We start from the raw sequence: 55,541 nt of genomic DNA, 5'->3' as shown, positions 1-55,541 counted from the left end.
CCGTAAGCATTCAGGCTGTGCGAGAAGTAGCCCGACGCACCGTTCACGTTGACATACTGCGCGTCGAAACTGGTGCCACCCTCGGCCAGGGCCTTGGTGAGCACGAGCCTGACTTCGGTGAGCAGACGGCGGGCGACGCGCGGGCCGAGTGAGGCGGTCGGCTGCGTGTAGTGCAGTTTCGACGCCCACAGCGCCTCGTCGGCATAGATGTTGCCGATGCCGCTGACCAGGGTCTGGTCGAGCAGGGCGCGTTTGATGCCCGTGTTCTTTCGCGCAAGGGCTGCGAAGAAGGCGGTCTCGTCGAAGAACGGGTCGAGGGGGTCGCGGGCGATGTGGGCGACCTGGCTCGGAATGAGCGCAGCCCGACCGCCGTCGAGAACGGCCGCATCTGCGCACGTACCCGCGCCCGACCCCGCGAAGCCGGCACCCGCGCCCGCGCCCGCACCCGCGAAGCCGGCCGGATGTCCGTCGGCTGTCGGCACGAGTTCGTCGACGGCCATCGAGCCGAAGATGCGCTGGTCGACGAAGTTCACCCAGAGCTCGCCGAGGGACGGATGCTCGATGCTCACCCGGATGCGGAGCAGACCGTCTTCCACCACCCCGGGCGCCCGCAGCAGAACCTGACCGCTCATTCCGAGATGGGTGACCAGCGCACGGCCGGAAGAGAGCGGGAACCACAGGAACTTTCCGCGGCGCACGGCGGCGAGCATCCGGTGCCCGGTGAGGAGGTCGGCGAACGGCCCGGCCAAGGGGCTGTGACGTTTGAGGGAACGGACGTCGAAGATCTCGACGCCGGTGATGAGCGAACCGGTGACGGCAGGCTCGAGACCGGCGCGAACGACCTCGACCTCGGGGAGTTCGGGCACTAGGGCAAACTGGTCGCGAGCAGCACGTGGGCTCGACGTGCAGCGAGCGACTCTGCCTGCTTCTTGCTCGACCCTTCACCGCTGGCCGTGACCAGCGCGCCCACGGTGACCGTCGCGCAGAAGATCTTGCGGTGGTCGGGGCCGCTCTCGGTCACGACATAGAGGGGCGCCTCGGCGCCGAGGGTGGCGGCGAGCTCCTGCAGGCCCGTCTTCGGGTCCATCGACTCACCGAAGGTGTCGGGGTTCAGAATGAGGGGCTCGACCAGCCGCAGCACCAGCTGGGTGGCGGTGTCACCGCCGAGCCCGAGGTACGTGGCACCGATGAGCGCTTCGACGGTGTCGGCGAGGATCGAGGACTTCGACCGGCCACCGGTGAGGTCTTCACCACGACCGAGCAGAACGTACGCACCCAGGCCGATCGTCTTTCCGATGCCCGCGAGTGCGACAGTGCTGACGAGGCTCGCGCGCCGTTTGGCGAGTTCACCCTCGCCCAGTTCGGGGTACCGGGTGTAGAGCATCACGGTGACGGCCTGTCCGAGGATGGAGTCGCCGAGAAACTCGAGACGCTCGTTCGTCGGCACGCCGCCGTGTTCGTACGACCACGACCGGTGGGTGAGCGCGAGGTTCAGCAGAGCATCCGGGATCTCGACCCCCAGGGTCGACAAAAGGTGCGCCCGGTCGGGATCAGCAGCCGCTGTGCTCACTGCATCACTCCGATCGAGCGCACCATTCGAACGACCCGTCGCATCGCCCGCAGGGCGTGCGATTGGCTATACGTCGGCGACCTTGCGGCCCTTGTACTCGAGGAACAGCGCCGTGCCGGCGGAGTCTTCGACAACCTTCGCGCGGTGCGGGAGGCTGTAGGTGGTCTTGCCGTTCTCGACGGTCTTCACGAGGGTCGGCGCGGTGGCCTTCCACTGTGCGCGGCGCATGCGGGTGGAAGCCCGCGACATCTTTCGCTTCGGTACAGCCATGAGCTAACTCTTTTCTCTCTCGGTGGGGCTCGCAGACGGAGTCGCACCGTCGGTTGCCGTGTCTGTGGAAGCCTCTTCGGTCAGCAGCTGGCTGAGTGCGGACCAGCGGGAGTCGATCTCCTCCTGCGGTGCACGCTCGGGCAGATCTTCCAGCCGCTCTCCCGTCACCGGGTCGAGTCCTGGGCAATCTGGCCGACAAACCGGCTGAAACGGGAGTGCGAGAACAACCGCATCCCTGATCAACGGTTCGAGGTCGACGTGGTCACCCTGAACCTGATAATCAAAAGCTTCGTCAAGAGAATACGCGAAAAGCTCCGCAAACTCGACTCGAACCGGCAATTCGATGTCTTTGAGGCATCTGCCGCACACTCCGGATGCTTCGGTGTCGACCCGTACGGTGGCCAGGATGCCGTCGTGCAGGCTCTCGAGGCGTGCATCCACCTCGAGCGTCGCGCCGGCCTGAACCGCAACGAGGCCTTCACCCATCTTCTCCGGTACAACGATGTCGAGCTCGCGTTCGCGCAGTTCGCCGGGCTGGTGCATCAGGTCCCAGACGTTGACCGTGAACGGGGTTTTGTTGAATTTGCTCACCGGGCGAGTTTACCCGGTCGGATCGAATGCTCGGCGGGCGTCGGTTCGGTGGGGGGCGGTTCGACGGCGGCGCGGGCAGGTTGGAGTGCTGCACCACTCACGTGAAGAACAGGCGGTCGTTGGCAAGTACTGAAGACGCAAGGAGAATCGCACCGGCCGATCCCAAGGACGACGATGTCCTATCGACGGCGTCGTGACCCACCTCGGTTGCCGACGAGGCCATCCGCAGAACTGCGAGCGTGGTCGATGCGGCGTAACGCGAACCGAGAGCCTCACCCGGTCGCTGATCGAAGTTCCACCCTGTCGCGAGAACCAGACGATCGACCACCGGGAGCGCCTCGATCTCGGTGGTGAGCAACCCCGAGGCCGTGAGAATGAGGAGATACCTGGCGACTCCACGACCGTACTCGTCCCGCTCGAATGGGAGGGCGGCCGCAAGGTGCTGCCAGAGCGCGAGAGGATCGGCGACCCCTTTGCGGCCCCTCTTCCGAAGCTCGAGCCGGCGCCCCGCTACCCGAACCAGTCCGAGTTGGACTGCGACGTCAAGCAGCCCGTTCAACACGTAGTCGTGCGCGTCGGGTACGTAGCGGGGGACCCATCGAGCATTCGGATCGATGATCTGTGAGAGGAGCTGATTGCTCGCTTGGGTCAGGCGGCCCCGTGCGGTCACCTCGATAGAGCCTCTGCCCGCCTCGTCGAGAATCGAACGGAGGGGCTGAAGGTACCCTGCGACCTCCTTCTCGAATACATCCCACGGCTCAACATGAGAAAGATTCTATAATGCCAACTCGGGTCGAGCTCGGAGAGTCAGGCGGGCGCCGGGTTGGCGGCGCGGATCGCCTCGGCCTCGGCTCGGAGGAACTCGGCAACGGTGCGCACGGCGAGTCGCTCGGCACGGTCGGGGCGCATGAGTGCGTAGATGTGGCGCTCGGCGCGCATGCCCGACAGGGGTTTCAGCACGATGCGCTGCGAGGCGGTGCTCGAGTCGAGGTAGGCGCCCCCGGCGGTGTACCGGGGCAGGATGGCGATGCCGAGACCGGCGGCCACGAGCGACTCGGTGACCCGGGTGTCGGCGAAGCGCTGCACGATGTCGACCGGGGCACCGGCCGCCGCAGAGATGTCGTAGAGGGTGCGTTCGAACGGGTACCCCCAGGGCACCCCGATCCACTGCTCGCCGATCAGGTCGGCGGGGCTCACGCTGGCCTGGGCGGCGAGCGGATGCCCGGGCGCGAGCGCCACGTCGAGAGGCTCGGTGATCAGATGGATGACCGAGAGCCCGCGGCCGTGCCAGAGCGAGGGCGGACGGGTCGGCGCGTGCGCAAGCACGATGTCGAAGTCGTTCGCCAGATCGGGAAAACCCTCGGAGACCGGATCGCGGTCGCTGGCGTGCAGGGTCAGGCCGCTCTGCCGGGCGAGCCGGTGCAGCACTCCCGGCAGGAGCATCTGCCCACCGGTCGGGAAGGTCGCGAGCGACACCTCTCCGGTGGGATCGTGCCGGAACTCGTCCCACAGCGCGTCAGCCCGCTCGAGGGCGATGGCTACATCGGTGGCGCTTCGGGCGAGGGCTCGGCCTGCGTCGGTGAGCACGATGCCGCGACCGGCCTTCTCGGTGAGGGGAAGGCCGGCCTCGCGCTCGAGGACACGGAGCTGCTGGGAGACCGCAGACGGAGTGCGGTGCGTCGCCCGGGCGACCTCGGTGATGCTGCCGCGCTCGGCGAGTTCACGGAGGAGTTCGAGCCGTCTGACGTCCATGTAGCCACGCTACCGGGTCGGCCGGCGACCGAGTGGCCGCGCTTCTGCACACGCCTCCGCTATACCAGCACCGAGATCGACGCGAAAGCCTCGTCATAGATCGCGAGCGCCCGCGCCACCTCGTCGTCGGTCACCACGCAGGGCGGCACGACGTGCAGGCGATTGTCGGCGAAGATCGGCAGCAGCCCCAGCGCGAGCAACCTCGCCTTGAGCGCGCCGATGGTGGCCTGTGGCAGCGGCTCGCGCGTGACAGGGTCGGCGACGAGGTCGAGGGCCCAGAAGACGCCCAATCCGCGGACCTCGCCAATGACCTCGTGCTTCTCGGCGAGCGCCCGGAGGCCCGGGCCGAGCACATCACGCCCGATTCGCGCAGCGTTCTCGATGATCCCCTCGTCGGCCATCGCGTCGATCGCCCCGACGATGGAGGCCATGGCGAGCGGATGCCCGGAGTAGGTCAGCCCACCCGGAAAGACGGTCTCGTCGAACGCCTCGGCGATGTACGGCGGAATGATGACGCCGCCAACCGGGACATACCCCGAGTTGACGCCTTTGGCGAAGGTGACGAGGTCGGGTACGACCGTCTCGCCCTCGATCGCGCCGAGCGCCTGGAACGCGAACCAGCCGCCCGCTCTCCCGAACCCGCACATGACCTCGTCGAAGATCAGCATGATGCCGTACCTGTCGCAGAGCGCGCGCACTCCGGCGAGGTAGCCGGGCGGGGGAACGAGGATGCCCGCCGTTCCCGGCACCGTTTCGAGCACGATTGCGGCGATTCCCGAGGCGCCTTCGCTCACGATCACCCGTTCCAGGTGGTGCAGCGCCCGCGACGACTCCTCCTCGGGAGACGACGACCAGAATTCGGAGCGGTATTCGAAGGGCCCGAAGAAGTGCGCGTGCCCGCGGGCGTACTCGTTGGGCATCCGTCGCCAGTCGCCGGTCGCCACGACCGCGGCGCCGGTGTTGCCGTGGTACGAACGGTAGGTCGAGAGGATCTTGTCGCGCCCGGTGTAGAGACGGGCCATACGGAACGCGTTCTCATTGGCATCCGCACCACCGTTGGTGAAGAAGACCTTGCTGAAGCCGTGGCCGGCACGTTCCAGGATGCGCTGGGCCGCTCTGCCCCGCGCCAGGTTGGCGGCGGCGGGTGCAACGGTGGTGAGCACCTCGGTCTGCGCGCGGATCGCCGCGGTGACCGCCGGATGCTGGTGGCCGATGTTCACGTTGATGAGCTGGCTCGAGAAGTCGAGGTACTCGTTGCCGTCGAAGTCCCAGACGGTGCTGCCGAGCCCGCCAGCGATGACCATCGGCTTCAGGGCGCCCTGCGCCGACCAGGAGTGGAAGACGTGGGCGCGGTCGAGTTCGTAGGCCAGCCGGCCGTCTTCGGGGTTGAGGTTCATGGGTGGTGCCTTCTTCGTCGTCTGTGCCTGGTGTGGAGCCGGGCATCCTGAAACCGCCAGGATGCCCGGCCAACGGTGGTTCCTGCTTATTTTCCGCCCTCGGTGAGGGTGACGTCGATGGGCTTGTACGAGGTGCCGGTGACGTCGACGCCTTCGCCCTTCAGCGCGTCGAGCGCCTTCTGCACATACGTGTTGGTGTACGCGTCGGAGTCGGGCTCCTTCGTGATGACCGTCGTGCCCTCGAGGTTCTTCGCGGTCATCGCGACACTGACGGTCTGCTTCCACGACGAGTCGTCGATGACACCGATACCGTCTGCAGAAGGCCAGATGAGCTTGTTGATCTCGTTGGTCTGCCAGAGCTGGTGGCTCGCGCCGAGCTGCGAACCCTTGGCGACCACGATGTCTGCGGCCTTCTGGGGGTTGTCGCGGGCGTAGATCCAGCCCTTCAGGGCGGCCGTGAGGAACTTCACGGTCTGGTCCTGGTATGCCTGGTCGCTGTTGAGCTTCTCGGTGTTGGCCCAGATCGCGTCCTGGAGCATGGCGGTGCCCTCGGTGTTCCAGTCGATGACGTTGAGGTCGCCCGGCTGGTAGAGCTTGCCGGTTGCCGGGTTCATCGTCTCGAGAATCTGGGCGTACTCGTTGTAGGTCTCGGCCTGGGCTGCGTCGATGGATCCGTCGAGCAGGCCCGACTCGTCGAAGGCCTGCTGAACGAGCTTGACGTCGTTTGCGGGGTCGAGACCGGCCTTGGTGATACCGGCGAACATCTCGAACTCGTTGCCGTAGCCCCAGTTGCCGACCGTCTTGCCCTTGAGGTCTGCTGCGGTCGTGATGTTCTTGTCGGCCATCGAGACCTGCAGCGTGCCCGACTTCTGCAGGATCTGGGCGACATCGGTGATACCGGCGCCCTGTTCGCGGGAGGCGAGGGCCTTCGGGACCCAGGCGACCGCATAGTCCACCGCGCCGTCGGCGAGCTGGGTCTGCGGCACGATGTCGGTTCCGCCTTCGATGATGGTCACGTCGAGACCTTCATCCTTGAAGTACCCCTGGTCGAGGGCTGCGTAATAGCCAGCGAACTGCGCCTGGGTGAACCACTGCAGCTGCAGCTTGACCGGCGTGAGAGCCGAGCCGTCGCTGGATGTCGCGGTGGTGTCGGAGCCGGATGAACTCGAACATCCGGTCAGAACGAGGGCTGCCGACGCGGCGATGGCCGCCACGCCGAGGGTGATGCGTCTGCTGTGCTTCATCAGTTCTCCGTTGGTTTGTCAATGAGGACGGTGGTGCGGTGAAGGTGTGGTGCGGCGATGCGGTGGTGCTGTGACACGGGTGGTGCGGGTGGAACGTCTTCAGGCCCGTCGGCGGCTCGCGAGCCGTTCGAGCAGGAGGGTGACCGCGTAGAACACGAGACCCAGGATGATCGCGCCGAACACGTAGGACCAGGCGCGCGGGTAGGCGCTGTTCGCCGCGGCGGAGGTGATACGGGAACCCAGCCCGTTCTGCAGCCCGCCGAAGTACTCGGCGACGATTGCCGAGATGACGCCGAGCGGGGCCGCGATGCGAAGGCCCGTGAAGATGAAAGGCACGGCGCCCGGTAGCGTGACGGTTCGGGTCAGCTGCCAGTTCGACGCGGCGTAGGCCCTCATCAGATCGCGGTGCACCGGTCGCACCTGGCGGAGGCCGCGCAGGGTGTTGATGAAGACCGGCGCGAAGACCACGATCAGCACGACGATGCGGCGGGGCGTGTCGGAGGTCGACCCGAACATGGTGTTCAGGATGGGCGCCAGCGCGACGATGGGCACGACGGCGACAGCCGCCACGATCGGCACGATCATCCGGTCGAGAATACTGACGCGGGAAGCCAGGAGGGCCAGCACGACGGCGATCAGGCCGCCCAGCACGAGCCCGATCAGGGCGTTCAGCCCGGTCGCCAGCAGTGACGACCAGAGCAGCGGGAGCACGATGAAGATCTGGCCCACGATGTCGGAGGGGCTCGGCAGCAGGTAGGGCTTGATGTCGAAGGCCACGACGGCGAGCTGCCAGAGCAGCAGGAAGGCCACGCCGAGCAGCACGGGTGGCAGCACAGAGCGTGCGACCGAGCGACGCCGGTCGGCGGCAGCAGCCCGGCCACCCGTCGCCTCTGCCTCTGCGGGGAGGGAGAACAGCGCGGGTGCGGTCGGGTCGATGGCGACGGTTCCGAGCAGGCCCGACTCCGGATGCTCGGCAGCGGCCTCGACAGACTTCACGGTCCTTTGTTCGTCGCTCATCGCAGGTCTGCCCCCCGCGGTGTCACGGGGGCACCGTGCAGCGCCTCGCGCACTGCCGTGACGCCCGCGAAGAAGGCGCCGTCTTCGCGGAGCGAGTCACTTCGTTCGGTACCGGGACCCAGATCGACGTCGACGATGTCGACGATGCGACCCGGCCGGGGCGACATCACCACGACGCGATCGGAGAGGAAGACGGCCTCAGGGATGGAGTGGGTCACGAAGACGACCGCCGCACCGGTCTCGGAGCAGATGCGCACGAGCTCCTGCTGCATGCGTTCGCGGGTCATCTCGTCGAGGGCGCCGAAGGGTTCGTCCATCAGCAGGAGTTTCGGTCGCTCGGCGAGGGAGCGGGCGATGGCGACGCGCTGCTGCATGCCACCCGACAGCTGATCGGGGAACCGGGAGCGGAAGTCGGTGAGGCCGACGAGCTCGATCAGCTCTTCGGCCCGCGCGGCGCGCTCCGTCTTGCCGACCCCGTGCAGTTCGAGCGGGAGCTCGATGTTCGCCTGCACCGAGCGCCACGGCAGGAGACCCGCGCTCTGGAAGGCGATGCCGTACTCCTGGTCGAGCCGGGCCTGCCGGGCGGTCTTGCCGAACACGAGGATCTCGCCGCTTGTCGCGGAGTCGAGGTCGGCGATCAGCCGCAGCAGCGTGCTCTTGCCGCAGCCCGACGGACCGATCAGGGAGACGAACTCCCCCGGCGCGACGGTCAGGTCGATGTTCGTGAGCGCCTGAACCTCGGCGCCCTTCGCAACAGTGAAGATCTTGCCGGCCGAGCGCACCGAGATGGCGGCGAGCGGCACGCCCGGGGCAGAGCTTTCGGTGGTGGGCAGTGCGGTGTCGGTCACGAGGCCGCCTCCTGTCGGTTGAAGCGTTTGAGGGTCAGGCCGATCAGTGCCACGATTCCTGCTGAGACGAGGCCCAGAACGACGGCCCCGGCGATGGGCGCGTAGGCCTTGGCCGGGTCGGAGGTTCCGGACTGGGCGAACTCGATGATCATGCGACCGATACCGCCCTTGTACCCCGTCGAGACCTCGGCGACGACGGTGCCCACGATGGCACTCGCGGCCCCGAGCCGGAGGGCGGGAAGAAGGAAGGGAACGCTCGCCGGAAGGCGCAGCTTCACCAGCGTGCGGAACCAGCCGGCGTTGTACGTGCGCATCAACTCGACATGGATGGTGTCGGGCGACTGGAGCCCTCGTAGGGCACCGACGGCGACGGGGAAGAAGGCGAGGTAGGAGGCGATGACGGCCACAGACATCCATCGGTCCCAGGAGAAGGTGCCGATCTGGATCTTGCCGCCCCAGGCCACGATAACCGGAGCGAGAGCGATGAGTGGCACCGTCTGGCTCAGGATCAGCCAGGGCAGCACCGCCCGCTCGGCGACGTGGAGCCTCTGCATGAGCAGGGCGATGAGAAAACCGACCACCGACCCGATGGCCCAGCCGACAGCGGCGACGCCCAGGCTGTTGAGGGCGGCACCGATGACGGCGATCCACACCGGCGGTGAGCCGGCGGAGGTGTTGACGGGCTCGACGGCGCGGGTCAGCATGTCGACGAGGTGCGGCATCGAACGGTCATCCGTCTTCGGCAGGATGCTCGTTCCGAAGAACTCGACCCCGGCCACCGGACCGATGGCCTTGTAGCCCTCCCACAACAGCGCGAGCACGATGACGCCCAGCAGCCCCCAGAGCACCGCACTTCCCCGGCGACGGCCCGCGCCCGTCTCCGCGCTCCCTGTGCGACGGCCCCCTCTCGCCTCTGTGATCGTCATGCCGTGGCCGTGATGTGCTCTCGCATCGCGGGGATGACGGTCTCGCCATAGACCCTCAGGGTCTCCTCTTTGTTGTCGTGTTGCAGGTAGCCGGCGAACTGGTCGACGCCGAGCTCCTTGAGGGCCTTCAGCTTGTCGATGTGCTGGTCGGCCGTGCCGAGCAGGCAGAACCGGTCGACGATCTCGTCGGGCACGAAGTTGGCGTGCTCGTTGCCGGCGAGGCCGTGCTGGTTGTAGTCGTAGCCCTGGCGCGCCTCGATGTAGTCGGTCAGCGCCTTCGGCACGTTCGAGTCGGTGCCGTACTTCGAGACGATGTCGGCGACGTGGTTGCCCACCATTCCGCCGAACCAGCGGCACTGGTCGCGCATGTGCTCCCAGTCGTCGCCGATGTACATCGGGGCGGCCACGCAGAACTTGATGCTCATCGGGTCGCGCCCGACCTTCTCGGCGGCCGCCCGCACGGTCTTGATCATCCATTCGGCGATGTCGACGTCGGCGAGCTGCAGGATGAAGCCGTCACCGACCTCGCCCGTCAGCTTGAGCGCGAGCGGGCCGTAGGCCGCGACCCAGACCTCGAGCTCGGAGCCGCGGCTCCACGGGAACTGCACGGTCGCACCGTTGTACTCGACCGACCTGCTGTTGGCGAGCTCCCGGATGACGTGGATCGACTCACGCAGGGTCTTCAGCGTCGTGGGCGCACCGTTCGTGGTGCGCACCGCCGAGTCGCCCCGGCCGATGCCGCAGATGGTGCGGTTGCCGTACATCTCGTTGAGGGTGGCGAAGATGGAGGCCGTCACCGTCCAGTCGCGGGTCGCCGGGTTGGTGACCATGGGGCCGACCTTGATGCGGTGCGTCTCGTTGAGGATCTGGCTGTAGATGACGTAGGGCTCCTGCCAGAGCAGGTGGGAATCGAACGTCCACGCGTAGTCGAAGCCGTGCTGCTCGGCCAGCTTCGCGAGCGCGAGGGTGCGGGATGCCGGCGGGTGGGTCTGGAGTACTGCTCCGAATTCCATCTGGTGCTTTCTGTTCGTAGAAGTCTGGTCGAGTTTCATGCGCGGTGCCGGGCGGGTACCGGCACGGCCTGATCGCTCAGATCAGGTACTGGCTCAGGCCACGCTTGAAGTACCTGCCGTCGCCCTTCGTGCCGAGGTAGGCATTGTCGTCGACGATGACCTTGCCTCGGGAGATGACGGTGTCGACGTGGCCGTCGATCTCGAAGCCCTCCCAGGCGGAGTAGTCCATGTTCATGTGGTGGCTGCGGCCCTCACCGGCACCGATCGAGGTGTGCCCGTTCGGGTCGTAGATCACGACGTCTCCGTCGGCACCCGGCTGGATGACGCCCTTCTTGCCGTACATGCCGAACATGCGGGCGGGGGTGGTGGAGGTGAGCTCGACCCAGCGCGGCAGGCTGATCTCGCCCATCACGACGCCCTGGTAGATGAGGTCCATGCGGTGCTCGACCGAACCGATGCCGTTGGGGATCTTCGAGAAGTCGCCGAGCCCCATGTCTTTCTGGCCCTTCATACAGAACGGGCAGTGGTCGGTCGAGATGACCTGCAGGTCGTTCGTGCGGAGGCCCTGCCACATGTGGTGCTGGTGACCCTCGGCGCGAGCCCGCAGCGGCGTCGAACACACCCACTTCGCACCCTCGAACTCGCCCCACTGCTCGCTGGACGCCCCGAGCTGCTCTTCGAGCGAGAGGTAGAGGTACTGCGGGCAGGTCTCGGCGAACACGTTCTGCCCACGGTCGCGCGCGACGGCGATCTGCTCGACCGCCTGCTTGGCGCTGACGTGCACGATGTAGAGCGGCGCGCCCGTGAGGTTCGCGAGCATGATGGCCCGGTGGGTCGCCTCCTCTTCGGCCTGCCACGGGCGCGTGGTGCCGTGGAAGTACGGGGACGTGTCGCCGCGGGCGATCGACTGTTGCACGAGGAGGTCGATGACGCTGCCGTTCTCCGCGTGCATCATCATCAGCGCACCGTTGTCGCTGGCCCGCTGCATCGCCTTGACGATCTGGCCGTCGTCGGAGAGGAACACACCCTTGTAGGCCATGAACAGCTTGAACGAACTGACGCCCTCGGTGAGCAGTTCGTCCATCGCGGTGAGCGACGAGTCCTGCACATCGGAGAGGATCTGGTGGAAGCCGTAGTCGATCGCGCAGTTGCCCGCGGCCTTCTGGTGCCAGGCCTGGTACTGGTCGAGGATGTTCTCACCCGCGTACTGCACGACGAAGTCGACGATCGAGGTGGTTCCGCCCCAGGCCGCCGCCCGCGTGCCGGTTTCGAAGGTGTCGCTGGCGAACGTGCCGCCGAACGGCATCTCCATGTGGGTGTGCGCGTCGATGCCGCCGGGGATGACGTACTTGCCCCGGGCATCGATCACCCGGTCGACGTTCGCCGCCACGTCGAACCCCAGCAGAGCCGAGCCCGGTGCCAGAACGGCGGCGATGGTCTCGCCGTCGATCAGCACGTCGGCCGAAGCGACACCGGTCGCGTTCACGACCGTACCGTTCGTGATCAGAGTCTTCATCGCGTCACGGCTTCGGAATCGAGGTGTACGACTCCGGGCGGCGGTCGCGGTAGAACTGCCAGTCGTCGCGCATCTGCTGAACCAGGTCGAGTTCGAGGTCACGGATCATGATCTCTTCGTCGGTACCGGAGCCGCGCTCGCCCACGAAGTTGCCGCGCGGGTCGATGACCTGGCTGGTGCCGTAGAAGTCGACGGCGAGCTCGCCGTACTCGTTGTCTTCGCGGCCGACCCGGTTGGGCTGCAGCACGAAGTAGCCGTTGGCGACGGCCGCGCAGGGGCCTTCGACCTCCCACAGCCGGTTCGAGAGGCCCGGCTTGGTGGCATTCGGGTTGAAGACCATGTGCGCACCGTTCAGGCCGAGCTCCCGCCAGCCCTCCGGGAAGTGCCGGTCGTAGCAGATGTAGAGCCCGATCTTGCCGACCGAGGTGTCGAAGACGGGGTAGCCCATGTTGCCGGGACGGAAGTAGAACTTCTCCCAGAAGCGGTCGAGGTGCGGGATGTGGTGCTTGCGGTATTTGCCGAGGATGGTGCCGTCGGCCTCGACGATGACGGCCGTGTTGTAGTAGACGCCCGTGATGTCTTCTTCGTAGATCGGCAGGATCATGACGAGGTTCAGCTCTTTGGCGAGCGCCGCGAAGCGCTGCACGATGGGACCGTCGGCCGGCTCGGCGTAGCGGTAGTACTTCTTGTCTTCGGTGATGCCGAAGTACGGGCCGTAGAACAGCTCCTGGAAGCAGATGACCTGGGCGCCGTCGGCGGCGGCGTCACGCGCGAACTGCTCGTGCTTGGCGATCATGGACTCTTTGTCGCCCGTCCAGGTGGTCTGCGTGATCGCTGCGCGTACAACCGTCATTGTGCGTGTTCCTCTCGAAGCCGGTTTTGTTATTATTCGTTGTGAACATTTCTCTCGTGTTTCAGACTGTGACGCAGGCGTAAAAATAAGTCAAGAGGTGTGGATGATCGAGCTGATCGTCGGGGCTGTGGAGAAGAAGACCCCCGAGGCCATCGCCGCCGCCGTGTCGCGGCTGATCCGTTCCGGCGGCATCGCCTCGGGCGACCGGCTGCCCACCGTTCGCGAGCTCGCGGGCGCGCTCGGGGTCAGTCCGGCCACCGTTTCGAACGCCTGGCAGGCACTTGCCGGGGTCGGCCTGATCACCTCACGCGGGCGGGCGGGGAGTTTCGTGCTGCACGCCAGCACCACCTGGATGCCGACGCACTTCGCCGAACTGGCCGGCTCCCACGTCGAAGCCCGGCTCGACCTCTCGAGCGGAACCCCCGATCCGAACCTCCTTCCGTCGCTCGAGGCCGCCCTGGCCCGCGTGCCGGCCCGCGCCGATACCTCGAGCTACCTCAACCAGCGCGTGCTCCCCGAACTCGAACGGCACCTGCGGGCAGCCTGGCCCTATTCCCCCGAGAGCATCACGATCCTCGACGGCGCCCTCGACGCGGTGTCGCGATCGCTCGAGATGGTCGTGCGCTACGGCGACCGGGTCATCGTCGAAGACCCGGGTTTCCCGCCCTTCTTCGACCTCATCGAACAGCTCGGTGCCGAACGGGTTCCGGTCGCGATGGACATGCAGGGCATGCGACCGGACGCCCTGGCCATCGCCCTCGGCACGAACCCGGCCGCGATCGTCCTGCAGAACCGCGCGCACAATCCCACCGGTGCGTCGATGACCAGGGAACGGGCGGAGCAGCTGGTGCGCGTGCTCAAAGCCCATTCGCACGTGACCGACCCCGTGATCATCGAAGACGACCACTCGGGCGAGATCAGTTCGATGCCCGCCATCAGCCTGGGGTCGTGGCTTCCGCACCGGGTGCTGCACATCCGCAGTTATGCCAAGTCGCACGGGCCGGATCTTCGCATCGGTGCCCTCGGCGGACCGGCGGCGCTGCTCAATCCCATCGTCGCCAGACGGATGCTGGGGCCAGGGTGGACCTCGCGGATGCTGCAGGTCATTCTCTACGAACTTCTCACGGCGCCGTCGTCGGTGGCCGAGGTCGCGCTGGCGCGTGACACCTATGCGGCGCGGCAACGAGCGCTGCAGGCCGCTCTTGCGCGGCGAGGGCTGGCCATCGAGGCGTCCGACGGCATCAATGCCTGGCTCCCGGTGCACGACGAGCGGAGCGCGATGGTGGCACTGGCGGCGAGCGGCATCCGGGTGGCGGCCGGCACGTCGTTCCAGGCGTCGCTGGGTCCGGGCGGGGCGGAGCCGGGTGCCGGGGCGAGCGGAGCGGCAGGGGCGGCACCGGCATCGCGGCAGTTCGTGCGCGTGACCGCGGGCCTCGTGGAGTCCGACGCCGAGGAGGTGGCGGGGCTGCTCGCGGCCGCGGCGCTCGGGGAGAGCGCTGCCTAGACTGGCGGCATGCGCTTTGGAATCGTTCTTCTCCCGCAGGATCGCTGGGCCGTGGCCCGTGACAAATGGAGGGCGGCCGAGCAGTTGGGCTTCGATCACGCGTGGACGTACGACCACCTCTCCTGGCGCTCGCTCGCCGACGAACCGTGGGGTGCCACGGTGCCGACGCTCACGGCGGCGGCGGCCGTCACCTCGGGCATCCGGCTCGGTACCTTCGTTTCGTCGCCGAACTTTCGGCATCCCGTGCCATTCGCCAAGGAGATCGCGACCCTCGACGACGTCTCCGAGGGGCGCTTCCTGCTCGGTATCGGTTCGGGCGGCACCGGGTTCGACGCGTTCGTACTCGGGCAACAGCAGCTCAGCGCCAGGCAGCGCCACGAGCGGTTCACCGAATTCGTCGAAGCGCTCGACACGTTGCTGCGGTTCGAAGAGTCTCCGGATGCCCCGGCGGAGGTGCGGGCATCCGGAATCAGCTTAGACGGCCAGTGGTACACGGCCCGGGATGCCCGAATGGTCGGTCGCCCGGCCCAGACGCCGCGCGTTCCGTTCGTGGTCGCGGCCAACGGACCGAAGGGTCTCGCACTGGTGAGCCGGTTCGGCCAGGGCTGGGTGACGACGGGAGCCGATGGTGCCGTCGGTGAGGACTGGTGGAACGCGGTCGAAGCGCTCGTGCGAAGGCTCGACGACGTGGCATCGGGCGAGGGACGGGATCCGCTCACGATCGATCGGTACCTGTCCCTCGACAGCGGTGGGGCGGTGTCGCTTGCGAGCGTCGGGGCGTTCGAGGCGATGGTGGAGCGGGCGGCGGCGCTCGGATTCACCGACGTGATCACGCACTGGCCGCGGGCGGAGGGCGTGTACGCGGCGAGCGAGGCGGTGCTCGAGCAGGTGGCGGCGCGACTGTCGGGCTGGCGCTGAGGGCGGCGCGCATCCTGAGCGCGGGGCCGGTGGCGCTCAGCACGGAGCGCGGGCTGGCGCTGAGCGCGGCGCGGAGGGTGCCGTACGGGTGGGAGGATTGAGCGTGAAGATTACGGTGTTGGCTGGTGGCGTCGGCGGGGCGAAGTTTCTGCGCGGGCTCCGCCAGCATCTGCGGCAGGCCCTGCCCGATGGGGCCGGCGGCACGACCGCCGAGGTCACCGTGGTCGTGAACACGGGCGACGACCTCTGGCTGACCGGGCTGCGGGTGTGCCCCGATCTCGACTCGATCATGTACACCCTGGGTGGCGGGAACGACGAGGTGCGCGGCTGGGGGCGGCTCGGCGAGTCCGAACGGGTCAGCGCAGAACTGACCGCCTACGGGGTCGGCTGGCCGTGGTTCACGCTCGGCGATCTCGACCTCGGCACGCACATCACCCGGTCGCATCTGTTGCGCGAGGGGCGGACGCTCAGCGAGGCGACGGCCGAGGTCACGGCGCGCTGGAACCTCGGAGTCACGCTCGTGCCGATGAGCGATCAACCCGTGGAGACCCATGTGGTCGTGGCTGACGCGTCGAGCGACACCGGCACCCGCACCATGCATTTCGAAGAGTGGTGGGTTCGCTACCGAGCCTCGCTTCCCGCGCTGCGATTCGAGCAGCACGGCCTCGAGTCCGCGGTCGCTGCGCCGGGTGTCGTCGACGCCATCCTCGGCGCGGATGTGGTGCTGGTCGCGCCGTCGAACCCCGTCGTGTCGATCGGGACGATTCTGCCGGTGCCGGGCATCCGCACCGCCCTGCAGCAGACGGGGGCGCCGGTGGTGGGGGTCTCACCCATCATTTCCGGGTCGCCGGTGCGCGGCATGGCGAAGGCGTGCCTCGACGCGATCGGGGTCGAGGTGGCGGCCGATGCGGTGGCGCACCTCTACGGTTCACGCGAAGTGTCGGGCAGCGCCGGCCGCGGCATCCTCGACGCGTGGCTCGTCGATCAGAGCGATGAAGCCCTGGTCGCCGGGATCGAGGCCGCCGGTATCCGCGTGAGCGTCGTGCCGCTGTGGATGACCACCGTCGACACCTCTGCCGCCCTCGCCGCCGCCGCGCTCGACGCCGCCGGGACGCTCACGCGCTGACAAGCGCCGGCAGCACCAGGCGTCTCAGTACCTCGACGGGCCGTTCGAGGTGGCCGAAGTGGCCCACACCCTCCACGGTGCCGCCCTCGAAATCCGGGACCAGCGACGCGAGCTGTGCCTGATCACCGGGGGCGACGAAGACGTCAGCGTCACCCTGCACCGATCGAACGGGGCACCGGATGCCCGCCCACCGCGTCAGCTCGTACGCGCCGGCCCGGCGGGAGGCGATCGCGAACGACTGCGGCCGCGCCTCCTGCGCGAGCGCGAGGTAGACACTGCGATCGATGCGCGCCGGCTCCGCGAACAGCGGACTCATCGTGAGCCGAAAGAACCGGGAGGCACCGATTCCCCCGACCAACGCCGTACCGGCCCGGCCCATCCGCGCGAGCGTTCGCATGGCGACGAGCATGCCCGAATACGCCGGCAGCGCACCGAAGCGACGAAGCGGATGCCGGGCCGTCTCCGCCACACCGAAGGTCGTCGGTGAAACCAGCAGAACCCTCTGCGTGGCCGCGGGCTCGGCGACGGCCAGTTCGAGGGCGACGAACCCTCCGAGGGAGTGGCCGATGAGCATCCAGCGGTCGTAGCCGAGTGCGCGTACAACGCTGGCGACCGCAGCGGCGATCGACTCGATGGAGCGGTCGGCCGGCGCCGCGGGCAGAGAGGATTCGCCCCAGCCCGGTAGGTCGGGGATGACCAGGTCTGGCAGGTCGACGCCCTCGGCGAAAGCGGTCAGGAGGAGCGGAGTGAACGTGCTCCACGACCCGGCCGCGCCGTGCAGCATCACGACGGCCACCGCATCCCGCCGCACCCGGTGCCGACTGTGCCGCACGGTGACCGCCCCGATCGGCGTCGGCACGACCGAGGTGTGCAGCCCGAGGGCCCACGCGTCGGTGACGATGCCGAAGTGGCCGTAGTCGGCCACCGAGCCGGGATGCGTGTCGCGTCGGTGGGGTACGGGGCTGTGGCGGGTCACCGGCGGTATTCGCGGCCGAGCGCCGATTCGACGGGGGCTCGGCGATAGTGACGATTCATCGGTTATGGTGGAGTGTGAATGAAGCGAAGCTCGTCTACCAGAGCGCACTAAACGGCCAGCGGGCAGAACTCGAGCTGGTCGACCCCGCGGCTCTCTCCTACAGACTCGTCGTCGACGGAATCTCGCAGTCGCAGGTGTGCCTGACCGATCCCCTGGCCATCGAATTCGACTATGCGCGCTACATCGCCCGCGTGCTCGACGAGCTGCCGCCCGGCCCCGACTCGGCCTTCGTCGTCGCCCACCTGGGTGGCGGCGCCCTGACGCTCGCCCGGTACGTCGCCGCGACCCGGTCGTCCGCCGTGCAATACGTGGTCGAGAGCGAAGCCGAACGCACCACTGACCTGCTCGGCATCCTGCCACTGCCACCCGGGAGCGATGTGCGCTTTCTCTTCGACGATGCGCGGGCGGTGATCGACGGCTGTCCGGCAGGTTCACTGAACGGCGCGAGTGCATCCGAGCGCCCGGGCCCACCCCCGTGGAGCGGAGCCCAGGCGACGATCGTCGACCTCTGGGCAGGATCCACCATTGCGCGGCGGGTTGCGAGCCTGCAGTTCTATTCCGGCGTCAGCAGGCTGATGGCACCCGCCGGGGTGTTCGTCGCCAACCTCATCGACGGCCCCGGCTTCGCCTGGTCACGCCGTCAGGCGGCAACGATTGCGACGCTCTTTGCGCATGTGGCCATCGTGATGGATGGGAGGATGCTCGCTGACCCCCTCATCGGCAACGTGCTGGTCTTCGGGGCCGACGTGCCACTCGACATGCTCAGCGAACCGGGCTGGCCTGCCGGCGACCGAAATCCGCCCGCCGTGCTGTCGGGCGAACGCGCGACCCGGTGGATCGGCGACGCATCCCCGGTCGACGACACGGAGGCGACCGACTCCCCACCGCCCCGAGCCGACTACTTCGCGAGGTTCTCGAAGGGGCCGGGGGGTCTCGTCGGTACCCTCGGCGACGCGGTGCGTCGCCAGCATTAGATCGTGCCCATGGATCTCCTCCTTCTGACCGTGCCCGGCGCCGGTGCGCCAGACAGCTTAACGAGGTTATCTCATGTCAGGCGGTCTCGCCCGCACCACGACCGGAGTCGAGGGTTCTCCGCGTGTGGGGGCCGAACGTTGCCGAGGTGGCCTCGAGATCGGTGGGGGTGTCGACGTCGTGCCGGATGGAGGATTCCAGCGGGATGGGGAGGGCGATCATCCCGCTCGCCGCGTGAGCCGCTGCGGAACCGGGGCCGAACCGGGGAGTGAGCGCGAACCCCGGCTGGACCGTGACGGTGGTGGTTCCGGTTGCGTCGGCGTCAGCGATGAAGGCCGTGGGGTGGCCCATGGCGAGGCGGAGTGCGTCATCGACGTCGACCGTGGTGAGCGACGGGAGGTCGGCGGTGATCGCGGCAATCGCGGCCGCCGGCCTGCGCGTGCGGGCGAGTGCGACGCCCCGCAGGATCGCTGTGTTCAGCCCGTCGCCGGGGTCGGGCACCGTCGTCACCGGCAATGTGTCGGTTCCCAGCCGGGCAAGTGCGGCGGCGGATTCGGGGTCGCCCGTCACCACGAGAACCTCCACGACCCCGGCCGCGGCCGTGATGGCCGTGATCGTGTCGAGCGCGAACGCCAGGGCGAGCCGGCGGCGGAACTCCACACTCGCCGGCAGGTCGGCCAGTCGCGTCTTCGAGAGGTCGGTGCCCTTGACGGGCACCACGACGACCCAGCCGACCGCCCTCACGGCATCGCGGCCAGGCCCGCGAGGTACCCGGCCTCGAAACCCTCCGCGTAGCCCTCCGCGTGCCCCTCGGCGTGTGCCTCGTCGGAACCCAGCCGGAACATGTCGGTCGGGCCCGTGCGGGTCAGGGCGCGGGCAGGCGTCTCGAGAGTCTCGACGACCAGGTGCGACAGCCCGCGAAGGAGTGCCACGGGCATCCCGCTCGCCTTGCCCTTCACCAGGTCGGCGGCCGAGGCGATCTCGTCGGCCACGGCCATCTGGGTGACCTCGAGCGTCTGCCCGAAGGTGTCGACTCCGCCGCGGAGGTCATCGACGACGCGCACGCCCGCCGACCCGATTGCCTGGTCGGTCTGACCCTCCCGCCAGGCTCGACCGAGAGTGTCGGAGATCAGGATGCCCACCCGCACACCGAGCCGTTCGCGCAGGTGTGCGGCGAGCTGCCGGGCCGAAGCATCGGGGTCGACAGGCAGCAGCAGAACGGTGCCGACGGGGGTGTTGCTCGCATCCACCCCGGCGGCGGCCTGCACGATACCCAGGCGGTTCTCGACGATGCGCGTCACACCGCCGGGATGGGCGCGAGTCGCCACCACGCGCACGGTCTCGTCGGTGATGGCGGCCTCCCGATCATCCGCTCGCACGGTACGGCCTTCGGCCTTCGAGACGATCTTGCTGGTCACGACCAGGATGTCGCCGTCTCGCACCTGCAGACCCTGTTCGGCGAGCGCGGCGGCGATCAGCTCGTCGAGCCGGTCGCCGGCCACGACCTCGCGCATGCCGCCGAGGGCATAGGCGTGGAGTTCGGTCACGTCAGCGCTTGAGCTTCGGCAGAACGTCGCGCCCGAAGACCTCGATCCACTCGGCCTGGTTGCGGCCGACGTTGTGCAGGTAGATGCGGTCGAAGCCGAGATCGACGAAACGCTGGATGTACTCGCGGTGCACATCGGGGTCGCTGTCGATGATCATGCGGCCCTCGAAGTCTTCGGGGCGCACGAGCTTGGCCATCTGCTCGAACTCGAAGGGCGAGCGGATGTCAGCCTTCGGGAACTTCATTCCGCCGTTCGGCCACTCGACCATGGCGTTGGTCAATGCTTCTTCATGGGTTGGCGCCCACGACATGTGCAACTGCAGCACCTTCGGCATGTCATCGGGGTTCTTGCCGACCTCTCGGGCGCCCTCGTCGAACTTCTTGAAGAGCCCGTCGATCTTCTCGAGCGGGGCACCCACGGTGATGAGCCCGTCGGTGAATTTGCCCGCACGCTTGGCGGTCACCGGGCCGGCCGTCGCGACGAGGATCTCGGGCGGCACCTCGGGCATGGTCCACAGGCGGGTCGATTCGAGTTTGTAGAACTCGCCGCGGTGCTTGACGTCTTTGCCGGCGAGGGAGGCGGTGAAGAGCTTGTTGATGATCTCGATGGCCTCGAACATGCGGTTGATGCGCTCGGGCGTCTCGGGCCAGTACTGGCTGACGATGTGCTCGTTGAGTGCTTCGCCCGACCCGAGACCCAGCCAGTGCCGGCCCGGGTACATCGCGGCCATCGTGGCGGAGGCCTGGGCGACCATCGCGGGGTGCCAGCGGAAGGTGGGCGCCGTCACGCCGGGGCCGAAGTCGCCTTTCGTGCGCTCACCGACGGCGGCCAGCACATTCCAGACGAACGAACTCTGGCCCTGCTGCGGCACCCACGGCTGAAAGTGGTCGGCGGCCATGACACCCGAGAACCCGTGCTGCTCGGCGAGGGCCGACAGCCGCACGGCCTCGGTGGGGTGGAACTGCTCGAGCATTGCGGCATAGCCGATGGAGAGGTCACTCATGTCTCCATCCTCCCACCTCCGGCCGCCGAAGAGGGCGAAGGCCCGGGCGGGCTAGGAGGTGGACTGGAGGAAGGCCGCGACGGCGGCCGGCACGTAGGGCGAGATGTCGCCGCCGAGCCCCGCGACCTGGCGCACGAGTGAGCTGGAGACGTGGGCGTGGGCCGGGTCGGGCAGCAGGAACACGGTCTCGACGCCCGAGAGGTTGCGGTTCACGATCGCCATCGGCGTCTCGTAGGCGACGTCGACCTGCGACCGGATGCCCTTGACCAGCACTTTCGCGCCGACCTCGACGCAGTAGTCGACGAGCAGGCCGACGCTCCACGAAGTGACGACGATGTTGTCGGGCAGGCCGGCCTCGACGACGGCCTGCTGGATGAGCGAGACGCGCTGGGCGATCGGCAGCAGGGCCGCTTTGTCGGGGTTGTGTACGACGAGCACGTGCACCTCGTCGAAGATACCGGCCGCCCGGCCGATCACATCGAGGTGACCGTGGGTCACGGGGTCGAACGAACCTGGCACAACCGCGATGGCGCTCATGGCATCAGGCTACCAAGACCGAAAGAGCATGCGGCGCAGGGCGCCCGCTGAGCAGCCGCTCAGCTCTTCTCCAGGAACGCCCTGTCGTTCTCATCGAGTCGGCGCGCCAGCGCATCCCGCAGCTCCGGATGCCCGGCGAGCCCCGGATCGGCCTCGAGAACCTCCGCCGCCGCCTGCCTCGCCTCGCCGATGAGGTCGCCGTCGCTGACCACGGTCAGCAGCCGGAGCGAGGAGCGGCCACCGGACTGGTTGCTGCCCAGCACATTGCCCTCGCGGCGGAGCTCGAGGTCGATCTGGGCCAGCTCGAAACCGTCGAGCGTGGAGGCCACGGCATCCACCCGCTCCCGTGCGAGCGTCTCGGGCTCGGCGTGGGTGACGAGCAGGCAGAGACCCGGCACGCTGCCGCGCCCCACCCGACCGCGCAGCTGGTGGAGTTGCGAGACTCCGAAGCGTTCGGCATCCAGAACCACCATCGTGGATGCATTGGGCACGTCGACGCCGACCTCGATGACCGTGGTCGCGACCAGCACGTCGATCTCACCTGCGGCGAAGGCCTGCATGGCCTGGTCTTTCTCGTCGCTGGTCATGCGCCCGTGCAGCGGCTCGATGCGCCGGCCGGCGAGCTGCGGATTGGCGCGCAGCTCGGCCAACACGGTCGACACCGCCGACAGCGGGCGTGCGGGCGTGCCATCGTCGTCGGGGCCGTCGCTGCCACCACCCGCGTCGGCGGGCTCGGCCACCGTGGGCTCGATGGCCGGGCAGACGACGAACGCCTGCCGCCCCTGGGCAAGCTCTTCTGCGGTGCGCTCCCAGATACGGCCGACCCACCCGGGCTTCTCGGCGAGCGGCACCACGAAGCTCGAGATACCCTGCCGGCCGGCAGGCAGCTCGGCGATGGTCGAGATGTCGAGGTCGCCGAACACGGTCATGGCGACCGTTCGCGGAATCGGTGTGGCGGTGAGCACCAGCACATGCGGCGGCTGCGCGCCCTTCTTGCGCAGCGTCTCGCGCTGCTCCACACCGAAGCGGTGCTGCTCGTCCACCACGACAAGTCCCAGGTCGTAGAACTGCACGGTGTCGCTCAGCAGTGCGTGGGTGCCGATGACGATCTGCGCCTGCCCCGACACCATGCGAAGCAGCGCCTTGCGCTTGGCCGCCACCGGCAGCTGGCCGGTGTGCAGAGTCGGAACGAGTTCGGCGGCGAGGTCGGGGCCGAGCACGCGCACGAGGGAACGCAGGTGCTGGGCGGCGAGCACCTCCGTGGGCGCGAGCAGCGCCGACTGCCCGCCGGAGTCGGCCACGGCGAGCATCGCCCGAAGCGCCACCAGAGTCTTGCCCGAGCCCACCTCGCCCTGCACGAGGCGGTTCATCGGTTCGTCCCGTGCCAGGTCTGCACTGATCTCACTGCCGACCAGCTGCTGGTCTCCCGTGAGCTCGAAAGCCAAAGCGCGGTCGAACCGGTCGAGGTAGCCGCCCGGTTTCGGCACCCGTGGTGTGGCCTTCAGAGCATGCGCGGCCCGGCGCTGCTCGAGCAGCGCCATCTGCAGCACGAATGCCTCCTGGTACCGCAGGGCATCCCTCGCCCGCTTCCAGTCGCTGTCTTTCTGTGGGCGGTGCACCAGCTCGAGAGCGGCGCTGAAGTCCATCAACCCGCGCTCGGCCCGCACCGCGGAGGGAACAGGATCGCCGACCCAGCCCAGCGCATCCAGTACCAGGCCCATGCACTTCTGCACCTGCCAGCTCGCCATGCTGCCGCTCGCCGGGTAGATCGGAATGGGCATCTCGGCCCACTTCTTCGCCGACGCCGAACCGGTGTCGAGTGCCAGGTCGTCGAAGAGCTCGTAGTCGGGGTGGGCCAGCTGCAGGGCGCCGCGATAGTCGGAGACCTTGCCCGCAAAGATGCCCCGCGCCCCCGGCACGAGCTCCCGCGCACGCCACGACTGGTTGAAGAAGGTGAGTGTCAGGATGCCGTGGCCATCGGAGATCGACACCTCGAGGATCGATCCGCGCTTGGCCTTCATGCTGCGCTCGCTGACCCTGCGCACCTCGGCCACGATCGTGACCGTCTCGTTGACGGGCAGCTCGCCGAGCGCCGTCAGCTCACCGCGCCGGGCATACCGCCTCGGATAGTGCGCGAGCATGTCGGCGACCGTGACGATGCCGAACGCCTTCTGCAGTGCGGCGGCAGTGCGGCCGCCCACGACGCTCGACACCTTCTGGTCGAGAGTGACGCTGCCCGCGGGAACGGCGGGCGCCCCGGGGGCCGAGGCGATGTCGACGGCATGCGGAGCGGCCAGGGCGGCCGCAGCCGCCGAGGCGCTGCGCTTTGCAGGCACCGCCGAAGCATTCATATGCCCGATTCTAGGCGTCGGGCATTGCCGTTCGAGCCTCTCGGGGCCGGGCTGTGGAGAGATACCCGAGCAGCCGAACGCTACAGTTTCGTAGATGACGCGCATCATCGCCGGGTTCGCCGGGTCCCAGCGGCTGGCTGTTCCCCCGACCGGCACCCGCCCGACCAGCGACCGGGTTCGGGAGGCCATCTTCTCCGCACTCGACGCCCGCGGACTCGTCGGTGGCTCCGCTGTGCTCGACCTCTACGCCGGATCCGGTGCCCTCGGCCTCGAGGCCGCCAGCCGCGGAGCCGCGGAGGTGACCCTCGTGGAGAAGAACCCCGGGGCTGCGCGCGTCGCGAAGAACAATGTGGCGGTCATCCTGAAGGCCGCCTCGGGCAGCAAGCCGCGCATCCGTGTCGCGACGCAGACGGTCGCCGCCTTTCTCGCCAGCACCGTTTCGACCTTCGACGTGGTCTTCGTCGACCCGCCCTACGACCTGTCGGAGGCGGAACTGGCAGACGGGCTCCGGATGCTCGGCTCCCGCGTCACACCCGGTGCGGTCATCGTGGTCGAACGCACATCGCGCTCCCCGGAGCCGTCTCTGCCGCCGACACTCGAGCTCGAACGCCGGAAGGACTACGGCGAGACGACCCTGTGGTGGTTGACCACCGCCGAATAACTGCAGAAAACGCAAAATTGCACTTGCGTAACTTTGCACGAAGCGTAATATTGCAGCTATGAAGATTTCTGCCCAACCGGGGCTGCGCGACAAGAAGCGTGCAGCGACCCGGTCGCGCCTCGAGCTGGCCGCTGTGACGCTGGTACAGCGCGACGGTCTCGCGCAGGCGACCGTCGACGCGATCAGCGAGGCGGCGGGCGTCTCGCCGCGCACCTTCTTCAACTACTTCGACAGCAAGGAAGACGCCATTCTCGGCGTTCACGATGTCGAACTCACCGCCGACGCGGTCACCGCACACATGGCCCGCTGCAGTGGGGCCGACCTCACGGAATCCGTCGTGCGGCTGCTCTTCGGCGTCATCGGGCCCACCATCGCCGCGACCGACCTGCGCGAACGGCGCATGCAGATCGTGAAGGCGCACCCCGAGCTGCTCTCACGGCACATCTCGCAGATGACGCGCATGGCCGATGAGCTCATCGCCGCCGTCACGACGCTGCTGACGGCAGACCCGGCACGCGGTTCTGACGGCGGCGGCGGCGGCGGTGGCGGCGGCGGCGGCGGCTCCGGCGGCTCCGGCCTCGGCGCGCAGGCCGAGATGATGCTCACCCTCTGTGGCGGTGGCGTTCGTGTCGCCGTCAAGGAATGGATCGCGGCCGGCAGTGCAACTCCCCCAGAACAGCTTGAAACACGGGCCATAGCGCTCATCAGAGAGGTAACGAAGAACATCCAATGACAGTCACAACCTCGCCGAAAGTCGCCGCAGCCCCTGCGGCCGACGCGGCCACGAAACGCAACATCCTGCTGGTGTTCGCCGGCCTGATGGTGACGATGCTGCTGGCGTCGCTCGACCAGACCATCTTCAGCACAGCGCTGCCGACCATCGTCGGCGAGCTCAACGGCGTGCAGTACATGCTGTGGGTCACCACCGCCTACATCCTCGCCTCCACGATCATGCTGCCCGTCTACGGCAAGCTCGGCGACCTGATCGGCCGAAAGGGCCTGTTCATCGCGGCGATCAGCCTCTTCATCGGCGGCTCTGTCGTCGGCGGGCTGGCGCCCGACATGGGCCAGCTCATCGCCGGCCGCGCCATCCAGGGCCTGGGCGGCGGCGGGTTGATGATCCTGTCGCAGGCCATCATCGCCGACGTCGTTCCGGCACGCGAGCGCGGCAAGTACATGGGAATCATGGGCGGCGTGTTCGCCCTGTCATCCGTCGCCGGGCCTCTGCTCGGGGGCTGGTTCACTGAAGGGCCCGGCTGGCGCTGGGGCTTCTGGATGAACATCCCGCTCGGCATCCTGGCCATCCTGTCAGCCGTGATGTTCCTGCACCTGCCGAAGGGCTCCGAGGCCAAGCCGCGCATCGACTTCGCCGGTATGATCCTGCTGGCGTTCGCCTCGACCGGCCTTGTGCTCACCACGACCTGGGGCGGCAACACCTACGACTGGGATTCACCCATCATCATCGGGCTGATCGCCGGTACGGTCGTCGCCGCTCTCGGGTTCATCTTCGTCGAGCGTCGCGCTGTCGAACCGATCATGCCGCCGCACCTGTTCAAAGACCGCAACTTCAACCTGACGACGATTGCCGGCCTCATCATCGGCGTCGCGATGTTCGGCGCCCTCGCCTACCTGCCCACCTACCTGCAGATGGTGACCGGCGCGAATGCGACCCAGGCCGGGCTGCTGCTGATTCCGCTGATGGCGGGCCTTCTTATCACGTCGATCGGCTCGGGCCAGCTGGTCAGCCGCACGGGTCACTACAAGTTCCTCCCCATCATCGGTACGGTCATCACTGCTGTCGCTCTGCTGCTGCTGTCGACCATGACCGCCGGGATGCCCGTGTGGATCATCTGCGCCTACCTCGCCGTGATGGGCGTCGGGCTCGGTATGTGCATGCAGATCCTGATCCTCATCGTGCAGAACTCGTTCCCGCTCCGCGAGGTCGGAACGGCGACTGCGTCGAACAACTACTTCCGCCAGATCGGTGCCTCGCTCGGCTCTGCTGTCGTCGGGTCGCTGTTCGTCGCCAATCTGACATCGCTGCTCGCCGAGCGTCTGCCCGCCGGATCGGGTACGGCCGGCGGCAGCAACTCGTTCACACCTGACCTGGTGCGCAGTCTCCCCGACGCCATACGCGAGGTCATCGTCGGCGCCTACAACGATGCTCTGACGCCGGTGTTCCTCTACATGGTGCCGCTGGTTCTGGGGGCGACGGTACTGCTGGTGTTCGTGAAGGAGAAGCCGCTGGCAACGACGCTCGACCGGGATGCGGCGCCTGCTGCGGCCGGGTCGGGTGCTGCGGCCGGCCCGGGTGCTTCTGCCGGGTCGGATGCCGCGGGTGTTGCGGGTGCTGCGAGTGTGGCGGCCGGGTCGGCCTCGCGGGCCGAGGTGCTCGCGCAGTCGCTCGAGATCGACGGAGGGTCCCACGTTCGGCTCGCCGACGGCGAGGCAGTTACGGATGACGTGGTGACTCCCGCTCGCTGACAACCCGTCGAGTCAGAACGGCCGCCCCGGTTCGCCGGGCGCGGCCGTTCTGACTCAGCCGGCTGCGCCGTTCCAGTCGTCGAACGGATCCCAACCGCCTGGCCTCGCATAGGCCCGGCCGCCGACGGTGACCAACGGATGCCCCTCGGCCCGCTCGCGAACCACACCGACCACGCGGAATCCGTGCGGCACACCGCACCCGGCGGGGAACGTCGCGAGAAGAGCATGGTCCTCTCCTCCACACAGCACGAAATCGACGGCTTCTCCACCGATCGAGCCGTCGAGCTCTCGCAGGGCCTCTGCCTCGCGTTCGATGGCCTCATGAAAGAACTCGAGAGAACATCCGCTCGCCTCGGCGATCCGCCCGCCGTCGAGCACCAGCCCGTCAGAGACGTCGAGCATGGCGGTGGCGCCAGCATCGGCGGCGGCCGGCCCGGCCCCGAGCGGCGAGACCGGTGCGAGCTGCGCCTCAACGACCGCGGCGTGCGTGCGACGGAGCTCCCGCGCCAGCGCCGCATCGGGGGTACGACCGCGCGATTGATCCTGGGCGTCTGCCGGGCTGCCCTCCGACCTCTCGGCAGACGCCGCGCTTCCCGTCTCGCTTCCCGTCTCGCTTCCCGTCTGGGCGCGCTGCCCCCGGGCGAACAGCAGCGCGATGCCGGCTCCGGCGAGGCCCAGGTCGCCCGCCACGGCCACCCGGTCGCCCGGGCGCGCGCCCGACCGCAGCACCGGCGATCGTCCGCCCAGGTCGCCGAATGCGGTCACCGCGATCATGAGGGTGTTCGATACCGAGAGGTCGCCGCCGACAACGCCGGTTCCGGGCGAGAGAGACGCGCAGGCGTCGCGCAGTCCGTCGGCGATTCCTTCGAGGGTCACGACAGGCGTCCCGGGCGGGGCGGCGATGGCCACGACCAACCCCGTCGGCACAGCACCCATCGCGGCGACGTCGGAGAGGTTCGTGACCGCGGCCTTCCAGCCGAGATCGTGCGGAGTCGACCACGCGAGCCGAAAATCGGGCCCATGGATCATCGTGTCCGTCGTCACGACGAACCGCCCATCGGGCGCCGCAACCACGGCGCAGTCGTCCCCGGGACCCACGATCGCCGTCGTTGCCGAGGGCAGCCGCGGGAAGATCCGCTTCAGTGCTTCGACCTCCCCCACGCTTCCCAGCGTGTCGGGGGCCGGTGCGCCTGACACTTCCCCCTCACGCTGCAGCGATTCGGGCGGTTGGGTGCCAGGGGGAAGCTGAGGGTCTGCCCCACGGGTGTTCACGGCTCAACGGTAACCTGTGAGAGATGTTTCACCGAAAACGAGTTCTCCTTCCAGGCGCCCTGGTCGCCGGGCTTCTGGCCACCCTCGTCAGCGGGTGCGCCCCGACCGTCGCCCTCGATCCGGCTGCCGATGCGACCAACCCCGGGTGCGCGGAGATCATGGTGAGACTGCCCACGACGGTCGCCGACGAACCGTCCCGCGAGACGAACGCGCAGGCCACCGCCGCCTGGGGTTCGCCCGCCGCCGTTCTGCTGCGCTGCGGTGTCGCGGAGTACGGGCCGACGACCCTCCCCTGCGTGAGGATCTCCGGTATCGACTGGGTGGAAGACGACTCCCAGAAGCCGTCGTACACCTACACCACCTTCGGCCGCTCCCCCGCGACGCAGGTTATCGTCGACTCGAACGCCGTGTCGGCTTCGACCGCCCTGATCGACCTGCAGACCGCCGTCGCGGCCGTTCCCCAGACCTCTGTCTGCACCTCCCCCGACGAGATACTCGGCACCGGTGCGAACTCCTCGAACACCGACCCCACCTCGACCCCCACTCCCGCCACCGAAACCCCCGCCCCCACCGTGCCGACCGATTCCGGGGCCCCGTTCGTCATCGAGACCGCTCCCCCGACCCCCTGAGACGGCGGCACCGCCCCGAGCGGGGCCTCGCGACACTGGTCGACGGGCACCGCCCCGAGCGGGGCCTCGCGACACTCGTCGACGCCGGAATGCGCGGAAGCTGCCTACCGCGAACTCCGCCTGACCTGCCGACGCGGGAAGCCCGAGGCCGGCGGCCGGTGGTGGACAGGCGCTCGCCCGGTCACCAAGATGGAAGCATGACGCTGAAATGGGCCTCCATCATTGTCGATTCCCATGACATCGCTGCGCAGGGGCGGTGGTGGGCTGAGACCCTGGGGTGGGTGGTGCAGTACGAGTCCGATGACGAAGTCGAGATCGCTCCCGCGCCGACCGCCCAGACCCAGGGCGCCGCAGACGGCGCACCATTCACGCTCGGGTACACCGGCCCCACCATCGAGTTCGTTCCGGTTCCGGAGGGCAAGACGGTGAAGAACCGTCTGCACATCGACCTCGCACCGCGGGCGGGAGACGACCAGGCCGCCGAGGTGGAGCGCCTGCTGGCGCGTGGTGCGAGCCGCTCCTCGATCGGGCAGGGTCCCGACGAGACGTGGGTGGTGCTGGCAGACCCCGAGGGCAACGAGTTCTGCGTGCTGTCGCCCCGCGACTAGGCGAGAGGGGCGTCAGCCCGCCGGAGCGTCGAGACCGCGGCGTATGAGCAGCGAGCCGATCTCGGCCGGGCGCCCGCGAAAGTCGAGGTAGGCCTCGAGCGGATCCTTCGAGCCGCCCACTCCGAGCAAGCGCGCACGGAAGCGGTCGCCGTTCTCGCGGGTCAGACCGCCGTTCTCGGTGAACCATTCGACAGTGTCGGCGTCGAGCACCTCACTCCAGATGTAGGAGTAGTAGCCGGCGTCGTACCCTCCGGCGAAGGTGTGGGCGAAGAAGGTGCTCGCGTACCGCGTCGGTACAGCGGGGTTGTCGAGCCCCACAGCGGCGAGCGCGGCGGCCTCGAACGCAGCGACGCCGGTCGCAGCATCCGGAGCCGGAGCATTCCCCTCACCCGCACCCGCACCCGCCCGCACGCTGTGCCACGCCTGGTCGAGCATCGCCGCCGCGAGGTACTCCGACGTCTCGAAGCCCTGGTTGAACGAGGCCGAATCCTGCAGCTTCTGCGCGAACGCGGCCGGCATCCGCTCGCCCGTCTCGACGTGCACCGCGTAGTTCGCGAGCACCTCGGGCCAGAGCATCCACATCTCGTTGACCTGGCTCGGAAACTCCACGAAGTCGCGGAAGACGTGCGTTCCGGCGAATTTCGGATAGGTGACCCGCGCGAAGAGCCCGTGCAGGGCGTGCCCGAACTCGTGGAACAGTGTGCCGACCTCGCTGTACGTCAACAGCGTGGGAGTTCCGGGTGCAGGCTTGGGCACGTTGAGGTTGTTGGTGACGACCACCGGATGCCCGAGCAGCGCATTCTGCGAAATGAGGGAGTTCATCCATGCCCCGCCGCGCTTCGAGTCGCGGGTGTACAGATCGAGAACATAGAGCCCGACACCCGAACCGTCTTCGTCGCGCACCTCGAAGACCCGGGCCTCCGGATGGTATGCCACGAGGTCGGTGCGCTCGGTGAACGTCACGCCGTAGAGCCGGGTCGCCGCCCAGAAGACACCGTCGTGCAGCACTCGCTCCGACTCGAAGTACGGCCGCATCTCCGCGGTGTCGACGTCGTACCGCGCCTTACGCTCCTTTTCGCTGTAGAACGCCCAGTCCCACGCCTCGAGTTCGAAATCATCGCCGGCACCGTTCAGCACGGCCTGCCGCTGCAGGGCGGCCTGTTCGGCCCGGGCATTCCGCGCGGCGGGTGGGGCGAGCATCCCGAGCATCGTGGCGACGGCTTCGGGGGTCTTGGCGGTCTGCTGGGAGGTGACCTGTGCTGCGTGCGATTCGAAGCCGAGCAGCCCGGCCCGCTGGGCCCGAAGCCGCGTGATCTCGAGCACGAGGGCCCGGTTGTCGTGCTCGCCGCCCCGGCAGCCCCGCGATCTCGAGGCCGTCATGATGCGCTCGCGGAGGTCGCGGTGTGTGAGCGAGGCGAGATACGGATGCCCGGTCGGCAGCACGAGCGTGATGACGAACATTCCGGCGAGCCCCCTCTCCCGCGCGGCTCCGGCTGCCGCGGAGATCTGGCCCGCATCGAGTCCGTCGAGCTCAGCCACGTCGTCGACCACGACCGCGAGGGCGTTGGTGTCGGCGAGGAGGTTCTTCTCGAACCGGGTGGTGAGCGAGGAGAGCTGCTGGTTGTAGGCACGGAGGGTCGCCTTGTCGGTCTCGTCGAGCCCGGCCCCGGCCTGCGTCAACTCGGCGAGGTGGCGCTCGACGAGGTACCGGGACTCGGGATCGAGCCGAGACTCATCGCCTCCGGCTCCCATCGCCTCCGACACCGCCCGCACCCGGGCGTACAGCCGCGCATCGAGCCGGATCGCATCCGCGTGCGCCGCGAGCACCGGGGCCAGCTCCTCCTCCAGCGCATCCGTGAACCCGCTGCTGTCAGCCGACGCCCGGTTGTAGAACACGGTCGCCACCCGACCCAGCGTCTGGCCCGCCCGCTCGAGTGCCACGATCGTATTGTCGAAGGTCGCGGCATCCGGAACCGCCAGAATTGCCTCGATCTCGGCCGTGTGCTCGGCCATACCCTGCTCGAACGCGGGCCGGTAGTGCTCGTCGGCGATCGAGGCGAAGTCCGGAAGACCGTACGGCAGAGTACTGGGCGCGAGGAACGGGTTGCTCATAGCTGAAGCCTAGGGCGGCGAACGCAAGGGGCACGCATCAATTGGCACGTCACCGGCTGACGAGCGTAGCGTTGAGGCATGACAGTTCCTACCGTGACCCTGAACAATGGCGTCGAGATTCCCCAGCTCGGATTCGGCACCTACCAGATCGATCCCGCCGAGACGAAGGAGGCGACGCTGGCCGCCCTCGAGGTGGGCTACCGCCACATCGACACTGCCGAGATGTACGGCAACGAGAAGGAGGTCGGCCAGGCCGTCGCCGCCTCGGGCCTCGCCCGCGAAGACGTGTTCGTGACGAGCAAGCTCAACAACGGCTTCCATGCCCGCGATGCTGCGCTGAAGGCCTTCGACGGAACCCTCGAAGCGCTCGGCTTCGACTACGTCGACCTCTTCCTGATCCACTGGCCGCTGCCGGCCGTGGGCGACTACCTCGAGACCTGGAAGGCGATGGAGGAGATGCTCGCCTCGGGCCGCGTCAAGTCGATCGGCGTCTCGAACTTCCAGCAGCACCACCTGCAGCGTCTCCTCGACGAGGCCGACGTCGTGCCCGTCGTGAACCAGATCGAGGTGCACCCCTACCTGACGCAGGATGCTCTGCGCGAGTTCGGCGTGAAGAACGGTATCGAGACCGAGGCCTGGTCGCCGATCGCCCAGGGCAAGGTGCTCGACGACAAAGCGATCGTGGAGATCGCCGACCGTCTCGGTAAGTCGCCCGCCCAGGTCACGCTGCGCTGGCACATCCAGCGTGGCGACATCGTCTTTCCGAAGTCGGTGACCCGCGCCCGTGTCGAGGAGAACTTCGCCCTCTTCGACTTCGAACTCACCGATGCCGACGTGCATGCCCTCACCGCCCTCAACCGCGACGAGCGCACCGGCCCCAACCCCGATGAGTTCAACTACATCCCCGCCTAACCCCGGCCCACGCCCCCACCGGCCCCGGCCCCGGCCCACGCCCCCGGCCAATCGAGAGGTCGAAATCTCTCCAAAACCAACGGTTTTAGGAGAGATTTCGACCCCTCGTTCGGTTATTCGAGGGCCAGGGCGAGAAGATGGGTGATGAGGGCGGGATAGGTGACGCCGGTGGCGATCCAGCAGGCGGGGAACATGCTGATCGGGGTGAAGCCGGGCATCGTGTTCACCTCGTTCACGACGAAACCGGTGGGTGTCAGAAAGAAGTCGACCCGGGCGAGACCCGCGCAGCCGAGCGCCGTGAAGGCGAGCACGGCCTGCTGCTGCATCTCGGCCAGTTCGGCGTCAGTCAGTGCGGCCGGGCACACCAGCTCGATCCCCGACGCCCCGAGGTACTTGGCGTCGAAGTCGTAGAACTCGCGGCCGGTCATCACGACCTCGCCGGCAACGGATGCCCGGGGCTCCGCTTCGCCGAGGGAACCCAGCACCCCGCACTCCACCTCGCGGCCCTCGATCCCCTCCTCGACGAGCACCTTGTCGTCTTCGGCGAACGCGACCTCCATCGCCGCCGCAAACGTGGACCAGTCCTTGACCTTGCTCACACCCACCGACGAGCCGGCCCGCGCGGGTTTGACGAACACCGGCAGGGCGAGGGCAGCTGCCGCGGCATCCTGAACCTCAGCGGGCGATGTCGCCCATGACAGCGCCGTCACTGTCTGCCAGGGCGCGACCGCTATTCCCGCTGCCGCGAGCACGGTCTTAGTGAAGTGCTTGTCCATCCCCAGGGCTGAGGCGAGAACGCCCGATCCGACGTAGGGCAGCCCGACGAGTTCGAGCAGGCCCTGCACGGTTCCGTCTTCGCCCCACGGCCCGTGCAGAATCGGGAACACCACGTCGACGTCGCCCAGCGAGCGAACGGATCCGTCAGCATCCTGGACCGTCAGCTCGCGCGACGTCGACGACGACGGCCAGCGCACCCGCGTGCCGTTGTCGGCGACCGACGGCATGGCCGAGGCGTCGAGCGCGAAGCGGGCGGGGTCGTCGGCTTCGAGCACGAACGCGCCATCGGGGGTGATGCCGATCGGAATGACCTCGTAGAGCGAGCGGTCAATGGCCGCCAGTACCCCGCCCGCCGTCGCGCAACTGATCGAATGCTCGCTGGAACGGCCGCCGAAGAGAAGCGCCACCACGGTTTTTTCTGCCATCTGTCGGCCTTTCGCCCTGGGGTTCGAGTGAGTCGGTTGTGAGATGGGGAGCGATGTCCCGGGGGTTCAGCGTACCGGCAAGCACTTGGCTGACCTGTTGCACGATGGGCATGTCGACGCTACGGGCTCGGGCGAGCGTGAGGATCGGCGCGACCGACGCGAGCCCCTCCGCGGTCTGCTGCATGCGGGCGACCACGTCGGTGAAGCTGTAGCCCTGGCCGAGCAGCCGCCCGGCGGTGTTGTTGCGCGACAGCGGTGAGCTCGAGGTGGCGATGAGGTCTCCGAGGCCGGCCAGCCCCGACATCGTCTCCGGTCGGGCCCCGTAGGCGACGGCGAAGTCGGTCATCTCCGCGAGCCCGCGGGTCAGGATGGACGCCTTCGTGTTCTCGCCGTACCCCACGCCGTCGACGATGCCGATCGCCACCGCGATCAGGTTCTTGAGCACGCCGCCGAACTCGGTGCCGATCACGTCGGTGTTGACGAACGAGCGGAAGTAGCGGTTGGTCGCCACCATCGCGACGGCCTCGGCGGTCGACAGGCTGGCAGACGAGATGACGGCGGCCGTCGGCTGCTCGCGGGCGATCTCGAGGGCGAGATTGGGTCCGGATGCCACGGCGAGCCGGTCGCGGTCGACCCCCAGCCCCTGCTCCAGCACCTCGCTCATGCGGAGGCCCGTGCCCTTCTCGACCCCCTTCATGAGACTGATGACCACGGTCTCGGGGCCGATCAACGGCGCCAGCGCAGCGAGGTTGGAGCGCAGCGACTGGCTCGGAATCGAGACGAACACGAACGACGACGCCCCGACGGCCTCGGCGAGGTCGGCGGTCGCCCGGATGCTCGGCGGAAGGTTCACGCCCGGGAGGTAGTCGCTGTTGCGCTTCGCCAGGCTGATCTCGCGCGCCAGCTCGGGCCGGCGGGCCCAGAGCGTCACGTCGGAGCCGCCGTCGGCGAGGATCTTGGCGAACGTGGTTCCCCAGCTGCCCGCTCCGAGGATGCTGACCTGCCGGGCCGGAGCCAGCGTGAGAGGCGTCGTTCGACGCCCGAAGAGTGGGCTCACAGCGTGCCGTACTCCGATTGAGCATGATCCCGCGGGTTCCAGCGCTCGGCCGGCGCCGTCTCGCCCCGCAGGTCTTCGAGCAGGTGGGTGATGGCATCCATCACGACGGTTGTCGCCTCGGCGAGTGTCACCTGCGTGAGCGGCTGCCCACGGAAGCGCGAGAGGTCGACCTCGTCGCCGTACTTCAGGTGCACGGTCTTGCGCGGGAAGAGACTGATCTTCTTGCTCCAGCGCGGCAGCACGGCCTGGGTGCCCCAGTGGGCGAGCGGGATGACCGGCAGATCGTTCTCGAGCGCGATGCGCACCGCGCCCGACTTGCCCCGCATCGGCCAGAGCTCGGGGTCCCGGGTGAGTGTGCCCTCGGGGTAGACGATGACGCCCTCACCCGACACCGTGAGATCGTGCGCCGCGGCCAGCGGATTGCTGCCGTGTGTACGACCCGAACGCTCGACCGGCACCTGTTTGATCGCCCGGAGCGCCGCCCCCAGCACCGGAACGCCGAACAGCGACGCCTTGGCGAGGAAGCGGGGTACGCGCTTCAGCTTCCACACCGACCAACCCACGACGACCGGATCGAAGTTGCTGTAGTGATTCGGAGTCAGCACGAAGGCGCCTGTGCGCGGGAGCTTCTGGGCATCCTGAACCTCGAGCTTCACGAGGGCGGCGACGAGCGGGATGACCGGGTAGGCCAGGAGGCGAAAGGTGAGGTTTCGCTCCGAACGCCTCGCCCGCTCGACGCCGGCCGCGCCGGCACCTCGTTCCCCGCCCCGTGCCATGCCTACGCCTCGAAGGAGAAGTCGGCTCCCAGCTTCTTGAGCTTGCCCGTGAAGTCGCCGTAACCGCGGCTGATCAGACCGACGTTCGACACCCGCGAGGTGCCCTGGGCGGTGAGCGCGGCGATGAGGTGGCTGAAGCCGCCGCGCAGGTCGGGAACCTCGATGTCGGCCCCGTGCAGCTTGGTCGGACCGGTGATGACGGCGGCCTGCTCGAGCGCACGGCGGGGAACGCGACGGTTGCCGCCCTCGAGGCCGTTCTTGTGCACCTCGATGTCGGCGCCCATCTCGACGAGCGCGTCGGTGAATCCGAAGCGGTTCTCATAGACGGTCTCGTGCACGATCGACGTGCCGATCGCCTGCGTGAGGGCGACGATGAGCGGCTGCTGCCAGTCGGTCATGAAGCCGGGGTGCACATCCGTCTCGATGACGACGGGCTTGAGGTCGCCGCCCGGATGGAAGAACCGGATGCCGTCTTCTTCGATGTCGAAATCGCCGCCGATCTTGCGGAAGACGTTGAGGAAGGTCATCATCTCCTGCTGCTTTGCACCGACGCAGAAGATGTCGCCCTTGGTCGCGAGGGCAGCGGATGCCCAGCTCGCGGCCTCGTTGCGGTCGAAGAGGGCGCGGTGGTCGTAGCCCTTGAGCCTGTCGACGCCCTCGATGAGGATGACGCGGTTCGGCTCGATCGAGATGATCGCGCCCATCTTCTGGAGCACAGCGATGAGGTCCATGATCTCGGGCTCGATCGCGGCGTTCTTCAGCTCAGTGGTACCCCTGGCACGCACACCGGTCAGCAGAACCTGCTCGGTGGCGCCGACGCTCGGGTAGGGCAATTCGATGTTCGCGCCCTTCAAGCCGTTGGGCGCGGTGATGTTGATTCCGCTCGGCAGCTTCTCGACGACGGCGCCGAAGGCGCGCAGGGCATCGAGGTGGAAGTCGATGGGGCGATCTCCGATGCGGCAGCCGCCGAGGTCGGGGATGAACGCGTGGCCGAGGCGGTGCAGCAGGGGGCCGCAAAAGAGGATCGGGATGCGAGACGACCCCGAGAGAGCGTCGATCTCGGCGCTCTGCGCGATCGCGACGTTGGCCGGGTCGAGCACGAGCGTGCCCGACTCGGGGCTGCCCGAGATATCGACGCCGTGGATCTCGAGGAGGCGCGACACCACGTGCACGTCGCTGATGTCGGGCACGTCTCGCAGAACGCTCTTCGTGTCCCCGAGAAGCGAGGCGACCATGGCCTTCGTGACGAGGTTCTTGGCTCCACGAACGTCGATGCGCCCGCGCAGCGGGCGACCGCCGTTGACGATGATCGTGTCGGAGAGAAGACCCACGTGAGCCGCCGCCTTCTGGGCATCGAGAACGAGCTGCGCGTCCTGGAGAAGAGTGTTCATATGGGGTGTACTGCCTACTTCACTGGGAGGGTCTTCGGGCGCCAGGAGTGCCGGCGGCTTTCAAATTCGGTGATCTCCGCTTCGCTTCGCAGAGTGAGCCCGATGTCGTCGAGACCTTCGAGCAGCCTCCATCGAGTGTAGTCATCGATGTCGAAAGGCACGGTGAGGCTGCCGACCGACACGGTCTTGGTAGTCAGGTCGACGCTGAGTTCGCGCCCGGGCTGCTCGTCGATGGCGGCCCAGAGACGCTCGATGTCGCCCTCGGTGAGCTGCGCCGCGAGCAGCCCCTGCTTGCCCGAGTTGCCGCGGAAGATGTCGCCGAAGCGGGAACTCAGCACGGCCTCGAAACCGAAGTCGCGGAGCGCCCAGACGGCGTGCTCCCGTGAAGAACCCGTGCCGAAATCGGGGCCGGCGACGAGCACCTTGGCGCCCGCGTACTCGGGCTGGTTCAGCACGAAGTCGGGGTCTTGACGCCATCCGTGGAAGAGAGCATCCTCGAACCCGGTCTTCGTGACCCGTTTGAGAAAGACGGCCGGGATGATCTGGTCGGTGTCGACGTTCGACCGGGCGAGCGGTGCGGCGATGCCGGTGATGACCGAGACGGCTTCCATGGTCTAGACCGCCTTCGAGGTCGAAGCGAGTGAGGTCGAAGCGAGTGAGGTCGCAGCGAGTGAGGTCGCAACCAGTTCGGGAGCCTCGACGAGGTCCCATGGGCTCGAGAGCGTGCCCCGGATCGCCGTCGCGGCCGCGACGAGGGGCGACACGAGGTGGGTGCGCCCGCCTTTGCCCTGGCGGCCCTCGAAGTTGCGGTTCGACGTGGAGGCGCACCGCTCCCCCGGAGCGAGCTGGTCGGGGTTCATGCCGAGGCACATCGAACACCCGGCGAAGCGCCATTCCGCTCCGAATTCGGTCACGATCCTGTCGATGCCCTCGGCCTCGGCCTCGATGCGCACGCGCGCCGAACCGGGTACCACCATGACCCGTACGCCATCCGCCTTCTTCTGGCCCTTGATGACGGAGGCGAAGGCCCGCAGGTCTTCGATGCGGCTGTTGGTGCAGGAGCCCATGAAGACCGCATCGACCGCGATCTGCTTCATCGGGGTACCGGCTTCGAGCGCCATGTACTCGAGCGCACGCTCGGCGGTGGCCCGGTCGTTGGCATCGAGGATGCCCGACGGGTCGGGAACGTTCTCGCTCAGCGACACGCCCTGGCCGGGGTTCGTGCCCCAGGTCACGAAGGGCTCGAGGGCGTCGGCGTCGAGGAACACCTCGGCGTCGAACACGGCGCCCTCGTCGGTCTGCAGCGTCTTCCAGTACGCGACCGCTTCTGTCCAGTCGTCGCCGGCGGGGGCGTGCGGGCGGCCCTCGAGGTAGTCGAACGTGGTCTGGTCGGGTGCAACCATGCCAGCCCGGGCACCCGCTTCGATCGACATGTTGCAGATCGTCATGCGCCCCTCCATCGAGAGGCTCCGGATGGCCGACCCCCGGTATTCGAGCACATACCCCTGCCCGCCCCCCGTTCCGATCTGGGCGATGACGGCCAGGATGATGTCTTTCGCCGTGACGCCCGGGCGGAGCGTGCCCTCGACCGTGATGGCCATCGTCTTGAAGGCCTTCAGCGGCAGGGTCTGGGTGGCGAGCACGTGCTCGACCTCGCTGGTGCCGATACCGAACGCCATGGCGCCGAACGCACCGTGCGTCGAGGTGTGCGAGTCGCCGCAGACGACCGTGATGCCGGGCATGGTGAGGCCGAGCTGCGGGCCGACCACGTGCACGATGCCCTGCTCGACGTCGCCGAGCGAGTGCAGGCGGATGCCGAACTCCCGCGCATTGCTGCGGAGCGTGTCGATCTGCGTGCGGCTGGTGAGGTCGGCGATCGGCAGGTTGATGCCGCGCGTGGGAGTGTTGTGGTCTTCTGTCGCGATGGTGAGATCGGGACGGCGCACGGGGCGCCCCGCCAGCCGCAGGCCGTCGAAGGCCTGGGGGCTGGTGACCTCGTGAACGAGGTGCAGGTCGATGTAAAGGAGGTCGGGGGCACCGTCGGTGCCTTCGACGACGAGGTGGTCGTTCCAGACCTTTTCAGCGAGCGTCAAGCTCCTGGACTCTGCCATGCTTCCCACCTTCGAACTGCGCGAATGTATCCGCTCATTCTAACCGCGTGCCCCCGGAATGATTCCCGCGGGGCACGGCCGCGTCTGGCCGGTCGCGGAGCGGATCAGTCGCGGAGCGCGTCAGGCGAGAAGCGGGCCAGGCGAGAGGCGCGTCAGTCGCGGAGCGCTGCCTTCAGCTCGGCCTCGAGGCGCTGCAGTTCGGCGGTCAGCGTCGAGACGGCCGCCGGCGAGACGGTTCCCCGGGCGGCACGCTTTCGCAGTTCGGTGCGAACGGATGCCCGAAAGCCGTTCACGGCGGCATCGACCTGTCGCAGCGACTCGGCATTCTGCTGGCGGAGCTGGTCGGTCGTCGGCTCGGGCGGAGCGTCAGGCGCGGCGTCGGGTGCGGCGTGAGGCGCGGCGCCGGGCGCCTCCGGTGCGGCGCCTGTCGTGTCGCGGCGGGGCGGGGCCTCCCCGGTCGCGTCGCGACGGGCGGCGGCGAGGTCGGCGCGGAGGCTCCGCATCGCTTCGTCGACACCCTTGCGCAGGCCGTCGGCGAGCATCCGCACCGAGTCGGTGACCCGGTCTTCGATGCTGGAGAGCTCCGGCAGGCGGGAGTTCAGCTCGGCCCGCCCGGCATCCGTGATCTCGTAGACCGTCTTGCGGCCGTCCGTCGCCTTTGTGACAAGCCCTTCTTCTTCGAGCTTTGCCAGGCGCGGGTAGATGGTGCCGGCGCTCGGGCTGTAGGTGCCACCGAAGCGGTCGCTCAGCGCCTGGATGAGTTCGTAACCGTGCCGCGGCTGTTCGGCGAGCAGGTTGAGCAGGTAGAGGCGGAGGTGCCCGTGGCCGAAGACGGGGTTCACGCGGTCACAACCACTCGTCGCATCGAAGTGATGTCGCCCGAGACAGAGTTCGCGTGCACCTCGACGAAGTGGGCGTCGAGTGCCCCAGACGTGAAGTTGTTGCCCCGGCCGCGGATCGAACGAAAGGTCGATCCGTCGAGGCTCAGCACACCCGTGACCGTGTTGACGTTGAAACGCGCGCCGAAGCCGTCGTCGAGACGAACCGTGAAGTCGCCGGAGACGGTGTTGTTGTTCAGCACGTCGACGTTGCCCACAAGGTCGAGGAACACGTGCGACGAAACGCTGTCGGCCGTGAAGCGCGGAACGGTTCCGCTCACCGTGACGTCGCCCGACACGCTGTGCGAGGTGATGGCTCCCGTGTGCTCGCGCACCGAGATCTCGCCGTTGACCGTGTTGAGTTCGAGGGTGCCGGTGAGCTGGTCGATGACGATGTCGCCCGAGACCGTGCTGATTCTGGCTTCGGTGGTGTTCAGCCCGGAGATCAGTGCACCGGCCGAGACGACGCCGAACTTCAGGGCGACATTGCGCGGAACGAGCACGCTGACGTCGGCCTTCGCGGTGCCTCGGAACGAGGCGAACACGTCGATGAAGTTGTCCCAGCGCAGTTGCGGGTGGTCGATCTCGAGCACGTCTTCATCGATCGAGACCTTCAGGTCTTTGCCCTGCACCGAGTGGATCTCGACGCGCGCACCCGGCTCGTCGTGACCGATGATGTCGATCGTGCCGCCGATGAGGCTGATCTTCAGGGAGCGCACCAGCTCGAGGTCGATCGTCTTGGGCCCTGAGACGAGCCATTTCTCCAGTGTCACTGGCGTTCTCCTTCTGTGAGACTCGCGATATATCGCGTTGATTCCACACAGTAGGGCCTCCAGACGATCCGGGTCAAGCTATATCGCGTTCTGCGTCGACGCTCACAGCGAAGGTCCAGCAGTCCGGCCGCACAGCCGCGTCACTCGAACGTGCGAAGCAGCTGCCACACCCCGCGGTGGTCGTCCCAGCGGATGTCGAAGACCCGGGCGTCCCCGTCGTCACAGGTCGCCTGGAATCGCCAGCCGACAGCGAGCCGGGGCGGGTGCGTGAACGCCATCGCGTCGAGGAACGAGTCGGGCAGGTCTGAACCGAGCCGCGTCGGGGAGTCGGTCACCCGAAACCGCCGGGAACCCCAGACGAGACGGTGGGGTCGACCATCCCTCAGCCACACAGCCACCAGTTCGTCGACCTGCATCGCTCCGCCTCCTTTTCTCGGCTCACTCACATTCGAACACGTGTTCGAATAATCGACTGTAAGCCGCAAGGGGATGACACGCCAAAGGCTCCGGCAGATCGGGCGCGATTAGGCTGGGAGATGCGACGACGCCACCCCCGCCGGGCCTCGGTCGTTCGCGAGGGAGAAGGCGAGCATCCTGTGGCCGAAGGCAGCCCACGTACCGAACGCAACGCACGCAACGCACGCACCGCAGGCACCGCGCGCCCCGCGCCGGTGGGCACGACCGAGCCCGAGTACGAACTGACGGGCGCGCTCGACACCGATCCGCTCGGGTTGTTCGCCGCGGCGACGGCGGACGATCTCGCCTACGCCCAGCGTGCGCGCACGTTCGTCGAGGCCGAGGTGCTGCCCGTGATCGACGGCTATTGGGACCGCGCCGAGTTTCCGGTACACCTCGCGAAGCGCCTGGGCGAGCTCGACCTGCTGCGGGAAGCGACCGCCATCGACGGGTTCGCGCCGATGAGCCCCCTCGCCGCCGGGCTCGTCAACCTCGAGATCAACCGCGGAGACGGCTCGCTCGGCGCATTCATCGGCGTGCAGGGCGGGCTCGTGCTGCGATCGATCGCGGCCTTCGGCTCGCCCGAACAGAAGGAGCGCTGGCTCGCGCCCCTCGCGCGCGGCGACGAGCTCGCCGCCTTCGCGCTCACCGAGCCCACTCACGGCTCGGACTCGGTCGCCCTCGAGACCACCGCCACCCCGGCGCCCGGCAGCAGCGGCGACTTCCTGCTGAACGGTGAGAAGAAGTGGATCGGCAACGGTTCGGTCGGCAGCGTCACGATCGTCTGGGCGCGAACGCAAGGTGGTGCCGTGCGCGGCTTTCTCGTCGACCAGACGAGCCCGGGCTACACCGCCACCGTCATCGAGGGTAAAGCCTCGCTTCGCGCGATCTGGCAGACCCATGTCGTTCTGAACGACGTGCGGGTGCCGGCCACGGCCCTGCTGCCCGGAGCCAAGTCCTTCGGCGACACTGCCCGCGCCATCCAGTCGACGCGCCTCTCGGTCTCCTGGGCGGCGCTCGGCCACGCCACCGCCTGCTATGAGGCGGCCGTGCAGTACGCGGCCCAGCGCATCCAGTTCGGGCGCCCGCTCGCAGCCTCCCAGATCGTGCAGGAGCGTCTCGCCCGCATGCTCAGCGAGCTCGCGACCATCCAGTTGCTCTGTTTCCAGTGCGCCGCTCTGGATGCGCGGGGCGAGCTCACGGCTGTGCAGGCGTCGCTCGCCAAGTACACCAGCACGCGAACCGCCCGAACGATCGCCGCGAACGCACGCGACCTTCTCGGCGGCAACGGCATCCTGCTGCAGCATTCGGTGGCGAGGCACCTCGCCGATCTCGAATCGCTGCACACCTACGAGGGAACCGAGACCATCCAGGCGCTGCTCATCGGCCGGTCCATCACGGGTATCTCTGCGTTCAGCTAGGCACGTGGCTCAGGCTGCGGCGGCGTCTTCCAGCTCGTTTCGCGAGGGCGGATTCGCGCCCGCCCGCGACACCGTGATGCGCGCACTCTCGAGCGCCGTGCGCGCGATCGCCACCACCTCGTCTTCAGCGATGACGCCGCCCAGGATGCCCGGGGCAAGCCCGAGCGAAGCGATCGCGTAGAGCATGCCCGACATGAACGAATCGCCCGCACCGATGGTGTCGACCACGTCGACCGGCCGGGCCGGCAGCGACACCCGGATGCCGTCGGCCGCGAGAAGGCACCCCTCGCCGCCTCGCGTCACCCCCACGAGCACGCTCCCGGCACCGAGGTACTGCGCGAGAACCGTCTCGAGGTCGACCCCCGGGTAGAGCCACTCGGCGTCTTCGTCGCTCATCTTGACGACGTGCGCCAGCGCCGCCAGCTCCTCGACCTGTGCGCGCACCACCGCAACGTCGGGGGTGATGCTCGGTCGAACGTTGGGGTCGAAGCTCAGGAGCACCCCGCCCGAGGCCCGGGTCTCGGCGAACAGCCGCCAAATCTCGGAGGCACCGGGCTGCAGCACCGCCGCGATCGACCCGGTGTGCAGCATCCTGGTCCCTGCCGGCAGCTCAGCCCGGTCGAGGTGCCAGGCGATGTCGAACTCGTACTCCGCGCGCCCCTGGGCGTCGACGTGGGCGGTGGCCGTGGAGGTGGGAGCATCCTGAACGCTCGCCCGCTCGAACGTCACGCCGGCCGATTCGAGGTGCCGGATGATCGACCGCCCGTACCCGTCGTCGCCGACCTGCGCACGGAACGTGGTGGGGACACCCAGCCGGGCCAGCCCGTAGGCGACGTTCAGCGGGCTGCCGCCGGGGTGCACGACGGCGTCGGCGTCGGCGGCCTGGAGGACGATGTCGACCAACGCCTCACCGACGACCACGGAAGAAAGGGGCGACGGCTCTCCATTGGCGTTCACGCCCCCATCATAGACTGGGCCGGACATTCGTTCCGATGCGGCTCCGACCGCGTGGAACGGCGGCAGGAGGAGGGCACCGATGGCGTCGAGAGATCACCTGGTTCGCGGGCTGTGGACGCTCTTCGAACCCATTCATGCGGTGACCTACTTCTCCGACGAGTCGCGCACAGCCTTCGCCGACATCGGGCTCACCCGGTACTGGGACGGCTACTTCGCCGGCCGCGCGGCGCCTCTCGGGGCGGTCACGGGAGCTCCGGTGACGGCCATCTTCAGCGGGTTCGCACCGATGCTCGTCGAGCGGGCGCTGCCGGCTGTGTGGGCGACGGCCACTCCCGCGCAGGTTCTCGTGGCCCGGTCGGTGGGTGCGGCATCCACTCTGCGTACCCTCGTGCCCGACGAGGGTGTCGCGGTGCAGGCTGTGGCCGCACTGGCGCCGATCGCCGCCGAGGTCGACACGATCGGGCGCCCCTTGGCTGCCGCGAACCGCGCACTGCCGCTGGAGGCCGATCCGTATCGTGCGCTCTGGCAGGCGGCCGCGACCCTCCGTGAACACCGCGGCGACGGGCACGTTCTCGCGCTGGTGACCGAGCAGATCGCGGGCCTCACGACGATCGTGCTGCGGAGCGGCCTCGACCTCGACTCGTCGTCGATGAAGCGGTCGCGCGGGTGGAGCGATGACGAGTGGGATGCCGAACAGTCCGATCTCGTGGATCGCGGCCTGCTCGATTCCCACGGGCACATCACCGCGGCCGGCCGGGAAGCGATCGATCGCGCCGAGCAGCTCACGAACCGCCTCGCGTCGGCACCCTGGAGCGGGCTCAGCGACACCCGCCTCCTGGCCGTCGCGACGGCGCTCGCCCCGCTGGCGAAGGCGTGCGCTCCCCTCTTTCCGCAACCGAACCCGATCGGCATGCCCTCCCCCTGGGATGCAGCGGCCGACCCGACGGGCGCCTCCGTGCTGGAGGCGCCCGCGCCGCCCAGCGCGAGCGGAATGGCGAGCGGCCCGGCAGTTGGAATGGCGAGCATGAACGCGAGCGGAGGAGCCATACGATGACGCAGGCGATGCACGGGGCCGAGGGCGCTGCAGCAGGGCACGGGCGCAACCCGCTCGGGTTGATCGCTCTCGTGGTGGGTGCGGTTGGCATCCTGTTCAACGTGCTCTTCACCCTCGTGCAGGCGGTCGCCGTCGGGCAGGGAATGTACGACCTGCTGTCGACCTTCGCGGTGGCGCACTCGATCCTCGCGATCGTCATCGCGGTGGCCACGATCGCGCTGGGCGTCCTGGCACTGCTGAAGAAGGGTGCGCCGAAGGCCGCCGCAGGCGCCGGCACCGCTCTCGGAGCTGCGAGCCTTGTCAGCGTGCTCACGGGGCTGCTCTACTCCGGCGTCATCGCCGCCGCCAGCGGCTTCTGACCGGCACCCCGGCCCAGCCCCCGGCCCCGCCCCGGCCACCCTCTCGCCCGGCCACCCCGCGTAAAAGAGGTGGGGGGTGCCCGCTGAGACCCCCACGAACGCTACCCGCCGCACATCCTCTTCTACGCGGGGTGCTCCTGGCGCTGGGGTGCTAGAGGCGCTGCGTGCGCGACAGCACCGTCTGGATGATCACCACGATCGCCAGGAACGCCCCCGACACCACTGCCTGCACCGACGAAGACAGCGAGCCGACCTGGTTGATGAGGTTCTGGATGACGCTGAGCAGCAGCACGCCCGCCACGGTACCCACGAGGTTTCCGCGACCGCCGACCAGCAGCGTGCCGCCGATCACCACCGCCGAGATCGCGTTCAGTTCGAGCCCGACGCCCACGGTCGGCACGCCCGACGAGGAGTACGCCGCGTTGAGCGCCCCCGCGAGCCCCGCGCAGAGCCCCGACAGCACGTAGACCGTGAACTTCACGCGCGCCACGGGCAGACCCATGAGCGTCGAGGCACTCTCCGACCCTCCCACGGCGTACACCGACTGACCACCGCGCGTGCGCGCCAGCAGCACCGATCCGAGCACGATCACGACGATCGCGATGAGCACCGGCCAGTGGATGCCCAGCACCTGTCCCTGGCCGAGCGCCACCACCACCGGGTCGGTGATCAGCGGCGTCGCCGAACCCCCGTCGGTCGTGGCGAGCACGAGACCGCGCACGCCCAGCAGCCCGGCGAGGGTCACGATGAACGGCGCCATGCCCGCATGGGCGATGAGAAAGCCCTGAAGCGCGCCTATCGCACCGCAGACGACAAGGGGGAAGAGGAGCGCCCCGAGCAGCCCGAACGACGACCCGTAGGCCGCGAGCACCCCGCCGAGGGCGAAGACCGACCCCACCGAGAGGTCGATGCCGCCGGTGAGGATCACGAACGTCATACCCGCACCCACGATCAGCAGGAATGACGACTGCGTCAGGATGTTCGAGAAGTTGCTGCCCGTCGCGAATGTCGGAAAGGCGATGCTGCCCACGATGAGCAGGATGACGAGCACGATCGCCGCACCGTAGCTCTGCAGAAGACTGGCGAGGCGTTCGCGGCCCACCTGGCTGTCGGTGGCGGGGCCTGCCGCCGGTTCGAAGGTGGTGGTCATTTGACTCGGGCCTTTCCGCGCTGGATGTAGACGGCGACCAGGATGATGATCGCCTGCGCCACCTGCGAGTACGCGTCGGGAACGTTGTGCTTGATGAGTGTGGCGCTGATGAACTGCAGCAGCAGGGCTCCGGCGAGCGTGCCGAGCACCTTCACCTGGCCGCCGCTCAGCGGGGTTCCGCCGACGACGACGGCCGTGATGGCCGACAGCTCGATGAGGTTGCCGAGCGTGGAGGGAACGGATGCGCCCAGCCGGGCGGTACCGATCACCCCCGCGACGGCGGCGAGCGCAGCCGCCAGCACGTAGACCAGCAGCAGGATGCGCTTGACCGGCAACCCCGCGAGCTCGGCGGCCCGCCGACTGCCACCGATCGCGATCAGCTGTTTTCCGAAGGTCGTGCGATTGACGAGGATGGCGACGGCCCCGACGAGTACGGCTGCGATCAGCACGCTGTACGGCACCCCGAGCACCGAGTCCCGCCCGAGCGCCAGGATCTGGGGGTTCGTCACCGACTTCAACTGCTCGTTCGCGATCAACAGGGCGAGCCCCCGCCCGGCGACCATCACCGCCAGGGTCGCCACGATCGGCTGGACCCCGATGAAGGCGACCATCGACCCGTTCAGGGCACCGATCACCGCACCCACGAGGATGGCGATGAGCAGGGTCGGTACCAGCCCGTACCCCACATAGAGAGGTATGACGGCGGCGGCGAGTGCCATCACCGCGCCGACCGAGAGGTCGATGCCTTCGGTTCCGATCACGAGCGCCATGCCGAGCGCCACGATGAGAACCGGCACGACCTGCACGAACTGCGTGCGGAAGTTGTCGATCGCAAAGAAGTTGGGCGTTGCGACGAGGTTGTAGGCCAGCAGCAGCACGATGGCGAAGTACACCCCGTACTTCTGGAAGACGGCGAGTACCGAACCGCGGCTCGGTACCGAGACAGAGACAGTGGCCTGCGTCATGATGCACTCCCGCCGGCCAGCGCTGCCAGCAGCGCGTTCTCGTCGACCTGGTCACCGCGCAGCTCGGTCTCGATCGATCCGTCGCGCAGCACGATCACCCGCGCAGAGCCTTCGACGACCTCTTCGACCTCGCTCGACACCAGCACGATCGCCAGCCCTTCGTGGGCGAGCTCGTCGATGAGCGACTGGACCTCGGCCTTCGCTCCGACGTCGATGCCGCGGGTGGGTTCGTCGAGCAGCAGCACCTTCGGCGTCATGGCCAGCCAGCGGGCGATCATCACTTTCTGCTGGTTGCCGCCCGAGAGCTCCGAGACGATCTGGTCGGGGCTCGATACCTTGATGTGGAGCCTTTTGATGAAGACATCGACCACAGCATCCTGCTTGCGGCGTGAGGTGAAGCCGGCCTTCGAGAGTTTCGGCAGTGCCGCGAGCACGATGTTGTCGCGCACGGAGAGGTTCGGCACGATGCCCTCGCTCTTGCGGTCCTCGGGCAGCATCACGATTCCTGCCCGGATGGCCGCCGGCACCGAACCGCTCCGAACACTCTTTCCGTCGATCTTCACGCCGCCGCGGTCGAGCTGCATCACGCCCGAAAGCCCCTTGAGCGTCTCGGAACGACCGGAGCCGAGCAATCCGCCGAGCCCGACGACCTCCCCCGGGCGGATCGAGATGCTGATGCCGTCGATCTGGTGCTTGCGGCTGAGGTCGGTGGCGACGAGCACCGGTGGCGCGTCGCTCTCGTTCGCGGCCCGGAATGCCGTGACACCGCCGCGCTCGACCTTCTCGACCGAACGGCCGAGCATCTTCGACACCAGCTCGACGCGCGGCAGGTCGTCGAGGCGGCCGACGTGCACGACGTGCCCGTCGCGCAGCACGGTGACGGTCTCGCAGACGCGGTAGATCTCGTCCATCCGGTGTGAGACGTAGATGATCGCAATGCCGCGTTCCCGCAGCAGGCCGATCACCCGGAACAGCGTCTCGACCTCCCGGGCCTCGAGCGAGGAGGTCGGTTCGTCCATGATGACGACGTTGGCGTTGATGCTGACGGCTCGTGCGAGTGCCACCATCTGCTGCACACCGAGCGCCAGCGTGCGGAGGGGCCGCCGCACATCCACCTGGATGCCGTACTCCGAGAGCAGGGCTCGCGCCTCGGCGTACATGCGGCGGAAGTCGATGAGACCGAGCCGCCCGCGGGGCTCCCGGCCGAGGTAGATGTTCTGGGCGACCGACATCAGCGGCACCAGGTTCACCTCTTGGTAGATCGTGCTGACGCCCGCTTTCTGCGCATCGAGCGGCCTTGCGAAGGTCGCCTTCGACCCCGCGAGCAGCAGGTCACCCTCGTCGGGCTGGTAGACCCCGGTGAGCACCTTGATCAGCGTCGACTTGCCGGCGCCGTTCTCGCCCATCAGGGCCATGCTCTCGCCGGGCCGGAGCACGAAGTTCACGCCGCTGAGCGCGGTGACGCCCGCGAACCGCTTGGTCACGTCGCGGGCCTCGAGCACGGCTGTGCCGGCATCCGTCATGGGGAATCGACCTTTCGTCAGTGAAATGGGTCAAACAGCACGAAGAGTGTGCCGGTGGCGAGGGGAGGCCCGCCACCGGCACGCTCGGATCAGAAGGCCGAGCCGACCTTCGCCTGGGCGTTGGCGGGATCGTACTCGCTGTCCTGGATGATGATGTCCTGGCCGACGGCCGTTCCGTTCATGAAGTCCTGGATGGTCGAGAAGGCCAGTGGACCGAAGCGGGGATTGGACTCGATGACACCGTTGTAGGCACCGGCGACGATCTGCTCGACGGCGTTCTTGGTGCCGTCGATCGAGTAGATCTGAATATCTTTGCCGGGCACCTTGCCCGCCGCGATGATGGCGGCCTGGGCACCCAGGCCCATTTCGTCGTTCTCGGCGTAGATGGCGGTGATGTCGGGGTTCGACTGCAGCAGCTGCTCGGTGACCGACTGGCCCTTGTCGCGGGCGAAGTCACCGGTCTGCTGGGCGACGACGGTGATGTTCGGGCCGGCGGCCTTGATCTCATCGACGAAGCCGGAGGTGCGGTCGGTGGTCACACCGTTGCCCGAGGAGCCGAGCAGAACGGCGACCTTGGCCGTGCCACCGGTGCCCGCGATGAGCTGGTCGGCCGCGCGCTTGCCCTGCTCGACGAAGTTCGAGCCGAGGAACGAGACGTAGTCGGTGCAGGCCGTGGCGTTCAGCTTGCGGTCGATGGTGATGACCGGGATGTTCTTGTCACGCGCAGCCTTCAGCGCGGGCTCCAGCCCGTCGGAGTTCAGCGGCGCGACGATCAGGATCTGGGCGCCCTGGGAGATGAGGTCGTTGATGTCGGAAATCTGCTTCGACAGCGTCGACTGGGCGTTCGTCTTGATGAACTTCTTGACGCCGATCTTCGCGGCTTCGTCGGTGATCGACTGGGTCTCGGCGATGCGGAACGGGTTGTCTTCCTTCTCGGACTGCGAGAAGCCGACGGTCGCCTGCGTCAGGTCGATCTTCTCGCCCTTGTAGTCGGCCAGCGAGCAGGTGGGGCCGGAGACGGGAGCGGCGGTCTGGGCGGCCTCGGTGGCCGACGTCGTATCGGCGGCGGTGGAGGTACCGGTGTTCGTGCAGCCGGTCAGCGCCAGGCCGACGGCTGCTGCGCACGCTGCTGCGGAGAAGAGAGCACGCCCCTTACGGTTCATTTTCATGAGGTCAACTTCCTTGTTGGTGTGGGTGCAGATCGTCTGGAGAGCGGATGATGCAGACCCCAGATGATCAGAACATAGCAATTTCTTTCAGAACTGAAAGCGATCTTCAAGCATTGTTGCTAAATCGTGTCCAAAAGTCCAGCACCGGGTTGTGCGACATGCAGTGCGATGCCGTGGCCGGCGAAGGCCGCCAGTTGGGCGGCGGGGGTCTTCGAGTCGGTGACGAGGTGCGTGATCTGCTCGGTGGCGATGGTCTGCACAGCGGTGCGCACCCCAAACTTGGTGTGGTCGACCAGCGCGACGACCTCGTGGGCGGCCGCAGCCATGGCACGGTCGGAGTCGGCGACCGACATGTTCGGCGTCGACAGCCCGAAGTCTGCGACCAGTCCGTTACCCGAGACGAAGGTCTTGTCGGCGTGGATGGTGCGGAGGGTGCGGTTGGTCGACTCGCCCACGAAAGCACGGATGGAGGCCCGCAGGGTACCGCCCGTCATGATCACCTCGTTCTCCGCCGCCGGAACGAATGCCTCGGCGACGAGGAGCGAGTTCGTGATGACGGTGAGACCCGTCCGGTCGATCAGGCTCTCGGCGAAGGCCTCAGTCGTGGTTCCCGGGCCGATGATGATCACGTCTCCGTCGTGCACGAGAGTGGCGGCAAGTCGTCCGATCGCATACTTCTCCTCCATCGCCTGGCCGATCTTCTCGGCGTACGACGACTCACGGGGAGCCGGCCCCGCGACGGCACCGCCGTGGGTGCGCGTCAGCATCCCGATGGCATCGAGATAGACGATGTCGCGTCGGATGGTGACCGCGGAGGTCTCGAGGCGCCCTGCAAGGGAGCTGATGGAGACGGCCCCGTCGGCTCTCAGGAATTCCAGGATCAGATTGCGTCGCTGCGCTGCAAGCACCCGGCCATCATACGAAGAGAAGCCGTTCCATGACCAGTTCTGATCATTTCACCGCTAGTCGGCGAGTGTGCCCGGGAGGCTCGGCGCCGGAGGGAGACCGGGTGTCGTGAAGGTGAGCGTGAGGGAGGTGCGGGCATCCGGAGCGTCCCTGGACTCCGAGACGTCGTCGTTCTGCGACTCGAGGGCACGATAGACCGTGGCGCGGGAGGTACCGAGCTGCTGGGCGATCTCCCGCACCGACGCGCCCTGCTCGCGCAGCAGAAGAACACGATCGACGTTCGTCGACGAGAGAGCCCGCGGCCGACCGGCGACTCGGCCACGGGCTCGGGCCGCATAGACGCCCACCATGGTTCGCTCACGCGTGAGAGTTCGATCGAGCTCGGTGAACGCGTGGATTACCGTCAGCAGTGCGGCGCCGTCGGGGCCGGAGGTGTCGAGTTTCTCAGTGAGCGAATGCACACCCACGCCCTTGGTTCCGAGCAGTTCGAGCAGCGAGAGCACCTGCGGCAGGGTGCTGGCCAGGCGGTCGAGTCGCCAAGTGACGAGTGTGTCGCCGCGACCGATCTCGTCGAGGGCCACCGTGAGCTCGGACCGCGTCGGGGTGACCGAATTGCCACTGACATCTTCATAGAAGCGGGTGACTCCGCGCTGCCGCAGCAGGTCGCGTTGGTAGTCGCCGTTGTGCTCGAGTGGACCAACCCAGATGTAGCCGACCTCAGCCATCCGTCACCTCGTTCGACAAACGTTCACCGGAGCGGGAGTCGGCACCGGTCGAATTCGTTCGAAGAATACCACCGCAACATCGCCAGCCCTTGACAGGGCCCGGCGGGAGCGCGGGTGCGGACGCCGCCAGTATCAGTCGTCGGAGCCCAGGGGGTCGTCGTCGGTCGTCGATTCGGCCTCATCGTCGGCGCTGTTCGGCGTCGGTGCAGAGACCATGTCGGCGTCCTGCGGAACGGTGAAATCGTGGAAGGGGTCGGAATCTGTTGCACTCATGTGGGCAACGCTACCCCGGGTGTTGAATGGAATGTATGGCAACGAAATGGATAGCGAACGATTTCGGCGGACTCGACGTGTTCGAGGAGGTCGAGACCGAACCCGCCCCGCCTCAACGGGGCGAGGTGACCATCGAGGTTCGGGCCGCGGGCATGAACCCGGCCGACTACAAGCACGTCGCCTCGGGCAGCGACCGTTCACAGCTGCCGATCGACATCGGCTACGAGTGCGCCGGCGTCATCCGGGCGATCGGGCCCGACACCGAGATCGCCTCGGGAGGCGGGCGGGTGGGCGATGAAGTGCTCGCATTCCGCATCTCGGGCGGCTACGCCTCCGCGGTCACCGTCGCTGCGAAGAACGTGTTCGCGAAGCCGGTCGGTCTCGGCTTCGCTGAGGCGGCGAACCTCCTGCTCGCCGGAGCGACAGCAGCAGAAATGCTGGAGGTGACCGGCGTGAAGGCGGGTGAGACGATCGTGGTGCACGGTGCATCCGGAGCCGTCGGCGTGAGCGTGCTGCAGCAGGCAGCACTGCTCGGCGCCACCGTGATCGGAACCGCGGGGCCCTCGAGCTTCGACGTGGTCAGGCGGTTCGGCGGGCATCCGGTCGCCTACGGCGAGGGCCTCGAGCAGCGCGTGCGCGAGGCCGCGCCCGACGGCATCTCCGCTGCGCTCGACACCGTGGGCACCGAGGAGGCGGTCGACGCGTCGCTGGCGCTGGTGGATGATCGGCAGCGCATCGTGACCATCGCTGCGATGGGGCGGGCGAAGGCCGATGGGTTCGTGGCGATCGGGGGTGCGATGGCGGGCAGTGCCGCGTTCCGCGACGGGGTGCGGGCACGGTTGATCGCGCTGGCCGCCGACGGGCGTCTCGTGGTTCCGGTGGCGCGCACGTTCCCGCTCGGTGAGGCGCGGGATGCGCTCGAACTGCTGAGCTCGAAACACCCCGGCGGCAAACTGGCTCTGATACCGGAGCGCTGACGGAGCGGCCGGATGGCCCGGCTGGCGCGCTGGTTCTTCATTCCCGCCTCCTGCCAGAGCGGGGGCGGGAGCGCAACCCCCTGCCCGCTGCTCACCGTCGGGCCTACCGTGAAGGCATGAGCGACACAAATCTCGGCACAGACGGCACGATCCCGAACTCAGAAGACGGGCTGGCCGTCGGTCACGTTCCCGATGGTTCGCACTTCAACCCGGAAGAAGAGGGTGCGGACACCGACGGCAGCGCAGCCGGCTCTTCTCTTCCCGGCACCGTGCCCGCTGCTCCTGCCTCGGCCGCGACCGAGGGCACGGGCAGCTACACCGACAGGGAGGGTGACGACCGCGAAGACAGGCCCGACGAGGCGAGCGGCTCGTACACCGGCGTCGACGAATAGGGATAAAACTTCACCCTCATTTAAGATGAGACGAGTTGTCTTGTTTCATTGGATCAAAGGCGGGGTGCAGATATGGCAATCGACAAGAGTCGGGTGCTCGACCTTCCACGCATAACGGCGTCTCTCCGCGGCGACAACTCCGGTGTACTGCGGGTAGACGACGAGGTGCAGCACATCTCCGCAGACTCTCCCGGGTCGGCCCTGCAGGAGCTGGTCGGCCTCATCCAGGCCGAGGCCGAGCGCATCGGTCGGCCGGTGCGGGTGACCGTCACGGCCGAGACCGGCATGAGCATCCTGCTCGCCGGGGTCGACGGTTCGATCGAGGAGGAGAGCTTCATTCCCTTCGAGGAAATGGGGCAACCGTGGCCGCCGGACGATGAGGCGCCCGTCGACGACGACGCTCCTGTTCCCGGGGATGCGCCCGTCGCTGTCGGAGGGCCGGCTCTGGTCGAGCGGCTCGTGGTTGTCGATCTGCCAGTGGTCGACGAGGAAGAGCCTCTTGCCGAGGACGCGCCGGACGACGAGCCGGACGACGCTGCCGCAGAGCTCCCCGACGACCAGAGCGTAGAACCTCCCGCCGAGCCCCTCGCCGTGGCAGACGAGGGTGACGACGACGAACCCGTCACCACCGCCCCCGTCTCCGCCCGTCTCGAGCCCTCGCTCTACTCCGTTCCCCTGCCCTCCCCCATGCCGACCGCGACGCCGTTCGCACCGACCCCTTCCCGTGCATCCGTTCCCCCAGTGGCAACGCTGCCGTCACAACGATCAGAGCCTTCCATGCCCACTCCCCCCTCACCCACCTCGTCAGCCGTCAAGGCCCCTCGCTCGACGACAGCCGCCCCAGAGTCCTCGGCCGCCCTGGCGGGTTCACGTCGCGATCTGCTCGACGCACCCTCGTTTCTGGCTCTTCCGAAACTCGACGAGCCCGCCGAGCAGGGGTTCAAGGGGTTCATGAACCACTTCGGCCTGCGGCTCAAGCCGGGGCGCGGTGAACAGTCGCAGCGCGGCGACATCGAAGAGATCTCCCGCCACTTCCCGGCCCACCGCACCATCAGCGTGATCAACCGCAAGGGTGGAGCCAACAAGACCCCCACAGTTGCCAACCTCGCTGCGGCATTCGCCCGAAGCGGGGGCGGCGGTGTGCTCGCCTGGGACAACAACGAGACTATGGGCACGCTCGGCTGGCGCACCGAACAGGGCGACCACGGGTCGACCGTGCTCGATGTGCTCGCGAACGCCGACGACCTCCTCGACGCCCGCGCCGAGTTCGGCCAGATGTCGCGCTTCGTGCACCACCAGCAGGCCGATAAGTTCGACGTTCTGCGCTCGGACGAAGATCCCAGCGGTACGCACGAGATGACGGCCGAAGAGGTCGACATCGTGCACAGCATCGCCGCCAAGTACTACCGATTGATCCTGATGGACTCCGGCAACAGCGACCGCGCCGAGAACTGGTTGCGCATGATCGACCACACCGACCAGCTCGTCGTCCCCACCACGACGATGGAGGACCGCGCCCAGGCCGCTCTGCTCACCCTGCAGGCTGTGCAGAGCCGCAGCGAGAAGGCCGCAGAACTCGCGAAGAACGCCGTCGTCATCATCTCCGAATGGCAGCCGAAGGAGCGCAACATCTCCGAGCGCATGGCCGAGGACTTCAGGCCTTACGTGCGCGACGTGGTCATCGTGCCCTTCGACCCCGCGCTGAAGGCCGGGCGCATCCTGCACAGCGCGTTGCAGCCGGCGACCCGACGTGCCTGGCTGGCGGCTGCCGCATCCATCGCCCGCGGTCTCTGACCCGGGGTCGGGCTGCCGTCAGCCCTGTGTCAGTTTGTGCCGGCAATCGAGAATCACGGATGCCGCCACCGACGCAAGCGCGATGACCCGTGCGACCTCCTGATCGAAGACCGCCTCAAGCAGCGGGTCGAGACCTCTGGTCGGCTCGTGGTGGGTGAGCAGGTCGGAAGGTAGCGCCAACACAGCGGTGAGGGCCGGCACCGAAGTACGCCCGGAATGCTTCTCGTGGGCGCACACCTCGACGACCGTCTTCATGAGGGTGAGGCCGCGTGCGATGGCCTTGAAAACTCTCAGAAAGTATTTCGGAAACTGGTCTGTTTCAGGGTGTTTTTGCTGAGGTAATGTCAGTGGTTGGTGTTTGACTTGAGTCATGAAACCACCCGCCACACCACCCGCTGCTGACACGGCGTCGGCGATTGTGGGGTGCGTGGATGCCCTCATCGGGTTGGGCGTACTCGACCCCGGATCGGGTGCCGGGGCTGCCGCGCCCACCGGGCTTGCCACCGGTGAGTTGATGGCCGGGGTGGTGCAGGTCGAGTACCTGGTGCGGTTGGCGGATTCGT

Annotated in this window: 57 protein-coding genes (1 of these 57 running past the window's edge); 17 read left to right on the top strand and 40 right to left on the bottom strand. The window is 67.9% G+C overall.

Annotated features, from left to right (window positions below; translation table 11 throughout):
* The 14 genes from B7R24_RS04540 to B7R24_RS04475 all read right to left on the bottom strand — a co-directional run.
* A protein-coding gene (locus B7R24_RS04540; protein ID WP_116417807.1) for an Fpg/Nei family DNA glycosylase crosses the window boundary here: on the bottom strand, nucleotides 1-866 show its 5' portion. Its footprint begins 121 nt before the window's first position; 866 of the gene's 987 nt are visible here — the first part of the coding sequence; the start codon lies at nucleotides 864-866; its stop codon lies beyond the left edge, outside the window.
* Complete coding sequence (gene rnc, locus B7R24_RS04535; protein WP_116417806.1) at nucleotides 866-1,570, bottom strand: ribonuclease III; 705 nt, start codon at nucleotides 1,568-1,570, stop codon at nucleotides 866-868. Before rnc ends, B7R24_RS04540 begins: the two co-directional genes overlap by 1 nt.
* A 66-nt stretch (nucleotides 1,571-1,636) precedes the next feature.
* The gene (gene rpmF, locus B7R24_RS04530; RefSeq protein ID WP_104244459.1) at nucleotides 1,637-1,840 is read right to left on the bottom strand and encodes a 50S ribosomal protein L32; all 204 of its coding nucleotides are present in this window, start codon (nucleotides 1,838-1,840) and stop codon (nucleotides 1,637-1,639) included.
* Nucleotides 1,841-1,843: 3 nt separating this feature from the next.
* Nucleotides 1,844-2,431 (bottom strand): YceD family protein, encoded by a 588-nt coding sequence (locus B7R24_RS04525; RefSeq protein WP_116417805.1) that lies wholly within the window; start codon nucleotides 2,429-2,431, stop codon nucleotides 1,844-1,846.
* Between the two features lie 97 nt (nucleotides 2,432-2,528).
* Nucleotides 2,529-3,101: a hypothetical protein gene (locus B7R24_RS04520; protein ID WP_116417804.1), complete on the bottom strand. Its 573-nt coding sequence runs from the start codon at nucleotides 3,099-3,101 to the stop codon at nucleotides 2,529-2,531.
* Nucleotides 3,102-3,238: 137 nt separating this feature from the next.
* Nucleotides 3,239-4,183: a LysR family transcriptional regulator gene (locus B7R24_RS04515; RefSeq protein ID WP_116417803.1), complete on the bottom strand. Its 945-nt coding sequence runs from the start codon at nucleotides 4,181-4,183 to the stop codon at nucleotides 3,239-3,241.
* Between the two features lie 59 nt (nucleotides 4,184-4,242).
* Entirely contained in the window at nucleotides 4,243-5,580 is a 1,338-nt protein-coding gene (locus tag B7R24_RS04510) for an aspartate aminotransferase family protein (protein WP_116417802.1), read from the bottom strand.
* 86 nt (nucleotides 5,581-5,666) lie between these two features.
* The gene (locus tag B7R24_RS04505) at nucleotides 5,667-6,824 is read right to left on the bottom strand and encodes an ABC transporter substrate-binding protein (RefSeq protein ID WP_116417801.1); all 1,158 of its coding nucleotides are present in this window, start codon (nucleotides 6,822-6,824) and stop codon (nucleotides 5,667-5,669) included.
* Between the two features lie 99 nt (nucleotides 6,825-6,923).
* A complete protein-coding gene (locus B7R24_RS04500; protein WP_253259953.1) occupies nucleotides 6,924-7,820 on the bottom strand; it encodes an ABC transporter permease in 897 nt (298 codons plus the stop codon).
* Nucleotides 7,821-7,837: 17 nt separating this feature from the next.
* Complete coding sequence (locus B7R24_RS04495) at nucleotides 7,838-8,689, bottom strand: ABC transporter ATP-binding protein (protein WP_116417799.1); 852 nt, start codon at nucleotides 8,687-8,689, stop codon at nucleotides 7,838-7,840.
* Complete coding sequence (locus tag B7R24_RS04490; RefSeq protein WP_116417798.1) at nucleotides 8,686-9,615, bottom strand: ABC transporter permease; 930 nt, start codon at nucleotides 9,613-9,615, stop codon at nucleotides 8,686-8,688. The genes B7R24_RS04495 and B7R24_RS04490 overlap by 4 nt, the downstream gene beginning before the upstream one ends.
* A complete protein-coding gene (locus tag B7R24_RS04485; protein WP_116417797.1) occupies nucleotides 9,612-10,628 on the bottom strand; it encodes a TIGR03842 family LLM class F420-dependent oxidoreductase in 1,017 nt (338 codons plus the stop codon). Before B7R24_RS04485 ends, B7R24_RS04490 begins: the two co-directional genes overlap by 4 nt.
* A 76-nt stretch (nucleotides 10,629-10,704) precedes the next feature.
* Entirely contained in the window at nucleotides 10,705-12,144 is a 1,440-nt protein-coding gene (gene hydA, locus B7R24_RS04480) for a dihydropyrimidinase (protein ID WP_116417796.1), read from the bottom strand.
* Between the two features lie 4 nt (nucleotides 12,145-12,148).
* A complete protein-coding gene (locus tag B7R24_RS04475; RefSeq protein ID WP_116417795.1) occupies nucleotides 12,149-12,997 on the bottom strand; it encodes a nitrilase-related carbon-nitrogen hydrolase in 849 nt (282 codons plus the stop codon).
* 103 nt (nucleotides 12,998-13,100) lie between these two features.
* Here B7R24_RS04475 and B7R24_RS04470 point away from each other — a divergent pair, with 103 nt between their 5' ends.
* From B7R24_RS04470 to cofD, 3 genes are all read left to right on the top strand, one after another.
* A complete protein-coding gene (locus B7R24_RS04470) occupies nucleotides 13,101-14,501 on the top strand; it encodes an aminotransferase class I/II-fold pyridoxal phosphate-dependent enzyme (protein ID WP_116417794.1) in 1,401 nt (466 codons plus the stop codon).
* Nucleotides 14,502-14,510: 9 nt separating this feature from the next.
* A complete protein-coding gene (locus B7R24_RS04465) occupies nucleotides 14,511-15,419 on the top strand; it encodes an LLM class flavin-dependent oxidoreductase (protein ID WP_116417793.1) in 909 nt (302 codons plus the stop codon).
* A gap of 103 nt (nucleotides 15,420-15,522) precedes the next feature.
* Nucleotides 15,523-16,545, top strand: coding sequence for a 2-phospho-L-lactate transferase (cofD, locus tag B7R24_RS04460; RefSeq protein WP_116417792.1), 1,023 nt, complete (start codon nucleotides 15,523-15,525; stop codon nucleotides 16,543-16,545).
* Here the strand turns inward: cofD and B7R24_RS04455 are convergent.
* A complete protein-coding gene (locus B7R24_RS04455; protein WP_172582703.1) occupies nucleotides 16,535-17,521 on the bottom strand; it encodes an alpha/beta fold hydrolase in 987 nt (328 codons plus the stop codon). The two genes, cofD and B7R24_RS04455, sit on opposite strands and share 11 nt — an antisense overlap.
* A 74-nt stretch (nucleotides 17,522-17,595) precedes the next feature.
* On the opposite strand from B7R24_RS04455, the gene B7R24_RS17530 reads away from it, so the two are divergent.
* Nucleotides 17,596-18,555: a spermidine synthase gene (locus tag B7R24_RS17530; protein WP_172582702.1), complete on the top strand. Its 960-nt coding sequence runs from the start codon at nucleotides 17,596-17,598 to the stop codon at nucleotides 18,553-18,555.
* A gap of 76 nt (nucleotides 18,556-18,631) precedes the next feature.
* Here the strand turns inward: B7R24_RS17530 and cofC are convergent, their stop codons facing one another.
* The 5 genes from cofC to B7R24_RS04425 are packed head-to-tail and all read right to left on the bottom strand — an operon-like array spanning nucleotide 18,632 to nucleotide 23,913.
* Entirely contained in the window at nucleotides 18,632-19,297 is a 666-nt protein-coding gene (cofC, locus tag B7R24_RS04445; RefSeq protein WP_116417789.1) for a 2-phospho-L-lactate guanylyltransferase, read from the bottom strand.
* A complete protein-coding gene (gene cofE, locus B7R24_RS04440) occupies nucleotides 19,294-20,100 on the bottom strand; it encodes a coenzyme F420-0:L-glutamate ligase (RefSeq protein WP_301182458.1) in 807 nt (268 codons plus the stop codon). The genes cofC and cofE overlap by 4 nt, the downstream gene beginning before the upstream one ends.
* A gap of 1 nt (nucleotide 20,101) precedes the next feature.
* On the bottom strand, nucleotides 20,102-21,103 hold the full coding sequence (locus B7R24_RS04435; RefSeq protein WP_116417788.1) for a TIGR03557 family F420-dependent LLM class oxidoreductase: 1,002 nt from the start codon (nucleotides 21,101-21,103) through the stop codon (nucleotides 20,102-20,104).
* Between the two features lie 51 nt (nucleotides 21,104-21,154).
* Entirely contained in the window at nucleotides 21,155-21,640 is a 486-nt protein-coding gene (coaD, locus tag B7R24_RS04430; RefSeq protein ID WP_116417787.1) for a pantetheine-phosphate adenylyltransferase, read from the bottom strand.
* Between the two features lie 59 nt (nucleotides 21,641-21,699).
* Nucleotides 21,700-23,913: an ATP-dependent DNA helicase RecG gene (locus tag B7R24_RS04425; RefSeq protein ID WP_437123505.1), complete on the bottom strand. Its 2,214-nt coding sequence runs from the start codon at nucleotides 23,911-23,913 to the stop codon at nucleotides 21,700-21,702.
* Nucleotides 23,914-24,085: 172 nt separating this feature from the next.
* On the opposite strand from B7R24_RS04425, the gene rsmD reads away from it, so the two are divergent.
* The 3 genes from rsmD to B7R24_RS04405 are packed head-to-tail and all read left to right on the top strand — an operon-like array spanning nucleotide 24,086 to nucleotide 27,136.
* Nucleotides 24,086-24,652, top strand: a complete 567-nt coding sequence (gene rsmD / locus B7R24_RS04420) for a 16S rRNA (guanine(966)-N(2))-methyltransferase RsmD (protein ID WP_116417785.1) — start codon at nucleotides 24,086-24,088, stop codon at nucleotides 24,650-24,652.
* A gap of 58 nt (nucleotides 24,653-24,710) precedes the next feature.
* Entirely contained in the window at nucleotides 24,711-25,385 is a 675-nt protein-coding gene (locus tag B7R24_RS17735; protein WP_216363611.1) for a TetR/AcrR family transcriptional regulator, read from the top strand.
* Nucleotides 25,382-27,136 carry an MDR family MFS transporter gene (locus B7R24_RS04405; protein ID WP_116417784.1) on the top strand — a complete coding sequence of 585 codons (1,755 nt, stop codon included), beginning with the start codon at nucleotides 25,382-25,384 and terminating at the stop codon, nucleotides 27,134-27,136. The genes B7R24_RS17735 and B7R24_RS04405 overlap by 4 nt, the downstream gene beginning before the upstream one ends.
* 54 nt (nucleotides 27,137-27,190) lie before the next feature.
* Here B7R24_RS04405 and B7R24_RS04400 read toward each other — a convergent pair whose 3' ends face one another.
* Nucleotides 27,191-28,333: a thiamine-phosphate kinase gene (locus B7R24_RS04400; protein ID WP_116417783.1), complete on the bottom strand. Its 1,143-nt coding sequence runs from the start codon at nucleotides 28,331-28,333 to the stop codon at nucleotides 27,191-27,193.
* A gap of 98 nt (nucleotides 28,334-28,431) precedes the next feature.
* Here B7R24_RS04400 and B7R24_RS04395 point away from each other — a divergent pair, with 98 nt between their 5' ends.
* The gene (locus B7R24_RS04395; protein ID WP_116417782.1) at nucleotides 28,432-29,037 is read left to right on the top strand and encodes a DUF3515 family protein; all 606 of its coding nucleotides are present in this window, start codon (nucleotides 28,432-28,434) and stop codon (nucleotides 29,035-29,037) included.
* 197 nt (nucleotides 29,038-29,234) lie between these two features.
* Complete coding sequence (locus B7R24_RS04390; RefSeq protein ID WP_116417781.1) at nucleotides 29,235-29,645, top strand: VOC family protein; 411 nt, start codon at nucleotides 29,235-29,237, stop codon at nucleotides 29,643-29,645.
* 12 nt (nucleotides 29,646-29,657) lie between these two features.
* On the opposite strand, the gene B7R24_RS04385 is transcribed toward B7R24_RS04390, so the two are convergent.
* Entirely contained in the window at nucleotides 29,658-31,757 is a 2,100-nt protein-coding gene (locus tag B7R24_RS04385; RefSeq protein ID WP_116417780.1) for a M3 family metallopeptidase, read from the bottom strand.
* A gap of 78 nt (nucleotides 31,758-31,835) precedes the next feature.
* Here B7R24_RS04385 and B7R24_RS04380 point away from each other — a divergent pair, with 78 nt between their 5' ends.
* Complete coding sequence (locus tag B7R24_RS04380) at nucleotides 31,836-32,669, top strand: aldo/keto reductase (RefSeq protein ID WP_116417779.1); 834 nt, start codon at nucleotides 31,836-31,838, stop codon at nucleotides 32,667-32,669.
* A 113-nt stretch (nucleotides 32,670-32,782) separates the two neighbouring features.
* On the opposite strand, the gene B7R24_RS04375 is transcribed toward B7R24_RS04380, so the two are convergent.
* From B7R24_RS04375 to B7R24_RS04335, 9 genes are all read right to left on the bottom strand, one after another.
* Nucleotides 32,783-33,871, bottom strand: a complete 1,089-nt coding sequence (locus tag B7R24_RS04375; RefSeq protein WP_116417778.1) for a D-alanine--D-alanine ligase family protein — start codon at nucleotides 33,869-33,871, stop codon at nucleotides 32,783-32,785.
* A complete protein-coding gene (locus tag B7R24_RS04370) occupies nucleotides 33,774-34,865 on the bottom strand; it encodes an NAD(P)H-dependent glycerol-3-phosphate dehydrogenase (protein ID WP_116417814.1) in 1,092 nt (363 codons plus the stop codon). The genes B7R24_RS04375 and B7R24_RS04370 overlap by 98 nt, the downstream gene beginning before the upstream one ends.
* Nucleotides 34,866-34,924: 59 nt before the next feature.
* Nucleotides 34,925-35,704 carry a lysophospholipid acyltransferase family protein gene (locus B7R24_RS04365; protein WP_116417777.1) on the bottom strand — a complete coding sequence of 260 codons (780 nt, stop codon included), beginning with the start codon at nucleotides 35,702-35,704 and terminating at the stop codon, nucleotides 34,925-34,927.
* Between the two features lie 2 nt (nucleotides 35,705-35,706).
* Nucleotides 35,707-37,095 carry a UDP-N-acetylglucosamine 1-carboxyvinyltransferase gene (murA, locus tag B7R24_RS04360; RefSeq protein ID WP_116417776.1) on the bottom strand — a complete coding sequence of 463 codons (1,389 nt, stop codon included), beginning with the start codon at nucleotides 37,093-37,095 and terminating at the stop codon, nucleotides 35,707-35,709.
* Between the two features lie 14 nt (nucleotides 37,096-37,109).
* A complete protein-coding gene (leuD, locus tag B7R24_RS04355; RefSeq protein ID WP_116417775.1) occupies nucleotides 37,110-37,706 on the bottom strand; it encodes a 3-isopropylmalate dehydratase small subunit in 597 nt (198 codons plus the stop codon).
* Nucleotides 37,707-37,709: 3 nt separating this feature from the next.
* Complete coding sequence (leuC, locus tag B7R24_RS04350; protein ID WP_116417774.1) at nucleotides 37,710-39,206, bottom strand: 3-isopropylmalate dehydratase large subunit; 1,497 nt, start codon at nucleotides 39,204-39,206, stop codon at nucleotides 37,710-37,712.
* Between the two features lie 152 nt (nucleotides 39,207-39,358).
* Nucleotides 39,359-40,048, bottom strand: coding sequence for a PadR family transcriptional regulator (locus B7R24_RS04345; RefSeq protein WP_116417773.1), 690 nt, complete (start codon nucleotides 40,046-40,048; stop codon nucleotides 39,359-39,361).
* Nucleotides 40,045-40,857 (bottom strand): DUF4097 family beta strand repeat-containing protein, encoded by an 813-nt coding sequence (locus tag B7R24_RS04340; RefSeq protein ID WP_116417772.1) that lies wholly within the window; start codon nucleotides 40,855-40,857, stop codon nucleotides 40,045-40,047. The genes B7R24_RS04345 and B7R24_RS04340 overlap by 4 nt, the downstream gene beginning before the upstream one ends.
* A gap of 140 nt (nucleotides 40,858-40,997) precedes the next feature.
* Nucleotides 40,998-41,273: a hypothetical protein gene (locus B7R24_RS04335; protein ID WP_116417771.1), complete on the bottom strand. Its 276-nt coding sequence runs from the start codon at nucleotides 41,271-41,273 to the stop codon at nucleotides 40,998-41,000.
* Between the two features lie 120 nt (nucleotides 41,274-41,393).
* On the opposite strand from B7R24_RS04335, the gene B7R24_RS04330 reads away from it, so the two are divergent.
* Nucleotides 41,394-42,734, top strand: a complete 1,341-nt coding sequence (locus tag B7R24_RS04330) for an acyl-CoA dehydrogenase family protein (RefSeq protein WP_116417770.1) — start codon at nucleotides 41,394-41,396, stop codon at nucleotides 42,732-42,734.
* A 9-nt stretch (nucleotides 42,735-42,743) separates the two neighbouring features.
* Here B7R24_RS04330 and B7R24_RS04325 read toward each other — a convergent pair whose 3' ends face one another.
* Nucleotides 42,744-43,691, bottom strand: coding sequence for a carbohydrate kinase family protein (locus B7R24_RS04325; protein WP_253259270.1), 948 nt, complete (start codon nucleotides 43,689-43,691; stop codon nucleotides 42,744-42,746).
* 79 nt (nucleotides 43,692-43,770) lie between these two features.
* Here B7R24_RS04325 and B7R24_RS04320 point away from each other — a divergent pair, with 79 nt between their 5' ends.
* Nucleotides 43,771-44,745 carry an SCO6745 family protein gene (locus B7R24_RS04320; protein ID WP_216363610.1) on the top strand — a complete coding sequence of 325 codons (975 nt, stop codon included), beginning with the start codon at nucleotides 43,771-43,773 and terminating at the stop codon, nucleotides 44,743-44,745.
* A complete protein-coding gene (locus B7R24_RS04315; RefSeq protein ID WP_116417768.1) occupies nucleotides 44,742-45,104 on the top strand; it encodes a hypothetical protein in 363 nt (120 codons plus the stop codon). The genes B7R24_RS04320 and B7R24_RS04315 overlap by 4 nt, the downstream gene beginning before the upstream one ends.
* 151 nt (nucleotides 45,105-45,255) lie before the next feature.
* Here B7R24_RS04315 and B7R24_RS04310 read toward each other — a convergent pair whose 3' ends face one another.
* From B7R24_RS04310 to B7R24_RS17525, 7 genes are all read right to left on the bottom strand, one after another.
* Complete coding sequence (locus B7R24_RS04310; RefSeq protein ID WP_116417767.1) at nucleotides 45,256-46,254, bottom strand: ABC transporter permease; 999 nt, start codon at nucleotides 46,252-46,254, stop codon at nucleotides 45,256-45,258.
* On the bottom strand, nucleotides 46,251-47,219 hold the full coding sequence (locus B7R24_RS04305; protein WP_116417766.1) for an ABC transporter permease: 969 nt from the start codon (nucleotides 47,217-47,219) through the stop codon (nucleotides 46,251-46,253). The genes B7R24_RS04310 and B7R24_RS04305 overlap by 4 nt, the downstream gene beginning before the upstream one ends.
* Nucleotides 47,216-48,742 (bottom strand): sugar ABC transporter ATP-binding protein, encoded by a 1,527-nt coding sequence (locus B7R24_RS04300; RefSeq protein ID WP_116417765.1) that lies wholly within the window; start codon nucleotides 48,740-48,742, stop codon nucleotides 47,216-47,218. Before B7R24_RS04300 ends, B7R24_RS04305 begins: the two co-directional genes overlap by 4 nt.
* An 89-nt stretch (nucleotides 48,743-48,831) precedes the next feature.
* Nucleotides 48,832-49,911 carry an ABC transporter substrate-binding protein gene (locus B7R24_RS04295; RefSeq protein ID WP_116417764.1) on the bottom strand — a complete coding sequence of 360 codons (1,080 nt, stop codon included), beginning with the start codon at nucleotides 49,909-49,911 and terminating at the stop codon, nucleotides 48,832-48,834.
* Nucleotides 49,912-50,030: 119 nt separating this feature from the next.
* Nucleotides 50,031-50,819 carry a DeoR/GlpR family DNA-binding transcription regulator gene (locus tag B7R24_RS04290; RefSeq protein ID WP_116417763.1) on the bottom strand — a complete coding sequence of 263 codons (789 nt, stop codon included), beginning with the start codon at nucleotides 50,817-50,819 and terminating at the stop codon, nucleotides 50,031-50,033.
* A 54-nt stretch (nucleotides 50,820-50,873) separates the two neighbouring features.
* On the bottom strand, nucleotides 50,874-51,542 hold the full coding sequence (locus B7R24_RS04285; protein ID WP_116417762.1) for a recombinase family protein: 669 nt from the start codon (nucleotides 51,540-51,542) through the stop codon (nucleotides 50,874-50,876).
* Between the two features lie 132 nt (nucleotides 51,543-51,674).
* Nucleotides 51,675-51,815 carry a hypothetical protein gene (locus B7R24_RS17525; protein WP_172582701.1) on the bottom strand — a complete coding sequence of 47 codons (141 nt, stop codon included), beginning with the start codon at nucleotides 51,813-51,815 and terminating at the stop codon, nucleotides 51,675-51,677.
* Between the two features lie 35 nt (nucleotides 51,816-51,850).
* Here B7R24_RS17525 and B7R24_RS04280 point away from each other — a divergent pair, with 35 nt between their 5' ends.
* The 3 genes from B7R24_RS04280 to B7R24_RS04270 all read left to right on the top strand — a co-directional run bounded on the left by B7R24_RS04280 (nucleotide 51,851) and on the right by B7R24_RS04270 (nucleotide 54,978).
* Nucleotides 51,851-52,792: a quinone oxidoreductase family protein gene (locus tag B7R24_RS04280; protein ID WP_116417761.1), complete on the top strand. Its 942-nt coding sequence runs from the start codon at nucleotides 51,851-51,853 to the stop codon at nucleotides 52,790-52,792.
* Between the two features lie 116 nt (nucleotides 52,793-52,908).
* Nucleotides 52,909-53,184 (top strand): hypothetical protein, encoded by a 276-nt coding sequence (locus tag B7R24_RS04275; RefSeq protein WP_116417760.1) that lies wholly within the window; start codon nucleotides 52,909-52,911, stop codon nucleotides 53,182-53,184.
* Nucleotides 53,185-53,256: 72 nt separating this feature from the next.
* Complete coding sequence (locus B7R24_RS04270; protein ID WP_116417759.1) at nucleotides 53,257-54,978, top strand: chromosome partitioning protein ParA; 1,722 nt, start codon at nucleotides 53,257-53,259, stop codon at nucleotides 54,976-54,978.
* Nucleotides 54,979-54,996: 18 nt separating this feature from the next.
* Here the strand turns inward: B7R24_RS04270 and B7R24_RS04265 are convergent, their stop codons facing one another.
* The gene (locus tag B7R24_RS04265) at nucleotides 54,997-55,350 is read right to left on the bottom strand and encodes a hypothetical protein (protein ID WP_147303959.1); all 354 of its coding nucleotides are present in this window, start codon (nucleotides 55,348-55,350) and stop codon (nucleotides 54,997-54,999) included.
* On the opposite strand from B7R24_RS04265, the gene B7R24_RS17260 reads away from it, so the two are divergent.
* The coding region (locus tag B7R24_RS17260) for a hypothetical protein (RefSeq protein WP_147303958.1) at nucleotides 55,349-55,541 on the top strand (193 nt) is incomplete at its 3' end. The two genes, B7R24_RS04265 and B7R24_RS17260, sit on opposite strands and share 2 nt — an antisense overlap.

The organism is Subtercola boreus (assembly GCF_003399645.1).
Lineage (GTDB): Bacteria > Actinomycetota > Actinomycetes > Actinomycetales > Microbacteriaceae > Subtercola > Subtercola boreus_A.
Note: the sequence above shows the minus strand (reverse complement) of the source record. Positions and strands in the feature narration are given on the sequence as shown.

What these genes read in the sequence shown, in the direction of transcription:
- murA (WP_116417776.1), bottom strand. Translation starts at nt 37,095, where the DNA reads ATGAACACTCTTCTCCAGGACGCGCAGCTCGTTCTCGATGCCCAGAAG.
- B7R24_RS04275 (WP_116417760.1), top strand. Translation starts at nt 52,909, where the DNA reads ATGAGCGACACAAATCTCGGCACAGACGGCACGATCCCGAACTCAGAA.
- hydA (WP_116417796.1), bottom strand. Translation starts at nt 12,144, where the DNA reads ATGAAGACTCTGATCACGAACGGTACGGTCGTGAACGCGACCGGTGTC.
- B7R24_RS04375 (WP_116417778.1), bottom strand. Translation starts at nt 33,871, where the DNA reads ATGGCAGAAAAAACCGTGGTGGCGCTTCTCTTCGGCGGCCGTTCCAGC.
- B7R24_RS04270 (WP_116417759.1), top strand. Translation starts at nt 53,257, where the DNA reads ATGGCAATCGACAAGAGTCGGGTGCTCGACCTTCCACGCATAACGGCG.
- B7R24_RS04395 (WP_116417782.1), top strand. Translation starts at nt 28,432, where the DNA reads ATGTTTCACCGAAAACGAGTTCTCCTTCCAGGCGCCCTGGTCGCCGGG.
- leuD (WP_116417775.1), bottom strand. Translation starts at nt 37,706, where the DNA reads ATGGAAGCCGTCTCGGTCATCACCGGCATCGCCGCACCGCTCGCCCGG.
- leuC (WP_116417774.1), bottom strand. Translation starts at nt 39,206, where the DNA reads ATGGCAGAGTCCAGGAGCTTGACGCTCGCTGAAAAGGTCTGGAACGAC.
- rpmF (WP_104244459.1), bottom strand. Translation starts at nt 1,840, where the DNA reads ATGGCTGTACCGAAGCGAAAGATGTCGCGGGCTTCCACCCGCATGCGC.
- B7R24_RS04320 (WP_216363610.1), top strand. Translation starts at nt 43,771, where the DNA reads ATGGCGTCGAGAGATCACCTGGTTCGCGGGCTGTGGACGCTCTTCGAA.
- B7R24_RS04490 (WP_116417798.1), bottom strand. Translation starts at nt 9,615, where the DNA reads ATGACGATCACAGAGGCGAGAGGGGGCCGTCGCACAGGGAGCGCGGAG.
- B7R24_RS04305 (WP_116417766.1), bottom strand. Translation starts at nt 47,219, where the DNA reads ATGACGCAGGCCACTGTCTCTGTCTCGGTACCGAGCCGCGGTTCGGTA.
- rsmD (WP_116417785.1), top strand. Translation starts at nt 24,086, where the DNA reads ATGACGCGCATCATCGCCGGGTTCGCCGGGTCCCAGCGGCTGGCTGTT.
- B7R24_RS04390 (WP_116417781.1), top strand. Translation starts at nt 29,235, where the DNA reads ATGACGCTGAAATGGGCCTCCATCATTGTCGATTCCCATGACATCGCT.
- B7R24_RS04515 (WP_116417803.1), bottom strand. Translation starts at nt 4,183, where the DNA reads ATGGACGTCAGACGGCTCGAACTCCTCCGTGAACTCGCCGAGCGCGGC.
- B7R24_RS04300 (WP_116417765.1), bottom strand. Translation starts at nt 48,742, where the DNA reads ATGACGGATGCCGGCACAGCCGTGCTCGAGGCCCGCGACGTGACCAAG.
- B7R24_RS04335 (WP_116417771.1), bottom strand. Translation starts at nt 41,273, where the DNA reads ATGCAGGTCGACGAACTGGTGGCTGTGTGGCTGAGGGATGGTCGACCC.
- B7R24_RS04330 (WP_116417770.1), top strand. Translation starts at nt 41,394, where the DNA reads ATGCGACGACGCCACCCCCGCCGGGCCTCGGTCGTTCGCGAGGGAGAA.
- B7R24_RS04470 (WP_116417794.1), top strand. Translation starts at nt 13,101, where the DNA reads ATGATCGAGCTGATCGTCGGGGCTGTGGAGAAGAAGACCCCCGAGGCC.
- B7R24_RS04380 (WP_116417779.1), top strand. Translation starts at nt 31,836, where the DNA reads ATGACAGTTCCTACCGTGACCCTGAACAATGGCGTCGAGATTCCCCAG.
- B7R24_RS04505 (WP_116417801.1), bottom strand. Translation starts at nt 6,824, where the DNA reads ATGAAGCACAGCAGACGCATCACCCTCGGCGTGGCGGCCATCGCCGCG.
- B7R24_RS04285 (WP_116417762.1), bottom strand. Translation starts at nt 51,542, where the DNA reads ATGGCTGAGGTCGGCTACATCTGGGTTGGTCCACTCGAGCACAACGGC.
- B7R24_RS04295 (WP_116417764.1), bottom strand. Translation starts at nt 49,911, where the DNA reads ATGAAAATGAACCGTAAGGGGCGTGCTCTCTTCTCCGCAGCAGCGTGC.
- B7R24_RS04280 (WP_116417761.1), top strand. Translation starts at nt 51,851, where the DNA reads ATGGCAACGAAATGGATAGCGAACGATTTCGGCGGACTCGACGTGTTC.
- B7R24_RS04315 (WP_116417768.1), top strand. Translation starts at nt 44,742, where the DNA reads ATGACGCAGGCGATGCACGGGGCCGAGGGCGCTGCAGCAGGGCACGGG.
- B7R24_RS04475 (WP_116417795.1), bottom strand. Translation starts at nt 12,997, where the DNA reads ATGACGGTTGTACGCGCAGCGATCACGCAGACCACCTGGACGGGCGAC.
- B7R24_RS04510 (WP_116417802.1), bottom strand. Translation starts at nt 5,580, where the DNA reads ATGAACCTCAACCCCGAAGACGGCCGGCTGGCCTACGAACTCGACCGC.
- B7R24_RS04485 (WP_116417797.1), bottom strand. Translation starts at nt 10,628, where the DNA reads ATGGAATTCGGAGCAGTACTCCAGACCCACCCGCCGGCATCCCGCACC.
- B7R24_RS04405 (WP_116417784.1), top strand. Translation starts at nt 25,382, where the DNA reads ATGACAGTCACAACCTCGCCGAAAGTCGCCGCAGCCCCTGCGGCCGAC.
- B7R24_RS17525 (WP_172582701.1), bottom strand. Translation starts at nt 51,815, where the DNA reads ATGAGTGCAACAGATTCCGACCCCTTCCACGATTTCACCGTTCCGCAG.
- B7R24_RS04435 (WP_116417788.1), bottom strand. Translation starts at nt 21,103, where the DNA reads ATGAGTGACCTCTCCATCGGCTATGCCGCAATGCTCGAGCAGTTCCAC.
- B7R24_RS04310 (WP_116417767.1), bottom strand. Translation starts at nt 46,254, where the DNA reads ATGACCACCACCTTCGAACCGGCGGCAGGCCCCGCCACCGACAGCCAG.
- coaD (WP_116417787.1), bottom strand. Translation starts at nt 21,640, where the DNA reads ATGAGCGCCATCGCGGTTGTGCCAGGTTCGTTCGACCCCGTGACCCAC.
- B7R24_RS04385 (WP_116417780.1), bottom strand. Translation starts at nt 31,757, where the DNA reads ATGAGCAACCCGTTCCTCGCGCCCAGTACTCTGCCGTACGGTCTTCCG.
- B7R24_RS04365 (WP_116417777.1), bottom strand. Translation starts at nt 35,704, where the DNA reads ATGGCACGGGGCGGGGAACGAGGTGCCGGCGCGGCCGGCGTCGAGCGG.
- B7R24_RS17735 (WP_216363611.1), top strand. Translation starts at nt 24,711, where the DNA reads ATGAAGATTTCTGCCCAACCGGGGCTGCGCGACAAGAAGCGTGCAGCG.
- B7R24_RS04465 (WP_116417793.1), top strand. Translation starts at nt 14,511, where the DNA reads ATGCGCTTTGGAATCGTTCTTCTCCCGCAGGATCGCTGGGCCGTGGCC.
- B7R24_RS04265 (WP_147303959.1), bottom strand. Translation starts at nt 55,350, where the DNA reads ATGACTCAAGTCAAACACCAACCACTGACATTACCTCAGCAAAAACAC.